Raw genomic sequence first — 56,029 nt, 5'->3', positions numbered from 1 at the left:
CGCCTATCCCGAGGCGGAGATCCACAAACGGCGCGTACCGGTGTCGTGGAGCATCACCGAGCGGGTCACCGAGGTGATGGTCCAGGCCCACGCCATGTACCGCCAGCCCCCGATCCGCAGCCTCGAACTCACCGAGCTGGCAAGGGCGTTGCTCAGTGAGTCCGCCCACCTGCTGGGCAACGAACAGATGGAACCCGCGCCCTCGGACGCCGGCCGGCACGGGATGCAGCTCAGGAACATCGAGGTCAAGTTGCGCCGCGCCCGCACCCTCGTGGACGAACAGCCGGGAACGGCCTACGCGTTGACGCTCGACGTGCTGGGACAGCTCGACTCGCTCGCCCGTGCCCGCGAAGCCGCGGACCGGGGAGTGTGAACCGTGCTGATCTTCGCCGCCTCCGACAAAGGAGGCACGGGCCGCTCCGTCACGAGCGCCAACCTCGCCTACCACCGCGCGATGGCCGGGGACGACGTCTGCTACCTGGACTTCGACTTCGGCTCGCCCACCGCGGCGGCCGTCTTCGACGTGGGCGACGCCCGCCAGGCCACCGAGGACCGCGGACTGCACGCCTATCTCATAGGAGAGGTCAGCGAACCGGCCCGGATCGACGTGTGGGCCGAGACGGAGCACCAGGTGCTGCGGTTCCCGCCGCCGGGCAGCGGACGTCTGGTGCTGATGCCGGGTGACGTCAGCGGCGGCGAGTTCGCCACCAGCGACGACAACCTGCGCCGCTGCGTCGACCTGCTGATGACGCTGTACTACGAGTTCGACCTGGTCATCGTCGACCTCAGCGCCGGCCGCTCCTACGCCGTCGACATGGTCCTGGAGGCCACCGCACAGTCCGAGATGAGCGAGGTCACGGCCCGCTGGCTGGTCTTCCACCGCTGGACCCGCCAGCACGTGGGGGCCGCCGCGAGCCTGGTCTTCGGCAAGCGGGGCATCGTCGCCGGCGGTGTCGAGCGCGGCCATGGCGAGGACGAGCTGCGCAACGCGATCCGCTTCGTGCGGGCCGCCGTACCCGACCCCGAGTCGCCGCTGTGGTCGCAGGTCTCGCCCACCCAGTCGGCATGGATGCGCAAGACCGACGGCGACCTCAAGCAGCTCTCCTCCACGCACGGCATCGGCTACAGCCAGGTCCTCGGCTCGGTGCCGCTCGAACCGGTCCTCCAGTGGCGTGAGCAGCTCATCACCGACGAGGACGTGCTCGACAGCCAGATCGCCAACCAGGAGACCTGGCAGGCCCTGAGTCAGCTCGCCGGACGCCTGACCGACGACAAGTACTGGGAGCAGGCGTGAGTGAGGCCGTGTTCCAGGAGACCACCGCGCAGCGGCGCACCGAGTCCGTCCCGCTGGCCCATCTCTCGCTGGAGCTGGGCCACCTCTACATGGAGGACTTCGAGGCGGGCCCCAAGCGGCTGGCCGAGCACTTCGCCGAGGTGCGGATCTGGGTGGACGCCGTACGGGCCTCCGCGGCCCGGCGCAGCAAGCGGCCGCGGATCAGCACCTGCTTCCTGATCGACGACTACTTCACCCGCTTCTCCACACCGGCCGAGCTGATCCCGATGGTGCTCAAAGAGGCCGAGAAGGCGGGCCTCGTCATCGACTACCTGGCCCGCGAGTCGGCCTGCGCGGTCGCCGACCGGGTCGAACTCGCCGAGTCCGTCATGCACCGCCTCGTCGAATCGCCGCCGCCGGGCAGCTACGGCTCGCGCCCGTCCGTCAGCCAGACCGGCTGGCTCGCCAACGGCCAGCGCACGCCCTCGACGTCCCGCAGCGCGCTCGGCGAGGTCAAGGGCTGGGAACCGGCCCAGGAGACCGCGGCCCGCAACCACTCCATCTTCATGGACGTCGAGCTGTGGTCCGAGAAGGACGGACGGCGGCTGTGGTCCTGCCCGTTCCTGGCCGCCGTATGGCAGCTCGCCAGGCTGGGCCTGTTACGGCACCTCGGCCAGCCGGTGCTGCTGCCGAAGGAGTGGGAGGGCGGGGAGTTCCCGCACGACTGGGACCGGCTGTCGCCGCTGATCAGGCTCACCGACACCAAGGCCGCCTTCAGCGCGTACCGCACCTGCACCCTGGTGCCGAATCGCTTCCTCGCCGTCGAGGACGCCGTACGGCTCATCCTGGACCAGATAGACGTCGACGCCGGCGCGCTCCAGCAGGTCGCCGAGCGGTCCGCCGGCGAGGGGATGCCGGTTCCCGCGGCGGTCGCACAGCGCGCCACCTACGTCTTCTACGAGGAGCCCGGCGACTCCTCCGAGGCTGAGGGGACCTGAGATGACGGCGGCCTTCGGACAACCGGCGCGGTCGGTCCTCGCCTGCGGCGAGGTGCGCACCTGTCTGCTGCCGTCCCATCAGGCGCTGGACAGCCGGGCCGCCGTCCAACTGCTTCGGCTGCGCGCCGACGAACACGTCCGGGTCTCCGAGCGGCCTTCCCTGTACGTCCTTTCCCCCGAGGTCCTGACCGGCGTGGACTGCCGGCTTCCGGCTGCCAACGGCTCCAAGGTCCGCGCCGTCGGTACGGTCGCCGCCCGCGCGGCGCTGACCGAGGGCCGGCTGCTGCAGTCGACGGCGTACTTCAGCGTCCCGGCCGTCGGCCCCGACACCCGCCGCACCTGGGGTCAGTACCTCGTCAGGCCCGGCTTCGTCGAGCCCTTCGGCAAGCTGCCCCAACAGGCCACGGCCGAGGGGGTGTTGCAAGGCGCCCGGCGCGGTGAGCTCGACCTCGGCATGATCTCCGAGGGCCTGCTGGCCCAGCTCCGCCGCCACCCGCTGCTGGACCGCCGGGTGCCCTTCAAGTCCAGCCCCACGAGGCTGCGTTGGGTCGCGTACCGCACCTCCGACGGCGAGCCGGCGTCCCTGGTGAGCTTCACGGTGGCCGAGGGCGGGCTGCGGACCATGGAGCTACGGCTGCCGGAGCACATCCCGGCGGCATCCGCGGCGGGCATTTGCGAAGATCTCGCCCTGCACGACTGGCTTTTGACGACTGTTCAGCACATGCTTGACAACAGCAGGCTCGGCGCGACGGACGGGCCTTCCGTGGTCGAGACGCTGCATCCGGTCGTCGTACATCTGCTGCATCTGTGGATGCCGCGCGCGCACGTGGACCCCGCGCTGGGTCACCTGTGGGACGTGCTGGAAGAGAAACCCGGCTTCTCCCGCCAGTGGAAGAACCTGAGCCGGCGCATCCGAGACCGACTGGCCCTCCAGGCCGTCGCGACACCGCACCAGGCACTGAGCACACGCTGAGGAGCGGTACCGAACCAGATACCCGACGGGGGATGAGAGATGAGTGGAGCATCATCGTTAGGAGCGGGAAGTAACGGACACCCAGTACCACGTCAGGAACAGCGCATGCCCAGGATGTTCTGGCGGATCCTGATCACGGCCACAGCGGCGGGCGGCGCCTTCCTGCTGACCAGCATTCTCAACGAGGACGACGGCAACATCTGGCAGTGGGTGGCGTCCATCGTCATCGGCAGCGCGGCACTGATCGTGCAGTTCCTCATCGACTTCGGCGAGCGGTTCGAGAAGGTCGACACCCGCTTCAACGAGATCCTCGCCGCGACGACGCTGTTCAGCCAGGTCGACGGTTCGGTGCTGCGGTCCGACGAGGTGACCCGGCTGGTCCTCGGCTACACCAAGGTCCGTGAGCAGGGCGGCGACATCGTGCAGGCCTTCGCCGAGAAGGAGCTGGGCCGCCTCGCCAAGATGATGGAGGGGCTCGGCAGCGGCAGCGCGGACTGCCCCGGCGAGAACCACGAGTGGCTGATCGACATCACCGACTGCGTCAAGATGACCCTCGACGCCACCAGCACCTCGGTGGACCGGGAGTTCTGGACCAGCGGGCCGGCCGAGCGGTACCTCGCCGCGCAGGAGAAGGCGATCAAGCGGCGCGGCGTGGAGATCCGGCGCCTGTTCATCGTGCGGGACCCCGACGAGGTCACGTCCGAACTCAGAGCGCTGTGCGAGAGCCATCGCAGGCGGGGTATCGATGCGCGTATCGCGGTGCGCTCACTGATGCAGTCCAACCCCAGGGTGAGCGACTTCATCGTCTTCGACGGCGAACTCTGCCACGAGACCAAGCCGGACCAGGAGAACAACCCGGACAGTACGTTGTTGAGTACCGAGCCGGACCATATCGAGGACCACATCACCCAGTTCACCGAGCTGTGGGCAGAGGCGGAGCGTCAGCAGACGGCTCCGCGGGTCACCTCAGAAACGTGAGGAACCCGTCCCAGGCGGGGGCGGGTATGAGGAGTACGGGGCTGTCCGAGGCGAGTTTGGAGTCTCGGACAGGGACGACACCGGGGACTCCGTCGGCGACCTCGACGCAGCTGCCGCCGTTGCCGTCGCTGTAGGTGCTCTTGCGCCAGCTCGCGTTGCTCAGGTCGTACTCGCGCATCGTCTGAAGTCCTCCGCCGCCGACTCGATCAGGGCCAGGGACGCCTCCGGCGACAGCGCGACGGCCCTGATCAGATCGTATGCCGCGTACGCGCGCTTCACCACAGCCGGATCGTCCAGCAGATTCCCCGAATACACGGCTTCTGTATAGGCCGTTGGCGGGGCGTCCTCGAACTCCATCAACTCCAGCATGCCGTTCATGAGGGCAAACGCCCCAGCCGCATACGGCAGCACCTGCACCAGCACCGTCCGCTCCCGCGCCATCGCCGCCACCCGCTCCAGCTGCTCCGCCATGACCCCCGGGCCGCCGACCGGGATGCGCAGCACGTTCTCGTGCAGGACTACCCAATACACGGGCCTTGTTGCGTCCTTGAGGATGTGCTGGCGCTCCAGTCGGCCGGATACCTTGTCCTCGATGTACTCGTCCGTCGCGAACGCGTTCATCGCCAGGGTCACCGCCCGCGCGTACCCAGCCGTCTGCAACAGGCCCGGCACCAGCGCGGGCGCGAACTCGCAGATCTTCGTCGCGAGCCGCTCCAGTTCCGCAGCCTTGGCGAAGTAATCCGCGTACCGCAGGTCCTTGATGAGCTTTCGCCAAAGCCGCTCGAAAATACCGTCGGTTTGCAGGGACTCATCAATCCGCCGCGCTACATCGAGCTGAGGCTTTCGAATTGCCTGTTCGAACTGGCCGATGTATCCACCGGAGACAAATACCCGGGAACCCAACTCCACCTGAGTGATCGCGGCGTTCTCCCTCCGCCGCTTCAGCTCCGCCCCGAAGAACTCCCACGCCGCCTGACGCGAACCGTTGGCCATGGCCAACCCCCTTGTACTGCCCTGCACTTGTAGGGCACAGACTCCTGCCGAGTCTAGGTGTCGCAGGTCACCATGGAGTTGGAAAGAGTGAAACCCGAATTCCAGGGGAGTCAGGTGACGGCACCACACTCGGCGCGCTGCGTCGAAGAAGCGGAGGAAGCAGTGAAGGAATTGCGGGCGGCACTGGAGAAGGCAGGAATTACGCTCCCGACACTCCGGATCGATCCGGCGAGTCTTGCGCGTGAGGCCCCGTGCCCGCTCGTCGAATTGGGCCGTTGTTCCGTCGAGATCGCGCAGCGCCTCGCGGCGGTGCTGCGTTGAAGCCGCCTATCGGGGCGTATGTGGTCGACACTCGTTCGGGTCGGATCGGCATCGTGATGGGACATGAGGGGCCGTATGTGCAGCTGAGACCGTACGGCGGAGGCAAGGAGTGGGACGTCGAGCCGGCGTCGGTTCGGGGCGCGACGCCCGCCGAGCGGCTGCGCGCCGCGACCTCGTACGCGAACGCACGCAGCAGGGGTGAGGTTCCTTGACGTAGGTGCGTGCGCATAGGGTGCGGCGGCATGGCCTTGTGGAGATGGAGAAGGCGTGGTGTGAAGGCGGCCCGCCGCTACCCTGTGCCGCTCACCACGCACCAGCTGTGGATGGTGTCGCTGAGCGCGCCGGTGAGCCGGGACAAGGGGGCCTCGCGGACGACGCTGTACCCGTATGTGCGGATCGACGACGACAGCGCCCGGCGCTGGCTGGCCGACCAGTGGGAGATCACCTCGCGTGAGCAGCTGGTCGGTCGGCTCGACGACCTGTCCCGCAGCGGATACCGGGCGCGGGCGTACCGGCAGACGGGCGTGTCTCCGCTCGCCTGGGATGCCGCGCTGTACGTCGACATCACCCGCCGTGGCTTCGCCTGCGGGCTGATCGACGAGGGCGATGCCTGGACCGCGCTGAAGAACATCGTGCCGACGGTGGTGAGGCAGTACGCCTCCTGGCAGGAGTACGCCGATCACTATCTGCTCGGCCGGCACGTGTGGCGGGCGGGGCTGCGGGACGCGGGGGACTCCGATCTGCCGGCGTCGCAGGCGGTCGCCGACGAGCATCTGCGGGCCCTGCTGGACCCGGCGAACCGCTCCAGCCCGTGGAACCAGGCCCCCTGGGACGCGATCAGCCACCCCGACCGCACCCGCTGAGTCGTGCCGTACGCGAGAATGAACCCATGAGTCTGTTCCGCGACGACGGCATCGTGCTGCGCACCCAGAAGCTCGGGGAAGCGGACCGGATCATCACGCTGCTCACTCGTGGGCATGGGCGGGTGCGGGCCGTGGCGCGGGGTGTGCGGCGTACGAAGTCCAAGTTCGGTGCCCGGCTCGAACCGTTCTCCCATGTCGACGTGCAGTTCTTCGCGCGGGGGAGCGAGCTGATCGGGCGCGGGCTGCCGCTGTGCACGCAGAGCGAGACCATCGCTCCGTACGGCGGCGGGATCGTGACGGACTACGCCCGCTACACCGCCGGTACCGTCATGCTGGAGACCGCCGAGCGGTTCACCGACCACGAGGGCGAGCCGGCGGTGCAGCAGTATCTGCTGCTGGTCGGGGCCCTGCGGACGCTCTCGCGCGGCGAGCACGCGCCGCACCTCGTGCTCGACGCCTTCCTGCTGCGCTCGCTCGCCGTCAACGGCTACGCCCCGACCTTCAGCGACTGCGCGAAATGCGGCATGCCCGGACCGAACCGCTTCTTCTCGGTCGCCTCCGGAGGCTCGGTCTGTGTCGACTGCCGGGTGCCCGGTAGCGTCGTACCGTCGCCGCAGACCCTGGAACTGCTCGGTGCGCTGCTTACGGGAGACTGGGAGACAGCGGACTCCTGCGAGCCGCGGTACGTCCGGGAGGGCAGCGGCCTGGTCTCTGCCTATCTGCACTGGCACCTGGAACGCGGACTGCGTTCGCTTCGATACGTGGAAAAGTAAGGGAGACGAGAAGCACATGGTCGTACGCGGGATCCTGGGGCGGCAGCGTCGGGAGTACAAGGCGCCGGAGCCGCATCCGTCCGGTGCCCGTGCGCCGAAGCTCCCGGGTGAGCTGATCCCGAAGCATGTGGCGATCGTCATGGACGGGAACGGCCGCTGGGCGAAGGAGCGCGGGCTGCCGCGCACCGAGGGGCACAAGGTCGGTGCCGAGCGGGTGCTGGACGTGCTCCAGGGCGGGGTCGAGATGGGCGTGGGCGCGATCTCGCTGTACGCCTTCTCCACCGAGAACTGGAAGCGGTCGCCGGACGAGGTGCGCTTCCTGATGAACTTCAACCGCGACTTCATCCGCAAGACCCGCGACCAGCTCGACGATCTGGGGATCCGGGTGCGGTGGGTCGGGCGGATGCCGAAGCTGTGGAAGTCGGTCGCCAGGGAGCTGGAGATCTCCCAGGAGCAGACCAAGGACAACGACAAGCTGACGCTGTACTTCTGCATGAACTACGGCGGCCGGGCCGAGATCGCGGACGCCGCGCAGGCGCTGGCGGAGGACGTGAGGGCCGGCCGGCTGGACCCGTCGAAGGTCAACGAGAAGACCTTCGCGAAGTACCTGTACTACCCGGACATGCCGGACGTGGACCTGTTCCTGCGCCCGAGCGGTGAGCAGCGCACCTCCAACTACCTTCTCTGGCAGAGCGCTTACGCCGAGATGGTCTTCCAGGACGTGCTGTGGCCGGACTTCGACCGGCGCGACCTGTGGCGGGCCTGCGTGGAGTTCGCCTCGCGCGACCGGCGGTTCGGGGGCGCGATCCCGAACGAGGAGCTGCTGGCGATGGAAGGCCGCTCCGAGGAGAGCTGATCTTCCTCCGAACGCACGGGAACGGCCCCGCTCCACCGAAGTGGGGCGGGGCCGTTCGCGGTTCTGCTCAGGCCGACATCAGTTGTCGTTGAGGAACGTGTAGTCCTTGCACTCGCCGTCAGGCGCGCGGCAGAACTTGAAGCCGATGCGGGTGTTCTCCGGCAGGTCGAACTTGCCGCCCATGCTGGCCTTCTTCGTGGCGGTGTTGCCCTCGCCGCCGACCGTGAAGGAGTAGCGCGGGTTGCCGCTCGGGCTGCCGATGTACACGTTCATCGTGACACCACGGCCGTCAGCGTCGTTGTCCTTGATCGTGACAACGTCACCGTACTCGTTGAAGAAGCCGGTGCCGCTCCAGTCGACGCCGGGCACGTTGCCCCAGGCGTCCCCCGTGTGCATGGTGTGGTCGGCAGCCGACGCGGAGTTCGCGACAGCCATCACGAGCGCGGCGCTCGCAGCGGCCACACCTGCCATACGTCCCAGTCTCAAGTTGTACTCCCCTGTGATCTATGTGGCTCCTGTGGTCGCAGAAGCCGTAATGATCATATGAACACATGATCACAAAGGGGTTACGAAAGGCCCATCTTTTGGCCAACTGGCCTGATTCGGCTCAGCCGTTGGCGGCCGCGCACTCCGCGCACGTACCGAAGATCTCCACCGTGTGCGCCACGTTCACATAGCCGTGCTCGGCGGCGATCGCGTCCGCCCATTTCTCCACAGCCGGGCCCTCGACCTCGACCGCCTTGCCGCAGACACGGCAGACCAGGTGGTGGTGGTGCTCGCCGGTCGAGCAGCGGCGGTACACCGACTCGCCGTCGGAGGTGCGCAGGACATCGACCTCGCCGGCGTCGGCGAGGTTCTGGAGGGTGCGGTAGACCGTGGTCAGTCCGACCGAGTCGCCCTTGTGCTTGAGCATGTCGTGGAGTTCCTGCGCGCTGCGGAACTCGTCGACCTCGTCAAGGGCCGCCGCCACGGCGGCCCGCTGCCGAGTCGCGCGGCCCTTTACGGGCGGTCCAGCGGTCGTCACCGGTTTGCCTCCTCACGTCTGCGCCTTGCCGGGCCATTGTGCCAGCCCGGGCAGAGCGCGGTCAGACGCTCACCTTCCCGTCGCTCTCCCTGCTGGCCGGAATCGCGCACTCCGCCGGGTCGCCGGAAGGCTGCGCCGCCGCCAGGGCACGGGCCCTGCGCCGGGCCAGCGGGGTCGCCAGCGCGGTGAGCGCGATGAACGCGCCGATGGTCAGCAGCACGATCGTCGCGCCGGGCGGGACGTCCTGGTAGTACGAGGTGACGGTGCCGCCGATCGTCACGGTGACGCCGATCGCGACGGCGATGGCGAACGTCGCCGCGAAGCTGCGCGTCAGCTGCTGCGCCGCCGCCACCGGCACCACCATCAGCGCGCTCACCAGCAGCAGGCCGACCACCCGCATCGCGACCGTCACCGTCACCGCCGCGGTGATCGCCGTCAGCAGGTTCAGGGCGCGCACCGGAAGGCCGGTGACCCTCGCGAACTCCTCGTCCTGGCTCACCGCGAACAGCTGGCGGCGCAGGCCGAGGGTGACCAGGACCACGAAGGCGGCGAGCAGGATGATCGCCGTCACGTCCGACTCGCTCACCGTGGACAGCGAGCCGAAGAGGTACGAGGTCAGGTTGGCGTTCGAGCCGCCCGGCGCGAGGTTGATGAACATCACGCCGCCGGCCATACCGCCGTAGAAGAGCATCGCGAGGGCGATGTCGCCGCGGGTCTTGCCGTACCAGCGGATCAGCTCCATCAGGACCGCGCCGAGGACGGAGACGGCGGTCGCCATCCACACCGGGGACCAGGACAGCAGGAAGCCGAGGCCCACGCCGGTCATCGCGACATGGCCGATTCCGTCGCCCATCAGGGCCTGGCGGCGCTGGACGAGGTAGATGCCGACGGCGGGGGCGGTGATGCCGACCAGGACGGCGGCGAGCAGCGCCCGCTGCATGAAGTCGTAGTTCAGGAAGTCCATCAGCTCAGCAGTCCCGTCCGGATCGGTTCGGCGTCGTGAGCCGCGTGCGGGTGTACGTGGTCGTGGCCGGGAAGGGCGTGCTGGCCGACGGCCTTCGGGGGCGGGCCGTCGTGCATCACACAGCCGTCGCGCAGGACGACCGCACGGTCGATCAGGGGCTCCAGAGGGCCCAGTTCGTGCAGCACGAGCAACACCGTCGCGCCCTGGGACACCTGCTCCCGCAGGGTCCGCGCGAGCACCTCCTGGCTGGCCAGGTCCACGCCCGCCATCGGCTCGTCCATGATCAGCAGCTCGGGTTCCGAGGCCAGGGCGCGGGCGATGAGGACGCGCTGGTGCTGGCCGCCGGAGAGGGCGTTCACGGAGTCCTTGACCCGGTCCGCCATGCCGACCAGCTCCAGGGCGCGTCGTACGGCCGTGTGGTCGGCCTTGCGGAAGACGCCGAAGCGGGTGCGGGAGAGGCGGCCCGAGGAGACGACCTCGCCGACCGTGGCGGGTACACCGCCGGCGGCCGTCGTGCGCTGCGGGACGTAGCCCACCCGCGCCCAGTCGCGGAACCGGGCGCGCGGGGCGCCGAACAGCTCGATCTCGCCGGCGCTGACCGGCACCTGGCCGATGACGCCGCGCACGGCCGTCGACTTGCCCGAGCCGTTGGCGCCGAGCAGGGCGACGACCTCACCGCGGTGCACGGTGAGGTCGATGCCGCGCAGGACGGGGCGCGAGCCCAGCTCGGCGCGGACGCCGCGCAGCGATATGACGGGCTCGGTCATGCCGTCCTCCGTAGCGTTGGTCATTTGGCTCCCAGGGCGGTCTTCAGGGCCGTGAGGTTGGCCTCCATGACTCCGAAGTAGTCGTCGCCCTTGGACTTGTCGGTGATGCCCTCCAGCGGATCGAGGACGTCGGTCTTCAGGCCGGCGTCCTCGGCGAGGGTCTTCGCGGTCTTGCCGGACACGAGTGTCTCGTAGAAGACGGTGGTGACGCCGTCGGCCTTGGCCTCCTTCTGGAGCTCCTTCATCCGGGCCGGGCTCGGCTCGCTGTCCGGGTCGACGCCGCTGATGGCCTCCTGGGTCAGGCCGTAGCGCTCGGCGAGGTAGCCGAAGGCGGAGTGGTTGGTGAAGAAGACCTTGGTCCGGGTGTCCTTCAGACCGTCCGCGAACTCGGTGTTGAGGCCGTCGAGCTTCGCGACGAGGGCGTCGGTGTTCTTCTTGTAGTCGGCCGCGTGGTCCGGGTCCGCCTTCTCGAAGGCCGCGCCGACGCCCTTGGCGATCTCGGCGTACTTCACCGGGTCGAGCCAGACGTGCGGGTCGAGGGCGTGGCCCTCCTCGTCGGAGTGCGACTCCTCGGAGTGGGCCTCCTCGCCCTCGTGCTCGTGCTCGACATCGCCGTGGTCCTCCAGCTTGGTCAGGGTGGCGGCGTCGATCTTCGTGTCCAGGCCGGCCTGGCCGATGGCCTCGTCGACGGAGGGCTGGAGACCCTTGAGGTAGAGCGCCGCCTCGGAGTCCTCCAGCTGGGCCCGCTGCTGGGCGCTGATCTCCAGGTCGTGCGGCTCCTGGCCGGGCTCGGTGAGGCTGGTGACGTGCACATGGTCGCCGCCGATCCGCTCGGCGAGGAAGGCCATGGGGTAGAACGACGCGACGACGTCGAACTTGTCCGTGTTGCCCGCGGCGGCGCTGTCCGAGGAGCAGGCGGAGAGGGTGCCGATACCGACTGCGGTGACGGCCGCGAGGGCGATCCCGGATATGTGAGGTCGTCGTACGTTCATGACAGTCATTTTCAGCGAACTTGGAAACGGTTGTCAACAAGCGTGAGCGGCCGTCCACAGAGGGCTACCGATTTGATTGAGGGGGAGTGCCCGCCGGTACCCTGAAGCATTCGCTGTGAAGCGCCTCGCTTCGTCGCCCGTCGTCGTAATGAAGAGAGCACCGTGGCCGCCGACAAGATCGACACCATCGTCAGCCTGAGCAAGCGCCGTGGCTTCGTATTCCCCTGCAGTGAGATCTACGGCGGCCAGCGCGCCGCCTGGGACTACGGGCCGCTGGGTGTCGAGCTCAAGGAGAACCTCAAGCGCCAGTGGTGGCGTTACATGGTGACGTCGCGCGAGGACGTCGTCGGTATCGACTCGTCCGTGATCCTTGCCCCCGAGGTCTGGGTCGCCTCCGGCCATGTCGCCACTTTCACGGACCCGCTGACCGAGTGCACCTCCTGCCACAAGCGGTTCCGCGCGGACCACCTGGAGGAGGCCTACGAGGCGAAGAAGGGCCACCTCCCGGAGAACGGCCTCACGGATGTGAACTGCCCGAACTGCGGCAACAAGGGCCAGTTCACCGAGCCGAAGCAGTTCTCGGGTCTGCTCTCCACCCACCTCGGCCCGACGCAGGACTCCGGCTCCATCGCCTACCTGCGCCCCGAGACCGCCCAGGGCATCTTCACCAACTTCTCCCTTGTGCAGACCACCTCGCGCCGCAAGCCGCCGTTCGGCATCGCGCAGATGGGCAAGTCCTTCCGCAACGAGATCACGCCCGGCAACTTCATCTTCCGCACCCGCGAGTTCGAGCAGATGGAGATGGAGTTCTTCGTCAAGCCGGGCGAGGACGAGAAGTGGCAGGAGTACTGGATGGAGCAGCGCTGGAACTGGTACACCGGCCTGGGCCTGCGCGAGGAGAACATGCGGTGGTACGAGCACCCGAAGGAGAAGCTCTCCCACTACTCCAAGCGCACCGCTGACATCGAGTACCGCTTCCAGTTCGGTGGCAACGAGTGGGGCGAGCTGGAGGGTGTCGCCAACCGCACCGACTACGACCTGAACGCCCACTCCAAGGCCTCCGGCCAGGACCTCGCCTACTACGACCAGGAGGCCTCCGAGCGCTGGACGCCGTACGTCATCGAGCCCGCGGCCGGTGTCGGCCGCGCGATGCTGGCGTTCCTGCTCGACGCCTATGTCGAGGACGAGGCGCCGAACGCCAAGGGCAAGATGGAGAAGCGGACCGTTCTGCGTCTGGACCACCGCCTGGCGCCGGTGAAGGTGGCCGTGCTGCCGCTGTCCCGGAACCCGGAGCTCTCCCCGAAGGCCAAGGGCCTCGCCCAGGCGCTGCGGCAGAACTGGAACATCGAGTTCGACGACGCCGGCGCCATCGGCCGCCGCTACCGCCGCCAGGACGAGATCGGCACGCCGTACTGCGTGACGGTCGACTTCGACACGCTCGAGGACAACGCCGTGACGGTGCGTGAGCGCGACTCGATGAAGCAGGAGCGTATCTCCCTCGACCAGATCGAGGGCTACCTGGCGAGCCGCCTCGTCGGCGCCTGAGGGATCCGCTGAAAAACCCCGATTCCGTTACGGACGTAACAGGCGTAACGGAATCGGGGTTTTTGCCGTCCGTACGGCGGTCCGCTCCGAAGGAGAGGTCGTGCGCGGCCCGCAGCGGGCGGGGCGCGGCGAGGAACCTCTCACGGGGGCATCATGCGCAAGCAAGCAGTGGTCGGGGCGGCCGTACTGGCTCTGGCGATCGGGTCGGTCGGCTATGTGGCCGCGAGCGACGGCGACCGGCACGGCGACTCGGCCGCCGGTGTCGAGGCGAAGGGCGGCGTCGGGGGCGGGCTGCCGCAGGCGTCCGGTGACCGGCTCGTCGGCGTCGGCCTGACCGGCGACCAGCGGCTCGTCCGCTTCCGTGTCGAGCGGCCCGGTGTCGTCCTTCCGCTGGGCAAGGTGAGCGGGCTCAAGGGCGACAGCAGGCTCGTCGGCATCGACTACCGGGTGCAGAACAACAAGCTGTACGGCGTCGGCGACAAGGGCGGCGTCTACACGATCCGGGAGATCGGCGCCAGGGCCACCAAGGTCTCGCAGCTGAGCGTCGCCCTCCAGGGCCGGTCCTTCGGCGTCGACTTCAACCCGGCCGCCAACCGGCTGCGCGTCATCAGCGACACCGGCCAGAACCTGCGCCACAACCTCGACGACCCGGCGGGCGTCCCGGCAGCGGGCACCACGGCCGTCGACGGCACGCTCACCAACCCGCCGGTGCCGCCCGCGACGACCGGGGCGACAGCGACGGGGGTGACGGCGGCCGCGTACACGAACAACGACCTCGACACGACGACGGCCACGACGCTCTTCGACCTCGACACCGTCCAGGACCAGGTCTCCGTCCAGTCCCCGGCCAACGCGGGCAACCTTGCGCCGACCGGGAAGACGGGCGTGGACCTGCCGCCCGACTCGGGCTTCGACATCTACAGCTCGCCGGCCGCCGGCACCAACTCCGGCTACGCGGTGACCGGTTCGCGTGTCCTGCGCGTCAACCTGCTCACCGGCAGGGCGACGGTCACCGGGGGCTTCCCGAAGGGGCGGCAGGTGGTGGACGTGGCGCTACCGCTGCGGCAGGGCTGACCGCGCGCTCACAGTTCCAGATCGGCGTAGAGGGCGGCGTGGTCGGAGGCCGCGTCCGCCCTGGTCTTCACCGTGTCGAAGTGATCGATGCCCTTGGCGGAGATCCCACGGGTTTCGAGGCCCGCGTGCTGCACTTCCTTCCACAACGACGGCGGCAGCATGAGGTAGTCGAGCTTGTCCTGTTCGCTCTTGCACTGCCCGTGCGTGCCGGGCTTCCCGCGATAGGCGGGGTGGTCCATCACGTCGCGCAGACCGGTGTCCCGCAGCACCGCGATCGGTTCACTGTCGGGGAAGTCGTTGAGGTCCCCGGCGACGATGACGTGCGGGGAGCGCTCCAGCGCGGCCCGGTAGATCTCCGCGACGCGCTTCGCCTGGSCCAGGCGAAGGAACGGGTTGTCGTCGGCCATGCTCTTCAGATGGTTGCCCAGGACCACGAGGTTCGTGTCGTCCAGTTCGATCTCGAACTCGGGGCAGTCGCGGCTGAAGAGGCGCTTGTCGGCGCGTTCCGGGTTGGTGTCGAAGACGTGGGAGCGGATGGTCGTGATCGGGTGGCGGCTGAGGATCCCGATGTCGATGCCTCGGGGGTCGTTGCCGTCGATCAGCATGCTGTAGGGGTACGGCCGCCTGCCCAGGGACTCGCCCAGGACCTGGGTGTTGAAGCGTTCCAGGGTGAGCCGGTCCTCGACCTCGACGGTGAGCAGGATGTCGGCGTCGACCTCCGCCACGACCCGGCCGGTGTTGTGCACGGCGGTCCAGTCGAGGTTGTCGCGGACGAGCTCCACCCAGCCCGTCCAGTCGGCGCGGCCCTTCGCCTTGAGGGTGATGGAGATGTCGTCCTGCACCCGCCGTGAATTGAACAGCGTGTGCTGGCCGCGGGTCTCGTTGATGACGAACTGCCGGGTGCTGTCCTTGTCGCCGTCGTAGATCCCGTGCTTCTTGATGAGCTCGGCGATCCGGTCCTTGTCGGGCTCGTAGTTCGCCTTCTCCAGAAGGGAGACCAACTCGGCGTAGTGCTCCAGGACTTCCTGCTGCTCCTTGTGGTCCTGCATCCCGAAGACCTTGGGCCGGCGGAAGAGGTTCTCGGTGTTGAAGGTGGCGATACGGATGGCCATGGCGCGCCTCCTCGGGCGGCGCAGGACTACCGCGCGGCCGGCGGCAGGCGCCGCCGGGTCACTGCACGCCGACAATTCCCATTGTCCGAGGGGTGCGCAGGGGTGTCCAACGGAGCCGATTGGTCCGGCAGCCAGGTCGTCGATTGGCCCTGTATGGGGATGCGGCTGCCACGGCAGGCTCGGCCGCATGAGTCTCGCCTTCCTTCTCACCACCCTTGTCGTCGTGGCCACCCCGGGCACCGGTGTCGTCTACACGCTCGCCGCCGGACTCTCCCGTGGGCGGCGGGCGAGTGCGGTGGCCGCACTCGGGTGCACGCTCGGGATCGTGCCGCACATGGTGGCCACCGTCACCGGCGTCGCCGCGCTGCTGCACGCGAGTGCGACCGCGTTCCAGGTGCTGAAGTTCGCCGGTGTCGCCTATCTGCTGTACATGGCGTGGGCGACGATCAGGGACAAGGAGGCCCTCGTGGTGGAGCGGGACGGCGAGTCCCTCTCCTCGGGGCGGGTGATCGTGCGCGGGGTGCTGATCAATGTGCTCAATCCGAAGCTGACGATGTTCTTCTTCGCCTTCCTCCCGCAGTTCGTGGACCCGGGCCGGGCGGACGCGCTGCCGCGCATGCTCGCGCTCAGCGGGGTGTTCATGGCGGTGACGTTCGTGGTCTTCGCGGCATACGGCGTCCTCGCGGCCTCCGTGAGCAGCCACGTCACCTCCCGGCCCCGGGTGATGACGTGGCTGCGGCGGACCTTCGCCGGGTCGTTCGTGGTGCTGGGGGCGAAGCTGGCCGTCACCGCCCGTTAGAGCGGCTGCCCCTGCGCCGGCGCACGCGTTCCAGGTGGATCAGCAGCGGGCTGCTGCCGAACAGGCTGAGCCGCTGGACGTGCACGGGGGACAGGCCGAGCGCCAGGGCGTGGCCCAGGCCGCCCGCCTCGGGGAGCAGCACGACCGCGCGTCCCTCGTCGGTCAGGACGCGGGCGAGTTCGTGCCACCAGCGCTCCGGGTGCCGGGCGAGACGGCCGCCCGCGCCGACCTGTTCTCCCCAGGGCGGGTTGCACAGGACCCGGTCGACGCTGCGGTCATGGAGGGGGAGGGCGCCGGCGTCGCCGTGTTCGACGGTGATGGGCAGCGGGGCGGCGTTCTGCCGTGCCGCCCTTCTTGCCGCCGGGTCGAGGTCGAAGCCGAGCAGGGTGGTGCCCGGCGCCGTGTGGTGGGCCTCGATCAGCAGGGTGCCCGCGCCGCAGCACGGGTCCAACACCCGTTGCCCCGGGCGCAGTCCGGCCGCCTGGGCCATGGCGGCGGCGACCGGTGGGTGCAGGGTGCCCGGGACGGTCGCGTTCTTGTAGGCGCGCCGGTGCGCGGGACGCCGTCCCAGGCGCAGCAGCAGGGTGGCGTGGGTGCCGTCCAGTGTCAGCCGCCATCCGCTGTGGCCGGGCGGGGGCGCGGCGCCGTGCCGGCGCGAGTGGTACGGCACCCCCGCACGCTCGGCCAGCACCCGGCCGACGGTGTCCTCGATGTCGTAGCGGTTGTACGTCCTGCGCCCGAGGAAGGACGCCGAGATCTCGATGCCGTCGCCGAAGCCGGGTGGGCCGCCGTGCGTCCGGCGGCCCAGTGCCAGACCTTCCAGGTCGACCGCGTGGGCCAGTTCGGTCAGGGCGGTCAGGTCGCTCCTGTGCGGGCCGATGTCGCGGCGGCGGTGGGCCGGCAGGAAGACATCGTCGGCGATCCGTGGCCGCAGGGGCTTGTCGTCGTCCGTCCGGAAGCCCACCTCGCGGTGGCCGATCCAGTCGATGGTCGCGGAACCCGTCCGCAGGATCTCCGTGCCGAGTGCGGGTTCCAGCCCGCGTACGCACCGAGCCACCAGGAGCACGCGCGGTGTGCGCATGATGCCGTCTTCTTCCACGTCGAAGCCCGGGACGGTGGAGGACCGTCCCGCATCGTCGGCGCCGGGGTGTGCCGCGTCGTGCCGACGGAGCGGCTAGCGCAGGGGGAAGAAGTACGTCGTCATGATCGAAAAAGCGTACCAGCGGGCCGGGTTCACGTGAGAGCCTTCGGCATGGCCGTCATCCACCACACCACCCTCAAGCCGACGAAGCTCGAACTGCTCACCTCCTGGCTGCCCTCCCGCCCGTGGTATGGCGGCTCCGGTGACCCCCTTCTGGCCAAGGCCGGTGGCTTCCGGCTGGACGATCCGCAGGGCGAGGTCGGGATCGAGTTCATGGTGATCACCGATGCCGCGGGTCCCGAGACGGTGAGCTATCTGACGCCGCTGACCTATCGCGGCGCCCCTCTCGACGGCGCCGAGCACGCCCTCGTCGGGACCATGGAGCACGGGGTGCTGGGCCGGCGCTGGGCCTACGACGGCTGCCACGACCCGGTGCTGGCCGACCGGTTGTGGGCCCTGGTCGAGGGGCGGGCCGAGGCGCAGGCGCAGAGCGTCACCGACACCGTCGACCGCGAGGTCACCCGCTCCTACGCGGGCCAGGGCCTTGCGGCGGGGCAGGGCGCCGCCCCGGTCGTCGAGGACTCGCAGGACGGCACCCGGCTGACCGCACCGGACGGCACGACCCTGCGGCTGCACCGCGTCCTGCGCCCGGCCCCGCAGGAGGCGCCGCTCCTCCCCGAGGGGGCCGTCGGCCATGTCGCCGGCGCCTGGCAACTGCCGGACGGCACCCGCGTGCACGGACTGTTCGCCGCCCTGCACGGGGATGCGTGACGTGATACTGGCCGACGGGGTGATCGCCCTGTCCCCGCTGTGCCCCGACGACGCCGAGGCACATCTCGCCGGGGAGGACGAGGAGTTGGTCCGCCGGCTGAGCGGCGGTCCCGGCACGCGCGAGGGCGTCGAGGCCTACCTCCGGCACTGCGAGGACCAGTGGGCCAGGGCCGGCTCGCTGCGCGCCTTCGGCATCCGCGTGGGCGTCGACGAGACGCTCGCCGGCACGATCGACCTGCGGTTCGAGGCGGAGGGCCTGGCCCCCGGCCAGGTCAATGTCGCCTACGGCCTGTACCCGACGTGGAGGGGGCGCGGCCTGGCCACCCGCGCCGTCCTCCTGGCCTGCCGGTACGCGGCCGGTGCGGGCGGGAAGGAGGCCGTGATCCAGGTGGAGCCGGACAACGCGGCGTCCGCCGCCGTCGCCCGCCGGACGGGGTTCACGCCCGGCGGGCAGCGGTTCGGCGCGGACGGGACACTGCTCGACCGCTACGTCCGGGACCTGGGCGACCCCGGGATCAACGGCCCTGCAACGACCTGACGTTGTCGCCGAACGTCCAGTTCTTCGAGCCGTCCCAGTTGATCGACCAGGTCATCAGGCCCTTGAGCGAGCTGCCGTAGTGCCGCCAGGCCTCGGCGACGAGGGACGGTGACATGTAGCCGCCGCCCGCGCCCGACTGGGCGGGCAGGCCGGGCACCTGCTTGTCGTACGGCACCTTGATGGTCGTTCCCTGCACCACCAGGCCCTTGTTGAGGCAGTCGGTCTGCGCGACGAAGCCCGCGACGGTGCCGGCGGAGTAGGAGTCGCCGGAGCAGCCGTACATGCTGCCGTTGTAGTACTGCATGTTCAGCCACCACAGGCGGCCGTTGTCGGCGTACTTCTTGATGACGGGGAGGTAGGCGCCCCAGATCGAGCCGTAGACGACGCTGCCGCCGGTGACGTACGCCGTCTCGGGGGCCATCGTCAGGCCGAAGTTGGACGGCATCTGCGCGAGGATCCCGTCGATGATGCGGATCAGGTTGGCCTGGGACGTGGACAGCTGGGCGATGTTCCCGCTGCCGGTCAGGCCCGTCTCGATGTCGATGTCGATGCCGTCGAAGTTGTACTGCTTCAGGATCGGGACGATCGTCGCGACGAACCGGTCCGCGACGGCCGTCGAGTTGAGGTCGATGCCGGCCGTCGCGCCGCCGATCGAGAGCAGGATCGTCTGGCCGGACGCCTTGGCCGCGCACATCTCCGCGGGGGTGGCCACCTTCACCCCGCTGTCCATGCCGTCCTCCCACAGGGCCGTGCCGTCGGAGCGGATGACCGGGAACGCCGCGTTGATCACGTTGTAGCCGTGCGCGGCCATACGGGAGTCGGTGATCGGGGTCCAGCCGAAGGGCGGGTGGACGCCGTTGGCGGCGCCGTCCCAGTTCTCCCAGTAGCCCTGGAGGACCTTGCCGGACGGTTTCGACTTCACGGCGCAGGTGTCGGCGGCCGAGGCGGTGGTGGCGACGGGCAGCTGGGTCAGACAGGCGGTCGCCAGTGCGGCGGCGGCCAGGCGCAGGGCGCGGCGGAGCATACGGGGCCTCCCGGTGGGGGGTGCGGTGAGGTGTCGTAGGCATGACAGCGTGCTCGTGGTCCAGACCTCTCGTCAATAGGTCTGGACCAATCTGTGACCCATGCTGACAAGTATGGACTGACAGATATTGAAATCTGTCAGCTGTTAGGGCATCGTGGAGGCATGACGATGCGAACCCACCCCCTCGGAACCACCGGCCCCCAGGTCTCCGCCCTCGGCCTCGGCTGCATGGGCATGTCCGCGCTGTACGGCGACGCGGACCGGACCGAATCGATCGCCACCGTCCACGCCGCCCTGGAAGCGGGCGTGACGCTGCTCGACACCGGCGACTTCTACGCCATGGGCCACAACGAGATGCTGGTCGGCGAGGCCCTGCGCACCGCGCCCGCCGCCCTGCGCGAACAGGCCCAGGTCAGCGTGAAGTTCGGCGCCTTGCGCTCCCCGGACGGCGACTGGGCCGGATACGACGGCCGCCCGGCCGCCGTGAAGAACTTCGCCGCCTACTCCCTTCAGCGCCTGGGCGTCGACCACATCGACGTCTACCGGATCGCCCGGCTCGACCCCGACGTACCGATCGAGGAGACGGTCGGCGCGATCTCGGAACTGATCGAGAAGGGATACGTCCGCCACGTGGGCCTCAGCGAGGTCGGCGCCGACACGATCCGCCGGGCCGCCGCCACCGCGCCGATCGCCGACCTCCAGATCGAGTACTCCCTGATCTCCCGCGGCATCGAGGAGTCGATCCTGCCGACCACCCGTGAGCTGGGCATCTCCATCACCGCGTACGGCGTCCTGTCCCGCGGGCTGATCTCCGGCCACTTCACCCGCGACCGGCAGCTCGCCGCCAACGACTTCCGCGCCCACTCGCCCCGCTTCCAGGGCGAGAACCTCCGGCACAACCTCGACCTGGTCGAGGCACTGCGGAAGATCGCCGAGCACAAGGGCGTCTCCGTCGCCCAGATCGCCATCGCCTGGGTGCTCTCACGGGGCGCGCAGCACAACGACGACATCGTGCCGCTCGTCGGCGCCCGCACCCGCGAGCGGCTCACCGAGTCGCTGGGCGCGCTGGACGTCACGCTGGACGCCGCCGACCTCGCCGCGATCGAGCGGGCGGTGCCGGCGGACGCGGCGGCGGGCGAGCGCTACCCGGCCCCGCAGATGGCCCACCTGGGCAGCAAGTAGGTGATCCCGGGGCCGGATCCTTTGCCAGGTACGGTCTAGGGCATGCCGTCGACGTCCCAGACACTGACCGCCGAGCGCATCCTCGAAGCGACCGAGGAGGTGCTGCGCCGCCACGGCCCGGCCAAGGCCACCGTGGTCGACGTGGCCCGCGCGCTCGGCGTCAGCCATGGCAGCGTCTACCGGCACTTCCGTACGAAGGCGGCGCTGCGGGAGGCGGTCACGAAGAGGTGGCTGGACCGCACGACGGGGGTGCTCGCGGCCATCGTCGCCGCCCCGGACCTGGACCCGGAGACCCGGTTGCGCGAGTGGCTGGCGGCCCTCTTCGCCGCCAAGCGCCGCAAGGCGTTCGACGACCCGGAGCTCTTCGCGACGTACTCGGTGCTGACCACCGAGACCGCCGAGACGGTCGTCGGCGAACACGTCGCCGAACTGACCGGCCAGCTCACCGAGATCGTCCGCGCGGGCGCCGCCGCGGGCGTCTTCACCGCCGAGGACCCGGCCACCGCCGCCGGCGCCGTCTTCCGCGCGACGGACCGCTTCCACGACCCGCACTACGCCAGGGAGTGGGAACAGCCGGGCGTGGAGGACGACTTCGAGACGCTCCTGAACCTGCTGATCCGGGGGCTGCGGGTCCGCGGCTGAGCGCTGCTCATCCGTCGGACTGGGCCTCGGCCGGGTCCACCGTCGCCTGGTGGGCCTCCGCCAGGTGCTCCTCCGCCTTCAGCCAGGGCAGGAACTGTGCGCTCTTGCGCCAGCCACAGGTGTCACATCTGATCGAGCGCTGCGCGCCTTTGCGCTGTACTCGTACGACATGCTCGCGCCCGTGGTGGTCCCAGCGGCTCACCTTGCTCGTGTTGATCTCCAGCATGACGCCTCCAGCGTCCGAGGACATCGAGTCTGCTTGCGCGGCGCCGCGCAGCAAGGAGTGTGCAGCAAGACCAACATCAACAGGGACTCTTCCCCGGCGAGTTGACCAACCTGTGGCCACACCCTCACAAAACGATCAGGTGATGGTGCGCGGCAGACGCAGGCTGAGCAGGCCCGTCAGTGCCACACCGGCCAGCTGGACCAGGAGCGTCGTCACCAGGGCGTCCCGCATGCCCGACCCGGGGACGAGGGAGAGGAAGAGCGTGCCCAGGGTCGCCACACCCAGCGCCAACGCCGACTGCTGGGTCGTGATCATCACCCCGCTGCCCACGCCCGCCCTGGCCGTCGGCACCTCCGAAAGCACGATCCGGAAGACGACGGGCAGCTGGAGGGCCTGGCCGGCGCCGGCGATCGCCGCGCCGGGGAGCAGTTCGAGGAAACCGAGGTCCGGCCAGGAGCGCCAGGCGGCCAGCGCTATCAGGGCCACGCCCACCCCCTGGATCGCCGCACCGGCGGTCACGACCCGGGTGCCGTAGCGGGCCACCAGCCGCGCGCCGGCCAGCGAGACGAAGAAGAACGCCACCGCCATCGGGACCAGGGCCAGCCCCGCCTCGACCGGGCCGTGCCCCGCCCCCTGCTGCAACGCCACCGCGATCACGAACATGAAGCCGCTGAAACCGATCGAGAACGGCACGATCATCACCAGGCCCCGCCGCAGGGACGTGAGCGCGAACAGGCTCGGCGGCACGAGCGGCGTACGGCCCCGTCGGTCCGCCCTGCGCTCCACCGCGTAGAACGCCGCCGCCACGAACGGGAACGCCGCCAGCGACAGCCACGTCCACAGCGGCCAGCCCGCCGCCCGGCCCTCGGTGAGCGGGGCCAGCAGAGCGAGGAGCGAGACGGCGAGCAGGACCGTGCCGGGGCCGTCGACCGGTTCCGGGTGCTGGGAGCGGGTCTCGGGGACCGCGCGGGCGGCCAGGAACAGGCCGACGAGGACGACGGGGACGTTCACCAGGAACACCGAGCGCCAGCCGGTGCCTGCGATGTCCGCCGCGACCAGGACGCCGCCGAGGATCTGCCCGGCCACCATCGACAGGCCGGCCGTCGCGCCGTACAGGCCCATGGCCTTCGCACGGCGCGGGCCGCTGGTGGCCGCCTGGATCGTGGCGAGCACCTGGGGCAGCATCGCCGCCGACGCCGCGCCCTGCGCGATCCGCGCCGCGACGAGCGTCCACGCGCTGGGCGCGAGCCCGCACGCCAGCGAGGTCAGTCCGAAGGCCGCCATGCCGCCGAGGAAGAGCCGCCGCCGGCCGAACAGGTCGCCGAGCCGCCCGCCGAGCACGAGCAGCACGGCGTACGCCAACCCGTAGCCCGCCACGACGAGTTCGAGCACGGCCTCGCTCGCCGCGAGGTCGTGGCCGATGGTCGGCAGTGCCACGTTGACGATGAAGAAGTCGATGAGGGGGAGTGCCGCCGCGAGCAGCACCGTGAAGAGGCCGAGGGTGCCGAGGGAGGGGGACCCCGCGGTGGCCCGGGCGGCCTTGCGTGAAGTGATGGTTTCGGTCACGCTCACCAGGCTGCGGCGATCCGGAGACTGGTACCAGAGTGTCCTTATCCTGGTAGAAGAAGCACCTGGAAACAGGGTCCGGGCAGCGGCAGGCTGGAGGCATGACGACCATGGCCCAGGAGATGACGGCGACCGCGGACGGTTCGCGCGGCACGGCCGCGTCGGCGATCCGGCGCCATGAACTCGCCGCCTTCCTGCGCCACCGCCGCGAGCACATCGCCCCCGAGCAGGTCGGCCTGCCCCGCGGCAGTCGGCGCCGCACACCCGGCCTGCGCCGCGAGGAGGTCGCCCAGCTCGCCGCGGTCGGGGTCACCTGGTACACGTGGCTGGAGCAGGCCCGGGACATCCAGGTCTCCGTCCAGGTCCTCGACGCCCTCGCCCGCACCCTGCTGCTGGACCCCAGCGAGCGGTCCCATCTCTTCCAGCTGGCCGGCGCGGTGGACCCGACGCCGGCGACGGCCTGCCCGTCGGTGACGCCCGCGATGCGGGCCGTACTGGAGCAGCTGGAACCGTATCCGGCGTGCCTGCAGAACAGCCGGTACGACATCCTCGCCCACAACCGCACCTACGGCCTGCTGCTGTGCGACCTGGAGGCGGTGCCGCCCGAGGACCGCAACTGCATGATCCTGTCGTACACGAACCCGGACTGGCAGTCCTCGATCGTGCACCTGGCGGAGACCCAACGCCTCATGGCCGCCCGCCTGCGCGCCGCGATGGCCGGCCATCTCGGCGAGCCCGCCTGGAAGATGCTCCTCGGACGCCTGCGCACCGAGTCCCCCGAGTTCCGCGAGGTGTGGGAGCGCCACGAGGTGGTGTCCCACCGCAGCAAGCGCAAGGAGTTCCTCAACCGTCATGTGGGCCGCATCCTGGTCGACCACACCGACCTGTGGCTGAGTCCGGACGTGGGGCCGCGGATGGTGACTTACGTGCCGGCGGACGACGAGTCGAGGGAACGCCTGGAGAAGCTGCACGCAATAGCGCTGGCGAGGGCAACCCCCTGAGAGGCGCGGGGCGGAGTCGGATATGCGGCTCCGCCGCGTGGACGCGACCAGCCCCCACCGACCGCCGGCCGCCGAACTACGCGACCACCCGAGACGCACTGCGAACCTCAGCCGACTCCAGCCTCTCAGCCGCCCGCTCAGCAGTGCCCCGTGCCCACGGCCCACTCGTCACCGCCCCCACGACGAGCACCAACAGCCCACACCCGGTGATGATCCACCACCCCGGCACCGCGGCCGACACGAACGTCTCCTTGTACGACGACGCCCCCACCCCGGCCGCCAGCACCGCACCGACCAGAGCCACGCCCAGCGTCTGCCCCAGCTGACGGCTCGTGGAGGCGACGGCGGCCGCCACCCCCGCCTGCGCCCGCGGCATCCCCGACACCGCCGTATTAGTGATCGGSGCGTTCACGAACCCGAACCCCACGCCGAACAACGCGTACCCGAGGACCAGCGTGGCGTTCGACGTCTCCGCCTCGAACAACGCGAACAGCCCCGCGCTGGCCGTCATCGCGACCCCCGCGACCAGCAGCGACAGCCGCGGCCCCCGACTGCCCACCAGCCGCCCCGACAGCGGCGCGCACAGGAACATCGGCAGCGCCATCGGCAGCATCCACAGGCCCGCGTGCAGGGCGTCGAGGCCGCGCACGTTCTGCAGGTACAGCGTCGACAGGAACAGGAACCCGCCCAGCCCCGCGAACGCCCCGATCGCGATCACCGTCGCCCCGCTGAACGGCGCCGACCGGAAGAACCGCAGGTCTATCAGGGGCTCGGCGCGGCGCGGCTCGTACCAGAGGAGGGCGAGCAGAGCCGTCAGCGCGATCGCCGCGAACGGCAGGACCGACGTGAGCCCGGCGTTCGGCGCCTCGATGATCGCGTACGTCAGCGAGCCGAACAGCGCGATCACCAGGACCTGGCCCACCGGGTCGAGGCGGCGGGCCTTGGGGGCGCGGGACTCGGGGACGAAGCGCAGGGTGAGCAGGAGGGCGGCCAGGCCCACGGGGAGGTTGACCCAGAAGATCGCGCGCCAGCCGACGCCGTCCACGAGCAGGCCCCCGACCAGCGGCCCCGCGGCCATCGAGATGCCGACCACGCCACCCCACACACCGATCGCCCGTGCGCGTTCGCGCGGGTCGGTGAAGGTGTTGGTGATGATCGACATCGCGACCGGGTTGAGCATCGAACCGCCCACCGCCTGCACCATGCGGAAGACGATCAGTGAGTCGAGGGTCGGTGCGGCGGAGCACAGCGCCGAGCCGATGGTGAACAGGACCAGGCCGGTCATGAAGACGCGCTTGCGGCCGATCCGGTCCGCCGTGGAGCCGGCCAGCATCAGCAGGGAGGCCAGGACGAGGGTGTAGGCGTCGATCGTCCACTGCAGACCCGAGGTGCTGGCGCCGAGGTCGCGCTGCAACGCGGGCAGGGAGACGTTGAGGGCCGTGGTGTCGAGGCTCACGATCAGCAGGCTCATGCAGCAGATCGCGAGGACCAGCATCCGGCGGCGGGGGCTGAGCTCCGGCATTCTTGAATAGTACGCCTAACTAATGAATTTCGCCGCACCCCGTTCAGTACGTGAGAATGGGTGGATGCCCACGACCGCCCCGCCCCTGCAGATCGGCCCGCACACCGTCCGGCCGCCCGTCGTCCTGGCCCCGATGGCCGGGATCACGAACGCGCCCTTCCGCACGCTGTGCAGGGAGTTCAGCGGCGGCAAGGGGCTGTTCGTCAGCGAGATGATCACCACCCGGGCGCTGGTCGAGCGCAACGAGAAGACCATGCAGCTGATCCACTTCGACGCGACCGAGAAGCCGCGCTCGATCCAGCTGTACGGCGTCGACCCGGCCACCGTCGGCAAGGCCGTCCGCATGATCGCGGAGGAGGGCCTGGCCGATCACATCGACCTGAACTTCGGGTGCCCGGTGCCGAAGGTGACGCGCAAGGGCGGCGGCTCCGCGCTGCCGTTCAAGCGGAACCTGCTGCGGGCGATCCTGCGGGAGGCCGTGAGCGGGGCCGGGGACCTGCCGGTCACGATGAAGATGCGCAAAGGCATCGACGACGACCACATCACCTACCTCGACGCCGGGCGGATCGCCGTCGAGGAGGGCGTGACGGCCATCGCGCTGCACGGCCGCACCGCCGCCCAGCACTACGGCGGCACCGCCGACTGGGACGCCATCGCGCGGCTGAAGGAGCATGTGCCGGAGATCCCCGTGCTCGGCAACGGCGACATCTGGTCGGCCGAGGACGCGGTGCGGATGGTGCGGGAGACCGGGTGCGACGGCGTGGTCGTCGGGCGCGGGTGCCTGGGGCGGCCGTGGCTGTTCTCGGACCTGGTCGCGGTCTTCGAAGGACGCACGGAAGACATCGCGCGGCCGACGCTGCGCGAGGTCGCCGACGTCATGGTCCGGCATGCCACCCTGCTCGGCGAGTGGATCGGGGACGAGGCGCGGGGCGTCATCGACTTCCGCAAGCACGTCGCCTGGTACCTGAAGGGCTTCGCGGTCGGCTCCGAGATGCGCAAGCGGCTCGCGATCACCTCGTCGCTTCAGGAGCTGCGGGGCGGACTGGACGAGCTGGATCTCGACCAGCCGTGGCCCGCCGGCGCCGACGGGCCCCGCGGCCGTACGTCCGGCAACAACCGGGTGGTGCTGCCGGACGGCTGGCTGAAGGACCCCTACGACTGCGCGGGCGTGGACGAGGACGCGGAGCAGGACACCTCCGGCGGCTGAGTGGCCGTTCCGAGGCCGCTACTTCGACTACTTCGACGCCCTCGGGGTCGAGCCGTACGCGGTCAGGAAGCGGTCCCGGAAGGAGCTCATCTTCCAGACGGGGGTGTCGGCGGTGGGCTGCAGGCCGTCCGCCCAGTTCCAGTCGGCGATCTTCTCCAGCATCTTCGGGTCCTTGGCGACGATCGAGATCGGGACGTCCCGGCTGGCCCTGACGCCGCTGACCCGGGACATCGGCTGGTGGTCGCCCAGGAAGACGAGGACGGTGTCGTCGGTGCCGTAGCGCTCCAGCCACTGGGTGAGGCTGGTGACGGAGTACGAGATGGACTTGCCGTACTCCTCCTTGGAGCGGGTGGAGTCGGAGATGATGTCCGCCGGCTCGGTGCCCGCCTTCTCGATGGACTTGAAGACCGAGCCGTCGCCCAGGTCGTCCCAGTCGACCATCTTGGGGATCGGCGCCCAGGGCTGGTGGCTGGAGGTCAGGATGATCTCCGACATCAGGGGCTTGTCGCGCTTCTTGCCGTGGACCTGGCGCTGGAAGGCCTCCAGGGCGTACTGGTCGGGCATCGTCGACCAGCTGAACTTCGGTCCCTTGTAGCCGAGTTGGAAGGCGTTGTAGAGCTTGTCCAGGCCGTAGTACTTCTGTTCCGGCCACGCCTTCTGCACGCCGGGCATCACCCCGACGGTGTCCCATTCGCCGGTCTTCTTGAAGACGCTGGTGAGGCTGAGGTGGTCGCTGGCCATGACGGTGCGGTAGCGCTGCTGGTTGTCGATCCACAGGCCGGACAGGGTGGTGGAGTGGCCGAGCCAGCTGTTGCCGCCGAACGTCGCCGAGGTCAGCCAGCCGGTCTTGGCGTGGAAGCCGGCCTTCGCCAGAGCCTCGGTGCTGGTGTCGAGCGTGCTCGTGACCCCCGGGGCGATCTCCGGGTCCTCGATCGCGCTGCGGCCGTAGCTCTCGATGAAGGTGAAGATGACGTCCTTGCCGCGCAGGTCGGGGACCAGCTCGGCGGGTGGTGTGCTGCCGAACGTGTCCGCCTTCGCGTCCTTCGCGAACTCCGCCTCGTCGTGCAGGGTGTCCAACGCCCGGCGCGCGTGGACCTTGACGACGCCGGCGGTGTGGTCCGCGGCGATCGGCACGCCGGCGATCTGGACGCCGAACGCCGTGCAGGTGATCCAGACGGTGCCGGCGATCAGGGCGCCCTTGGACGCGTCGGCCTTGTGCCGGGCCAGGACGTTCGCGACGCGGACGGTGGCGAGGGCGACCAGGGCGATCAGGGCCACGGCGAGGACTATGAGGCCGATCGTGAGGAGGACCGTGGTGGTGTCGCCCATCGAGTCCTTCATGTACGACTGGGCGTCGTCGAGGAGTTCCCAGTCCAGGACGATGTTGAAGTGCCGGCCCAGGTACTCGTTGAAGCCGATGTCCAGGAGGCTGAGGATGGTCAGCGCGCCGAGGGCGGCGCCGGAGACGGCCGCGGTGATCAGGCGGGGGCGGCGGGGGAGGCTGAGCAGTATGGCGGCGCCGATGACGGCCTCGGCGGGGAGGCGGACGAACTCCGTGGCCTTGAGGTTGCCGAGGGTGTTCGGCATCTGCAGGCAGATGTGGATGAGGGCGGCGGCGAGGAGGGTGAGGGTCCAGCGGAGGTACCGGCGCGCCGGCTTCTCGGCCTCGGCTTCGCCTTCGGCCGGGTTGTTCCCACCCGCACCGTCGGCGGCCGCGGCCGCGGCCGTGTCCTCGGCTTCGCCTTCGGACGAGTCGTTCCCACCCGCACCACCCGTGACACGCTCGTCGTCGGGTGCGGGTGGCCCCGGTGGGGTCTCCTCGCCGTCGGCGGCTGCGGCTGTGTCCTCGGCTTCGCCTTCGGGCGAGTTGTTCCCACCCGCACCACCCGTGCGGCTRTCGTCGRCGGGTGCGGGTGGCCCCTGTGGGGCGTCCTCGCCGTCGGCGGCCGCGGGTGCCTCGTCGGCGGGCGCCGGCTCGTCGTTCTTGTCCGGGAGTTGACGTTGGCGCGTGAAGACGGGCACCCGAAGGTCCTTCCGTGCGAGGCCCCTGTTGGAGTGGTGTGGCGGGCCACGCTGGGGAGGCTGAAGACCCGCCATTCCCTCGTACGGTCCCACCTCGGGCTTTGTTCACCCACTCCGCCCCAGCGCTGGGCAAACACCCGGCAAACGCCAGGCCAACAGGCCCGCGGCCGGCCCGCCGACGGCGAAGCCGAGGACACGGCCGCGGCCGCCGACGGTGAGGAGCCACCACCGGGGCCACCCGCACCCGGCGACGAGAGCCGCACGGGTGGTGCGGGTGGGAACACGGCTCGGTCGACGGCGAAGCCGAGGCCGTGGTACCCCGCGCACCACCCGGGAGGGCTACGCCCCGCCCACCGCCGTCAGCAGCGCCAACGGTGCCGCCGCCGAGCGGGACTCACGTTCGCACGCGTGCGGGTACGGCACCGGCTCCGCGTGGGTGTCGCGGCCGTAGCCCGCCAGGACCTCCGGCAGCCGGTGGCCGGTCGTCGTCGCCGCGTCGACCAGGGCGTGGGCCACCGTGCGGGCCTCGTCGTGCAGGCCGTAGCGGGCCAGGCCCAGGGTGATCAGGGCGTTGTCGTGCGGCCAGACCGAGCCGCGGTGGTAGGAGAGGGGGTGGTAGGCCGGTTGGCCGGAGGCCAGGGTGCGTACACCCCAGCCCGAGAAGAAGTCCGGTTCCAGCAGGCGACGGCCCACCAGCTCGCCGTACTCCTTGTCCAGCAGCCCTGACCAGAGCAGATGTCCCGCGTCCGACGCCAGCGCGTCCACCTGGCGGCCCTCCCCGTCCAGCGCCAGGGCCGGGAAGGTGTGCTCCGGCATCCAGAAGTCCCGCTGGAAACGGTCACGGAGGTCGGACGCCGCCTGTTCCAGCAGGGCCGCGTACGTCGCGTCGTGCCACACCGTGCGGGCCAGCCATGCCGTGCGGCGCAGGGCGTCGTACGCGTAGCCCTGGGCGCCCGCCGCCATCACGGGCCCCGCCGGACGGGTGCCGTCGGACGAGCAGATGGCGCCGGGGGAGTCCTTCCAGTTCTGGTTGGCCAGGCCGCCCTGGTCGGCGCGGTAGACGAGGTAGCCGCGGGTGGTGAGGCCGCCGTGGTCCAGCATCCAGCCGATCGCCGCGCGGGCGTGCGGCTCAAGGCGGCGCGCCAGGGAGGTGTCGCCGGTCTGCTCCACGTACGCGCCGAGCAGGATCAGGAACAGCGGTGTCGCGTCCACCGAGCCGTAGTAGCGGCCGTACGGCACCTGCCCGAAGTGCGCCAGCTCGCCGTGCCGTACCTCGTGCACGATCTTGCCGGGCTGGGAGACCGCGTCGAGTCCCGTGCCGGTCGCCTGCGTCGCGGCCAGCGCGGGGAGGGTGGCCGCGTGTGTTTCTCAAGCTTGCATTACATATTGGGTTTTGCGTGTTAAATAGACGTAACTCTACGGTGGCGCCGACCTAACCGGTCGGCCGGACGTCTTTCGGGGAGCCCCGAGTGGATCGCACTGCCCAACTCACCGCCCGCCGCGCGGACCGTGACATTGCATACGATCCGCCGCCGGTACGCGCAGTTCCTCGCCGTCGGGGCCAGTCGCCGGGACCTGGAGCGTGGCCAGGTCGGCCAGGCCGCGCGCACAGGCCGCCGCGAGCTCGGGCCAGCCCGTCGGGAAGGCCACGCCCTCCACGAACTCGCCCTCCAGGGAGAGGAGTTGGGCGGACAGGGCCGCGGGTGAGCGGGGCACGCGCAGTGTCCGTTTGTCGCCGTGCGGGCGGGCCATCACCCGCAGGGTCAGCTCCGCCGTGCCGTGCGGTTCGAGGTCCAGGGCCCACACCAGACGGCGGGCGCCGGTTCCGGTCTCCTCCACGACGTCGGGCGCGGGCTCGGTCGTCACCGTCGTCACCGAGCGCCATTCGCCTCGCTGGTAGCTGAACTCCACACCGTGGTCGAGGACCTGGCGGCGGCGCTTGGCGCCGGGCTTGGTGTAGGTGCGGTGGTCGGAGCGCAGCTCGAACTGGTCGGTGAAGTCGGCGTCGGCCGTCAGCGCGAGGCGGATCGTCGTCGGCACCGGGCGGTTGCTGGTCACCCGGATCGCGTCGATGAACGAGCCGTCCCCCACCGCCTGTTCGCGGAACAGCGTGTACGCCGGTGGCTCGTCGCGTCCGCCGCGCGGGACCAGCACACAGCGTGCCGTGTCGCCGTCGGCCACGGGGGAGAGCGTCTCCGGCACCGCCCCGTCCACGGTGAGCTGCCAGCGGCTCAGATGCCTGGCGTCGCGTACGAACAACCCCTCCGGAGAGCCGGCGGCCCTGACGCCGCTGATGTCGCCGGCGTCGCCCACGGCGGCGAACGTCCCCCCGAACACGAGCAGATGATGACGGTCCGTCATCCCCGGATCCCTCCCTTGGAGTCCATCGGTTCCTTGAGGTCGTGCAGCAGATCGAGCGTGAGCGCGGCCGTCCAGCTGAAGCGCGTGGCACCGCAGGCTTCGCCGGTGTACGGATCGACGTACTCGGCGAAGTCGGAGGCGACGGCCAGCTCCAGCGCCGCCTCACGCAGCGCGTCGGCCGGCTTGTGCTCGCCATGGGTGCGCAGGCCGCGCTCCAGCAGCCAGTTGGTGTTGAACCAGGCCGGGCCGCGCCAGTAGCGGTGCGGGTCGAAGGCCTCGCCCAGGAGGTCGTACGACGGGGCGAGGCGGGTCGAGTCGCCCAGGCCGAAGTGGGGGCCCTGTGCCGTGCGGACCAGGGCGGTGGTGATGTCGCGCGGGAGCGTGGGCAGCAGGAGCGGGATCAGGCCGGTGACACCGCGTTCCGGGACGAGCTCGCCCGCCCGCACGTCGCGGCAGAGGAACATCTCCTCGGCGGGGTCCCACATCCGGTCGATCAGCGCCGTCGTCAGCCGCTCGGCGCGGGCGTGCCGGGCCGTCCCCGGCGCCCCCAGCTCCGTCGCGATCCTGGCCAGCGCGTGTTCGGAAGCGATGAGCAGGGCGTTGAACGCCGGGTCCTCCACCGCGAAGTCGCCCGCGCCGTCGGCGTATTCACCGTCCCGGTAGTCCGTCGCCAGCCGCACATACCGCCCGTAGTCCAGATCCGTCGGCCGGTCCTGAGCCGCCCCGTGGTCCAGGTCGGCGCGGCGGAAGGAGCGGGTCGGGGCGGGCGTGACGCGGCGCAGCGGCTCGTCCCAGCAGGGGCTGTTGTCCATACCCTGTTCCCAGGGGTGCACGACCGACGCGAGGCCGGCGCCGCCGAGGTCACGCCGGTGCAGCAGATAGCGGTGCCAGGCGGCCAGGCGGGGATACACCCGGGAGAGGAAGCCGCGTGCCCGGGACAGTCCGGGGTCGGCGCGGTGCACCAGCCAGGCGGCCAGCGCGTGCACCGGTGGCTGCACGATGCCGGAGGTCTGTACGGTGCGCGGGGCGCCGGCGGCCCGCCCGGCGGTGGAGGAGCGCCAGAAGTCGGGGCTCGGGAAGTAGGCGTCGAGCGGCACGGAGGGGTTGAAGACGATGTGCGGGATGCGCCCGTCACCCCACTGGGCGTCGAGCAGCGTCTCCAGTTCGGTCTGCGCCCGTAACGGCGAGAGGTGCCTGAGGCCGATCGCGATGAACGCCGAGTCCCAGGACCACTGGTGCGGATACAGGCCGCGCGAGGGCACCGTCGAGGTGCCGGTCCAGTTGGCCTCCAGCACTCGGGCGGCCCTGACGTGCGGGGAACCGGCGTCGGGCGGCGGATCGTATGCAATGTCACGGTCCGCGCGGCGGGCGGTGAGTTGGGCAGTGCGATCCACTCGGGGCTCCCCGAAAGACGTCCGGCCGACCGGTTAGGTCGGCGCCACCGTAGAGTTACGTCTATTTAACACGCAAAACCCAATATGTAATGCAAGCTTGAGAAACACAAGGGGGTGTGCATGAGCGCACGGGGTCAGGCGAGTTCCGGGGAACTGCTCGAACTGGTGCGGAGCGGACGGGCCGTCACACGCGGAGCACTGCAGCAGGCGACCGGACTGTCCCGTGCCACCGTCGGCCAGCGCCTCGACCGCCTCTTCCGGGCCGGCTGGCTGCGCGAGGGTGCCGGCGGCCCCGTGGACTCCCCCCTGGGCGGGCGCCCCTCCATCACGCTGGAGTTCGACGACGCCCATGCCGTGGTGCTGGCCGCCGACCTGGAGACCCGGCACGCGCGTGCCGCCGTGCTGTCGCTGACCGGCGAGATCCTCGCTGAGCACAGCGGCACGCTGGTCGTCCGGGACGGGCCTGAGGCGGTGCTGGGCGAACTGGCGCGCTGGTTCGCCGAGCTGCTGGAGAAGGCCGGGCGGCGGGCCGAAGAGGTGTGCGGCATCGGGCTCGCGGTGCCGGGGCCGGTGGACAGCGACAGCGGCCGGGTCGTCCAGCCGCCGATCATGCCCGGCTGGGACGGCTACGACATAAGAGGGCGACTGGCGAGGGCCTTCGGCGAGGAGACCGGAGCCGAGGCGGTCCCGGTCCTGGTCGACAACGACGCCAACCTCATGGCGTACGGCGAACAGCGCACGGGATACCCGGACTGCTCGGCCTTCGTCCTGGTCAAGGTGTCCACCGGAATCGGCGCCGGGGTCGTGGTGGACGGCTCGGTGTACCGGGGCATCGACGGGGGCGCCGGCGACATCGGGCACATCCGGGTGGGTGCCGACGCGCAGTGCCGCTGCGGTTCGTACGGCTGTCTCGCCGCCGTCGCCAGCGGCCGTGCCGTGGCCCGGCGGCTGGCCGAGGAGGGGGTGCCGGCGGCCTCCGGCTCGGATGTGCGGGACCTGCTGGCGGCCGGGCATCCGGGGGCGGCGGCGCTGGCGCGGGAGGCCGGACGACAGGTCGGGGACGTGCTGGCGACCGTCGTGACGCTGCTCAACCCCGGAGTGCTGATGATCGCCGGGGATCTGGCCGGAACACCCTTCCTCACCGGCGTCCGGGAGCTGCTGTACCAGCGGGCGCTGCCGCGCTCCACCGCTCATCTGGACGTCGTGACCTCGCGGCTGGGGGAGCGGGCCGGGCTGATCGGGGCCGGGGCGCTGGTCGTGGAGCATCTCTACGCGCCCGAGCGGGTGGAGGAGCGGCTGGTCGCGCTGGGTGTGTGACGTCCGCGTTTCGGTTTCGCGGAGACGTCCGCATGGTGAAATCCCGGCGGCTGTGGCAGCGTGATTCTCGCCACCCTTGATAAGGGCTGCGCTCAGATGAGCAGATCTTGAGCGACTGCACTTCTCCAAGGGGTGGCACTGGGTGCCACGTCTTGATCGTTCATCGATCGAACTCAAACGTGCGGTAAGGCTGCTCATGTGAGCAGGAAACCGCACCTGTGGACGCTCTTGCGTTCAAGAAGTGAAAACATCAGCCCGTCACGGCTTGCCAAGCCTTGACTTTCGATCCACTGGCGGACGGGTGGTTACAGGCGCATGACGCGTGAGTAGACGTACCCAGATGCCTTCGATCTGGGTATGTTCCTCGCCGTCAGGGCAGCCACCACGTCCTCGAGGGAGTCGAGACCGTGTCGGAAGACAAAGAACCCCACGTAGCGAAGTTCGTTTACGACTTCACCGAGGGAAACAAAGACCTCAAGGACCTCTTGGGTGGCAAGGGCGCCAACCTCGCCGAGATGACCAACCTGGGGCTTCCCGTTCCCCCGGGCTTCACGATCACGACGGAAGCCTGCAAGGTCTACCTCGAAAGCGGCGAGGAGCCCGCGGCACTGCGTGACGAGGTGAGTGCGCACCTCGACTCTCTTGAGTCCCGCATGGGCAAGAAGCTCGGCCAGGCCGACAACCCGCTGCTCGTCTCGGTGCGGTCCGGCGCCAAGTTCTCCATGCCGGGGATGATGGACACGGTCCTCAACATCGGGCTCTCCGACAAGTCCGTGAAGGGCCTCGCCGAGCAGGCCGGCGACGAGCGGTTCGCGTGGGACTCCTACCGCCGCCTCATCCAGATGTTCGGCAAGACGGTCCTCGGCGTCGACGGCGACCTCTTCGAGGAGGCCCTCGACAAGGCCAAGGAGGCCAAGAAGGTCACGGTCGACACCGACCTGGAGGCCGCCGACCTCAAGAAGCTGGTCACCGCCTTCAAGAAGATCGTCAAGAAGGAGGCCGGCCGGGACTTCCCGCAGGAGCCCCGCGAGCAGATGGACCTCGCCATCCACGCGGTCTTCGACTCCTGGAACACCGACCGGGCCAAGCTGTACCGCCGTCAGGAGCGCATCCCCGGCGACCTGGGCACGGCCGTCAACGTCTGCTCCATGGTCTTCGGCAACCTGGGCCCCGACTCGGGCACGGGCGTCGCCTTCACCCGTGACCCCGCCTCCGGCCACCAGGGCGTCTACGGCGACTACCTGCAGAACGCGCAGGGCGAGGACGTGGTCGCGGGCATCCGCAACACCGTGCCGCTCGCCGAGCTGGAGACGATCGACAAGAAGTCGTACGACCAGCTGATGCAGATCATGGAGACGCTGGAGAACCACTACAAGGACCTCTGCGACATCGAGTTCACCATCGAGCGCGGTCAGCTGTGGATGCTCCAGACCCGGGTCGGCAAGCGCACGGCGGGCGCGGCCTTCCGCATCGCCACGCAGCTCGTGGACCAGGGCCTCATCGACGAGGCGGAGGCGCTCCAGCGCGTCAACGGCGCCCAGCTCGCCCAGCTGATGTTCCCGAAGTTCGACGATGATGCGAAGGTCGAGCAGGTCGGCCGGGGCATCGCGGCCTCGCCGGGTGCGGCGGTCGGCAAGGCGGTCTTCGACTCGTACACCGCCGTGAAGTGGTCGCGTTCGGGCGAGAAGGTCATCCTGGTCCGCCGGGAGACCAACCCCGACGACCTGGACGGCATGATCGCCGCCGAGGGCATCCTGACCTCCCGCGGCGGCAAGACCTCCCACGCGGCCGTCGTCGCGCGCGGCATGGGCAAGACCTGTGTCTGCGGCGCCGAGGAGCTCGAGGTCGACACCAAGCGCCGCCGGATGACGGTCCCGGGCGGACACGTCGTCGAGGAGGGCGACGTCATCTCCATCGACGGCTCCAGCGGCAAGGTCTACCTGGGCGAGGTCCCGGTGGTCCCGTCGCCCGTCGTGGAGTACTTCGAGGGCCGGATGCACGCCGGTGCGCACGATGCCGGCGAGCTGGTCGAGGCCGTGCACCGGATCATGGCGTTCGCCGACCGCAAGCGGCGGCTGCGGGTGCGCGCCAACGCGGACAACGCCGAGGACGCGCTGCGCGCCCGTCGCTTCGGCGCCCAGGGCATCGGCCTGTGCCGCACCGAGCACATGTTCCTCGGCGACCGCCGTGAGCTGGTCGAGCGCCTCATCCTGGCGGACTCGGAGAACGAGCGCGAGGAGAGCCTGCAGGCGCTGCTCCCGCTCCAGAAGAAGGACTTCGTCGAGCTGTTCGCGGCGATGGACGGCCTGCCGGTCACGGTCCGTCTGCTGGACCCGCCGCTGCACGAGTTCCTGCCCGACATCACCGAGCTGTCGGTGCGTGTGGCGCTGGCGGAGTCCCGCCAGGAGCCGCACGAGAACGAGCTGCGGCTGCTCCAGGCGGTGCACCGCCTGCACGAGCAGAACCCGATGCTGGGCCTGCGCGGCGTACGCCTCGGACTCGTCATCCCCGGCCTGTTCACCATGCAGGTCCGCGCGATCGCCGAGGCCGCGGCCGAGCGCAAGAACGCCAAGGGCGACCCGCGCGCCGAGATCATGATCCCGCTCGTCGGCACCGTCCAGGAGCTGGAGATCGTCCGCGAGGAGGCCGACCAGGTCATCGCGGAGGTCGAGGCGGCGACGGGTACGAAGCTCAAGCTGGCGATCGGCACGATGATCGAACTCCCGCGTGCCGCGCTGACCGCCGGTCAGATCGCCGAGGCGGCGGAGTTCTTCTCCTTCGGCACGAACGACCTCACCCAGACGGTGTGGGGCTTCAGCCGGGACGACGTGGAGGCCAGCTTCTTCACGGCATACCTGGAGAAGGGCATCTTCGGCGTCTCCCCCTTCGAGACGATCGACAAGGACGGCGTCGGCTCCCTGGTCGCGGCGGCGGCGAAGGCGGGCCGCGAAACCCGCCCCGACCTGAAGCTCGGCGTCTGCGGCGAGCACGGCGGTGACCCGGAGTCGGTGCACTTCTTCCACGAGGTCGGTCTCGACTACGTCTCCTGCTCGCCGTTCCGGATCCCGGTGGCGCGCCTTGAGGCGGGGCGCGCGGCGTCGCAGTCGACGGGCAGCGACCACCGCTAGGCCGTACGGCCACTGAACCCCGGAGCCGCCGCCTGTCCCCGACCCTCAAGACCGATGGGCGGCGGCTCCGGATCACGAAGGAGGGCGGCACCCGTGCGGGGGTGCCGCCCTTCCGTGCATCATCTGCGAAGACTGTCAAGTTACGTCGCTGACCAGGCTAAATGGCGTTTGCCTGCGTTGGTTGCCGTTGAGCCCGTGCGAAGCCGTTGTGCCCTCGTTGTGCCCTCCGGGCGAGGCTAACCCACCACGCACCAGGGCAGTTGCCGGCGCGGCGTACCAAGCGCGCCCCTGGCAGAACCCCGCGTAACTCGCTTTGCAGGTTTGTCCTAGCTGGTCAGGGCATGATTCGCACTCGTTCGTCGGCGTTCGGAGCCGTACGGACGCTGCGCCCGCAGGAGCGCGGCGAACGGCTCTGGACGGCCGTGTACGGCGACGAACGAGACGGAAACTGAGACGGTCGGTGCGCGCTTCGGGCTCAACGTCATGACTGATGGGCCTAGGGTTGGGTGCTCGCCGGCCCCCAGCACCTTCCCTGCCCGCGCTGCTCATCCGCCTTGCGTCTTGCCACCCAGCGCGACGGTGCCGAAGGGTCGCTCTGGTTGAGCCCGGCATCGCCTGCGGGCCGAACCTGGAGGTCCGCCGCTGCTCCCACGGACTGCTTAAGGGTTCCGCCCCCTCGTTTCCCTCGTACCCCATCGTGGTACAACCGTGGTACGGACGTGGTACGTTCTGTGAGTGCGTGTCGATGAGCTGATCTGGGATGACTGGAACGAGGAGCACATCGCGAAGCACGGTGTCTCCCCCGAAGAGGTGGAGGACGCCTGTCAAACCAAGCCCGTTCGGGCGCGCCTTGTTCGCGACGACACGTACGCCCTGCTGGGTGTAACTAACGGTGGCCGCCATCTAGCCGTATTTCTCGCCCGGCGAGGCAAAAACATCTACTACGTCGTTACCGCTCGCGACATGGATGTCCGTGAGCGCAAGAGTTTTGGGAGGAGATGAAGATGAGCAGCGAAGAGCAGAGCCCAGCGCAGAGCGAAAAGGAAATGGAATCGCTCGCGGAGTACTTCCAATCCACCAGCCTTGCAGACATGGAATCCAGCGAGGTGGAAGTCGAACCGGCCCGATATCCTATGGTGTCTCGCTCCATTCGGATGGAGCAAGCTGTCATGGCGGAAATCAGGAAGGTCGCACGGAGTCGCGGCGTACCGGTCACTCAACTAATGCGTCAGTGGGTCCGGCAAGGCCTAGAGCAAGCAAAAGCAGAAGATGCAGTTGGAGACGTCGAGCGTCCGTCTGTGAAACGACCCGAAGGGCGCCCGCAAAGCGGTACGTGCATCAACCCGCTGAAGGAGTACACGAGCATCTCCGGCCTTGGCCGCTTGTACTCTGGGAGGGCTGTTCGCTYCTCGCCCGAAGCCAACAGAGAGGCTGCTGCGATCAGACTCATTGAGCGAAAGGTGCTAGTGGAGCGAGCCATGCGAGGATCGCAACCTGCGACCGGCAGGGCTACAGGGGCCACAACGAGAGAGCGGAGCAGCTAAAGCCATGTCGGACCCCCACATTCAAGATGAAGTGCTTACCACCCTCGTGAACATCATCAATCGTTCCCAGGGTGAGGAAGATGGGCCCGGTCTTGTTCTCACTGTTGGTGGACTGACTGTGAGTGGAAACCTGATCCCCAATTGGCTCTGGTTCGCCGGGATGCGTCGACAGATCGCCGACGCTACGGGAAACAAGTCGTTGGACATGGATGAGGCTTCCGGAATGGAGCTGTTCTTCAAGTCCTTCGAGGATGTCATCCTCGAAGGGAAAGCAGAAGAAGAGGCTGCCGTAGCTGCGGCGGAAGACTTGGCTCCGAGGTATCAGGACGCCATCCGCGACAAGGATGTGACAGTGTTCATCCATCTTCGCGGCGCGCGGGTTTTCCAGCCTGGTCAGAGCGGGCTCCCAGGGAACGGAATGTATTGGCGTGGACGGCTTTCCGAAGTGACCGGCTGGTCTTTTGGGAGCCTTGGTGGCTCAACCTCCTAGTTGTGGCCGGTGCGGAGGCGGATCGGTGGGGTGACAGACSTASGTCTGTCACCCCACCTGTGTATCCGGCTACTCACCGCAGTCGTCCCGGTTCGCTTCAAGCCGGCGTGTGCACTCCTGGGGACTGTCCGCACCGCCGTACGGGGACGTCCGTGGTGGTTCAAACGGCAGGTCAGACGGGGCGCGCGTACATCGGGGAACGGTGGCGGCCGTCAGTGCACTGGACAAAGACCAGGACAACGAACGACCTTTGAGAAGACCAGGTCAGCGCGTGGCTAGGCGGATGTGACCAGCTTGGATTGTCGGTGCCTGCCGATATCCTGGCGGTCGCTGACTTCAGGGGGGCCAGTGTCAACTGTCCGTGGCAGTCGCAAGATCGAGAGGGCGGGTGTCAACGCCCTACGCGCGCTTCTTGAGGAGCACGAACACCTCGTTCAGGAGATCGACGGAGGGAACGATCACGGCGAGGATATGATCGTTAACTTCACGCGCGGCCGCAAGAGGACACCTTACTGGATTGCCATTCAGGTGAAGAGCGGCAAGAAGTATAAAAGGGTCAACGGGTACGCGATTCCCGTAGATGACCATTTCGACGACTGGCGGCAGAGTCGCATCCCCATCATCGGCGTCGTCTACGACATGAAAAAGAAAGAACTGTTCTGGGTAAACCTTACTGAACAGTTACGGTCCTTAGATGAGAGCCCCGGATGGGTTCAAGTGGCCAACGCCGCACAGCTCAACTCTGACACGATTGACACCTTCTATGCGGAAGTCGTGGCTTATGCTGGTGATGCCAGGATGCGGATTCGCGCGGCAAACCAGGAGGATGCGCTAACCGAAGCCGTCCGAGCCAGGCATGGGCTAGATTCCGAGACGGCACCCAACCCGCTATTTGAGGAACTTGCCGACTTCGCGCTCCGGTATGAAGAACGTCTCCGTGTTTTTCGCAAGGATCTAATTCGATCCCTCCCCATCCAAGTTCTAGTACTCATCATGCTGTGGGAGTGGCCTCGCCAAATTCGCTTCGTTGAAGGGTCCGCAGACTGGGTGAACCCAGTCGTCTGGGCGCTTAGCCTTTACCACTTCATGCTGTTCATGGCGCTTACCATATTCTTCGAATTCAGGGCCGGGCGAGTCCCTAGGGAGACGGGGAGTTGGCTCTCTATCATTGCGAGCAACTTCCTTTGGATTCCGATAATGGACCCTAACGGAGATGATGGATGGTGGGGTACATTTTGGATTTATGCAGGAATCTTCGTGCCATCGTTCGGTCTCAAATTCCTGATTATTAGTTTCGTCGGGTTCGCTCGCGACCGCAAGAAAAAGCAGCTCGAACCTGATATGTGAGCCGATTGCGTTTTAGTGTGTGCGTACCCGGTGATTGCGGGCGGGTCACGACCGTTCCCCATAGTGCCGAACGGTCCCGAGGAAAGCGAAGGAGCAAGATTATGTATGACTGCAAGGGATGCGGGCGTCGCCGCCGGGAAGGGTTATTCTTCGGTTCCGGAAAAGAAGCGAAGTGGTGGTGCTCTGGGTGCCAGAGCGCCGGCCAGAAGAAGCTGATCAGCTCGCTGGACGACCGCTCCCAGGGCGTACTAACCCGTGATGCCGACGGTGTGGACTGGCCCTACGGTCCGAACGTCTACGTCCGGATGCGCGCGGACCTGTTGGACTGGGCGGACCGATACGACCTCAAGAGTGGCAGTACAGGGTGTTCGTCTGGGGTGCACTGGCTCGACAAGGGTCGCTGCGCCAAGAGGGAGTGCCACGACAGGCCGGGGTTCTACGACCACACGACCACGTGGCTTTCCCGGACCACCGGCAGGCCCGTTCTGGTCTTTAATCAGCCGTACAGTCAGGTGGACCCGGCCGACATTTCGGAGCTGATCAGCGAGTACCCGTCTCTCACGGCTGAGGTCGGGCCCGAGACGTGGTACGGCTCAGGAACCTTCGGTGTCTACATCTGGAATGACGGCAACCGTGCCGACGCTGGTCGGCCGCATCGTTAGCCGCGCATCGAGGGGCTTCACCGGATACGAGACCGTCGGTCAGTCGCGGCGTACGTGGAAAACTTGAATCCGTGAGGCGCCCACCAGGACGCCGGCTAGGCAGAGGAAGGGGAGGCCACGTGCCGCAGGGCAGTCCGCGAGGTACGTACCTGGAGGTCTCGGAATCTCTCCGCGAGAAGATCAGGAACGGCGAGATCACTGAGGCGCTGCCGTCTCAGTCGGCCCTTGTGAGCGAGTACAGCGTGAGCCGCAGCACCATCGAGCGGGCTCTCGCCGCGCTCAAGACTGAGGGCGTCATCGAGTCGGTACAGGGTGCCGGGTGGTACGTCTCCGGGAGCGGTGACCGCCGGCCGCTGGTTGAGAAGGTGACCGACCTGTTGCGGGCCGAAGGGGTCAGCGTCGGCGATCGCTTCCCCACCGAGAAGGAGCTGTGCGAACGGTTCGGGGCGRCGCGGACTGCCGTCCGTTCTGCCATCGCACAGATGGAGGGGCAAGGGTTTATCGGCAAGGGTGCCGCGCGAGGGCGGGAAGTGCGTGCACTGCCGGCCGGACAGGGGACTCAGAAGGCATGACGACGACCGAGCGCACCGAGTTCGACGCAGACGCGGCAGAGGCCATCCTGCGGAAGGCGTGCGAGGTCGCCGACGTGGACCCGGACGGAATCGAGATGCTGCGATTCGGGGACCATGCGGTATTTCGAATCGGCGGCGGCCGGATCGTCTCAAGGGTGGGCCGTAGCCCTGATCGTCTCCCCTCGGTTCAAAGGGAAGTGGCTGTAGCGGAATGGCTTGCTGCTGAGGAATACCCGGCGGCACGTCTCGTGACAGAGGCCGAACAGCCAGTCGTCATTGAGGGGCATCCGGTGACGTTCTGGGAAGGTCTCGCTGACGGGGAAACGTACGCGAGTACAGGCGAGATGGGTGAACTACTGCGGCGGCTTCACGAACTGGATTCGCCGACTTTCTCTCTGCCGCCCCTTCGGCCATTCGATAAGGTCATCCAGCGACTGAACCGTGCCACTATCCCGGACAGGACTCGCGCTTTCCTTTCGGGTATGGCAGATGATTTGATGGGCGAATATGGCCGTCTCCGGTTCGCGCTTCCAGCCGGACACCTGCATGGTGACTTCAACGTGGGTAACGTCCTGCGTGATGCGGTCGGGCACCCGAAGGTCATCGATCTGGATGGGTTCGTCACAGGTCCGCGAGAGTGGGACTTGATGCAGACCGCCATGTACTACGACAGCTTCGGTTGGCACACGGAAGCCGAGTACGCCGATTTCATTGCCGGGTACGGATTCGATGTGCGGGAATGGTCTGGATACTCCGTACTGCGGAGCATGCGGGAAATCTTGATGGTTACTTGGCTTTCGCAGAACGCCGGTACCGACCCGCGCGCGGCGGAGGAAGTTGAGAAGCGGGTGGAAAGTCTTCGCTCGGGTGGCTCTCGTCGAGATTGGGCACCCTTCTAGGTGCGTCAACCGACCTGTTGCCAGAGACGGAATCCACGGGCCTGTTCCTCGAACTCAAGGAAGTCCGTGGCCCGCCTCATTCCCGGCGTTACCCGGCCCTGGAACTCCCGCACGTACTGAACACAACGTGCGGACTTCAGACCCTCGCCAAGTCTCAACGCGTTCAACGCGATGCTAAATCCTTGACCGATCTCACCCTGATTGATGTACGCCTCAGCCTGAACCATCGTCGCGAAGAAGTCGCTTCGGTTGTTCAGGCCGTCGCCGAAGATGGAACCGGCGCCCCGCGCCGTGGCTTCGACGGAGCGACCCAGGTCACGGAAACAGTGGCCTATCTCGGCTGCAAGCTCGATTTCGTCGAAGTACGCGATGTACGGCGGATCACTGTCTGGAGTTCGCAGACCCAGCATGCGTTCCGCCTCCGCGAGGGCGAGGTCACAGCCTCGCTCATCCCCGAGACGGGAGAGTGCCCGCGCCTCCATGGCGCGGAATTGTGCCGCCATCGTCGGCCCGAGGACGCCGGCGGGACCTGTGTACGCCGCACGGGCGAGCGTCGCGGCGTCCTGGTACCGCCCGAGGAACGTCGCCTGATGGCTCATAGCCGACAGGATGCTTCCGCCGAGAAGCCTGTCACCGGCCGCTTGCGTCATGCGAAGTGCCTGGATGAGGTACCGCTGAGCGATGCCGTGAAGGCCACTGTCGTACGACATCCAACCGGCGAGTAGGAGCGCTTCCGCCACGGCTGAGTGCAGTTGCCTGCCCACGTCGTCGGAGTATTTCCCGTCGAGCATCGGCCGGACATCCGTGTGCAGGTATTGAATCAGTGCCCGTCGGGCATGGCCACCGCCGAACTTGCCGTCGAGCATGCTGAACGCGTCGGCTGTCGAACGCACCATGTCCACGTCCACGGCGCCGACCGCCTGGTTGCCCGCCCGCGTCAGTTCTCCGTCCGGAGGGGTCACGATCCAGCGCAGGGATGCGGCGTTCCAAGCTGCGGAATCGGGCAGCGTCCGAACCAACGTCTCAGCGTCGGCCAGGTCGGCGCGCCAAAGGTCGGCCACGGTCTTGGCAGTGCTCTCTGGCTTGTCCGCGAAGTCAAGCCCCAACTCCGGCTGTACGGCGGACACCGCCGCGTCGCCCATCCCGATGTCATCGATCGTGAGGTGACGCCCCAGCTTCCGCCCGATCGCGTTGGCGATGAACTGAGGCATGTTGCCGCGCGGGATGGAGCCCTTGAGCCACCTGGTGACGTACGTGTGATCGCAGGTGATGTCCTCGCCCGACCGGGCGGCAGCGGCGACCACCGCGCGGGCAAGCGACTTGTGGGAGAAGTCGGCGTCCTGCATGAGTGCGGCCAGTCTGGCGTTCGGGTCTGCCATGGAACCCCCAGAGAGCGGCCCTAGTTCCAGCTTGACTCATCGTCACTCTACGCAGGTCAGGGCCTGGGTGCAGAGGGTTTGCACGTAGGAGTGCACGAGTGCACCCCCAAGTGCACGCTCCCGAATTCCTCGCCGGCTGGCGACAGTTGAATCACCACCGCACGGGGCGGGCCAGCGGTTCCGAGTCGAAAACCACGGGTTGACGGCGCGGAATCCTTCTGCCAACGTGAGTGGTAGGTATTACACACCACGCAGTGAGCGGGGCTGTGTACGCCGCCGTGCAGCGCCCAGAGAGCCCCGTGAAACGGGTTCGAAGGAAGCGCCGGTTCCTTGAGAACTCAACAGAGTGCTTAGAGATTGGCGGGGATTTGACCTCGCCCCCGTGGCGGCCGGGTGATGACCGTCGGCCCCGGCAGTCAGCCGTGAAGGGTGCGGGATCGAATCCCGCCCGGGGCGCTTGGCCCGCCGCTTTCGCGGTGTGGGCCTCGCCTGGTGCGGCGGCACTCCCGGACAAGGACAGCCCGCCGTACTCGGTTCCTCTCCCGACACAGGCAAGGAGTTCCTCCATGACCGAGCGCGTTTTCGCCTCCGTCACCTCCGGCCCGATCGTGCTGGGCCTCTCGCTTCCGGTCGGAAGCATCCGGGTTCAGGTTCTCGACAGCCTGACCACCGCACGTGTGGTGCTGCGCACGGACGACACTTCCGGGCTGGCGGCCGACGCAGTGAACGGGGCCCGCAGCACGCAGAACGGTCAGGCGTTTGGCATCGAGGTGCCGGAGATGCCCGGCAACGTGATGGTGCAGGGCCGACGCGGTAACCGCATCGTGCAGAGCGTCGGCACGGTCTACGGCTCGATGACAGGCGTGACCATCATCAACGGCCGCGTCGTCTCCGGTGGCGGGGGCGGCATGCAGACCGTCAGCCCGATCGAGGCGACGGTGTGCCTGCCCCCGGGATCCTCGGTAGCGGTCGTCTCGCAGTCGGCCGACGCGTGCGTCTTCGGCTACGTCGACCGGATGGAGTTCCGTTCCATCTCCGGCGACCTGGACGCCGACGGGGTCCGGGAGCTGCGGGCCCACACCACCTCCGGCGACATCACGGCCGGACGGATCACTGAGCAGGTCACCGCTCAGTCGGTGTCCGGTGACATCGAGGTGGGCCTGTACGACGGCCGCGCCGCCACCTTGGGCACCACCTCCGGCGACATCACGGTGCATGCCACCGACGGCGCCGCCGGACACGTCAGCGCCCACAGCGTCTCCGGCGACGTCCGCATCTCCGGTGCCCGGCACCTGAACGTGTCGGCCCACACCGTCTCCGGCCGCGTCCGCAACCGCTGATCGGCACCACAGCTCGCATTCCCTGATTCCCCGCAGGTCGCGGGGCGGTCGCACTCCCGGACAAGGACAGCCGACCGCCCCGCGCCTTCCCGACGTACCTGAACTGGAGAGATCCACCATGCGCATGCGCACCTACGTTGCCGGCCAAGAGGCTTACGGCGACCTGGAGTTCGCGGAACTGGCGCTCGGCATCGACGTCGAGTTGTTCCGTGGCCCGCTGGAGTTCGAGACGGACAGCGATCGCGCGGCCCGCGAGGATGCGGCCCGCGACATCCTCGCTGACCTGCGCCGCGAGGCGGAGGCCGGTGACGAGATCGCCGGTTGGGACGCCCTGTACGCCGACGCCCTTTCCCGCACGGTGCCATTCCTGCGCGCCGTTCGCGGCCACCGTTCGGGGGCGGGGGAAGCGGCATGAGTGAGCTGATGTTCGCCGCCGCCACCGGCATGCCGTTAGTGGCCGGCTGGTCCGTTCACGCGCTGCGGCTCACGCGCCGGATCGAGGCCGCCCGGCGGGATCCGCTGTCCGGGCTGTGGACGCGGGGTGCGTTCGAGACCCTTGCCGCCCGCACCTTGGCCCGCTGCCCGCACGTGGCCGTGGTCCTGGTGGACCTGGACGGCTTCAAGGAGGTCAACGACGACCACGGGCACGCGGCCGGGGACGCCGCGATCCGCTCCACGGCCGCGAGCCTGACCGACGCTCTGAGCGAGAGTTCGGGCGCGGTCGCCGCACGGTTGGGCGGGGATGAGTTCGCAGCCGTGGTCCCGCTCGCCCACCCGATCGCGCTGCCGTGGCTGTTGAACGGCCTGCACGGCGAGATCACCGCCCCGTTCCGTCACGCCGGCCGTGACCTGGGTGTGGGTGCCTCCATCGGCGCCGCCCTTACCAGCGACCTCACCTCGCAGGCCCGGCCGGCCGATGCGCTGGCGCTGCTGCTACGGCTGGCGGACGAAGCCATGTACGCGGCCAAGCGAACCGGGGGCGGCTGGCACTACGCCGCCACCATTTCCCCGACCGCGGGCACGACGGCCGGGCGCCGCACCGGACGCCCCGGCACCCACACCACGCACCGGAAGGGAGCGGCGTGACTGCCGAGAATCCCCCCACCGGCGCGCCCGTGGTCGGGGTGCCGCCACTGACCCGCCCGGAGATGGGCCTTGCGGGACTCGGGGCGCTGGCCGCCGCCGGAGTCGGCGCGCTCGGTCTGATCGCCTCGTTCGACGCCGTCTCGGAGGCTGCGGAGCGCTGGGGGTTCGGTGAGCCGTGGATGCTGCCCGTCGGTATCGACGTGGCCATCCCGGTGTTCACCGTGGCTAACCTGCTGCTGATCCGGATGGACATGGCGCTCGCGTGGGTGCGGTTCGTGCCCTGGGTCCTGACCCTGGTCACCTGCGGCCTGAACGTCGCCTCCGGACAGGGCATGTGGGCGAAGGTCGCGCACGGCACCATGCCGCTGCTGTGGGTGGTGTTCTCCGAGATCGGTGCGCACATCTACGCCGTCCGCATCGGCGCCGCCACTGGCCGCCGCATGGAGAAGATCCGGTGGTCGCGGTGGCTGCTGGCGCCGCTGTCGACGTTCTTTCTGTGGCGGCGGATGACGCTGTGGGAGGTCACTTCCTACAGCGTGGCGCTCGCCTGCGAGCGTGAGCGGCTGTTGGCCCGTGCGGACCTGCACGAGCGCTACGGCCGGACGTGGCGGTGGAAGACACCGCGACGCGAGCGCGTGATGCTGCGCATGGGCGAACTGGCCCCCGCCGCACAGCAGGAGACGCCCGCACCGCCCCCGGTGAAGACCCCGCCGGCGCCCGCGGCCGACGCTAAGCCGCGCCCTCCTCGCCGGAACCCCATGAAGGGCAAGGCCAAGACACAGCGCACCTTCGAGGAACTGCTCACCGAGGCGCGCAAGGCGACTTCACAGTGGTCGGACACGGAGCTGACGGCGGACCGGCTGCGCACCACGCTCAAGGTCTCGCAGGACAACGCCCGCAAGGTCCGTGACGCCCTCAAGAGCGAGCGTGCCGACGGCCGGCCCCTGCACTCCGTGGACGCCCCGACGGGCGAACAGTCTGAAGCTGAGGCCGCCTGATGTCCCCGGCATTCGGGCGGTGCTACGACCCGACCGGTGCGCTCCACGGCATCCCAAGTGGAGTTCACGCGGGTTCCCAGAGAGGTACCGGGGTCACATCACAGAAAATGCGCAGGTGAGCAACCTGAGCCGGGCGAATTGGCGAGTGCCCGAGGTTCTCGCACTTACAGGCAGATTCCGCGAGCGGAGCCGGGAACGTGCCGGTGAGTGCGGGAATCCGGAAGCCACGCCTCAGGCAATCCACGCCTCGCCGTGTCGATGCCGATCCAACCCCACGGCTGAGAACTCGTCCTCGCCTGCGCTTGCCACGACGCCCAACCGCCGCAGCGCTTGAGAGATCGGACTGCCGGCGGGCGGAAAGGGCTGGCCCTCCACTATCTGGAGCGGTCCCAGCACGATAGTGCCGCCGTCCCACACGGCAGCCCGCTGCTCACCCACACCGCCGAAGTACTCAGCTTCCACGTAAGCCACCGGCCTACCGGCTGACCAGTCAGCGAGGGCCTTCTCGAATCCTCCCGGCAACCGCCAGAACCCCAACGCGCCTACACCGCTGCCATCTGCGACGGAATCGAACAGGACGCCGGTCATCGGCATCAGCGACAGGCCCTGTCCGATCGACGCCAGCCGAGCAGCAGGCAGGTCCCGCGCCGCGCCGCGCAGCACCTCCCCGTCAGCGATCACTGCTTGCAGGTCGTAACCCATCCAAAACCCCTCCAGATCGGAGGCCCCATCTTGTCCCACACAGCGAATCGGAACCCGCGCGGTATCCCCGACCCGGACCACCACACCCCCAGCGGGTTCTCGCTGGAGCACCGTCCAGATACCTCGAACGCGCTGGTTTCCACCTACCCGTGGCACCTCGCCCCGGAGGGCTTGGCCACCCGCCGTCAGCTCCGTGCTCAGGGCTTACGGCCGGGCGGGCAGCCGATCGCGGCGCAGGTGATGCGGGTCAACCGGCGGACCGGGGGCGTGCGAGTCGGCTACCTCTACCGCGTCGAGTGCGCCAAGCCGGTGCGGCCGATGACGTCGCGCAAGTGGGGCGCGCTCGCCCTGGCCATGCTCGCCCGGCGTACCTGCCCGCGCTGTCTGCTGGACGTCGGCTACTGCATCCCTCGCTCGTACGGCATCTGCGGCATGTGCATCGCCGCCGAAGAACAGCGCGCCACCTGAATCGCAGGCCTGCACGGTGACCGGATCCCGGTCATCAACAGTCGTGCACGGCACCCACCATCGCAGCACGGGCCCGGCCGCCCACCTCCCACAGCGTCGGCCGGGCCCGCCTTTCCCTCACACCCGAAAAGTGGAAGGAATCTCAGTGAACCACCCCGACGAGAACGAACTGTTCAACCGAATCGAAGCCGAGATGAGCGGCGAGGTGGTCGACCTCGGCAAGGCCCGATCCGCCCGGGAGCGGTCGGCCGACCCGGCCACCCGACCCGACGCCGACCCGTCGGCCGACTCCCGCCCCGGCGAGTCGGGTGATGAGTCGGCCGACCCGACCGCACCCGTGATGGTCGACCAGTCGGCACAGAAGGCGACCGGTCCGGGCTACCTCGGTCGGCTGGCCGCTGCCAAGCGTCGGGACGTGGTCCCGCTGTGGCTGCGCTCGGTCGCGGAACTCAAGACCGCGTCGGCGTGGGTGGCCCGCCACTACACGCATGTGGCCGGGTACCACGCCCTTCGCTCCCCGGTCTACGCCCTGCGCCTGGCCATGCAGGCTCCGACCGGCCTCGCCCGGTTCGTCGGCGGCACCATGCGGTGGATGGCCGACCGCGAGGGCGAACCGGTCCGACTCGCCGCCGTACGCCGCGAGGACGCTGCCGAGTACCTGAAGCTCTCCCGGCAGCGCGATGGGCGCGTCCGACTCCGCACCCTGGTCGCCGTGCTGGCGATGTTCGTCGGGCTGGGTGCAGCGCTCGCCATCTACGTGCTCGCCCCCGACTGGCTGCAAGCCATCTCCGTGAGTGCCCTGGTGCTGGCGTTCGGGGCCGCCGGACGTAAGGCGGATGATCCTGTTATCCACAGGGCTGTGGATGTTCCCAAGGCAACCAAGCTCACGTCGGACATCGTCCTTCGGGCGCTCGGAGCGCTGGGCATTCCGGCGATCAACCAGGCGCAGGCCAAGGGCCGGGACGGGTTCGAGTTCACCGCCCCGATCACCCGCGACGGCCCGGGCTGGCGTGCGGAGGGCAACCTGCCCTACGGCGTGACCGTGACCGACGTGATCGAGCGGAGGGACCGGCTCGCATCGGGTCTGCGCCGGCCGCTGGGCTGTGTGTGGCCGGAGGCCGTCTCCGACGAACACACCGGCCGGCTCGTGCTGTGGGTGGGCGACCAGGACCTGAAGTCCGCGCCCAAGCCCGCCTGGCCACTGCTGAAGTCCGGCACGGTCGACCTGTTCAAGGCCATCCCCTACGGCACTGACCAGCGCGGACGCTGGGTCGCGGTCACCCTGATGTTCATCGCCGGTGTCATCGGCGCGATCCCGCGCATGGGCAAGACCTTCCTGCTCAGGCTGCTGCTGCTCATCGCCGCTCTGGATCCGCGGGCTGAGCTGCATACCTACGACATGAAGGGCACCGGCGACCTCGACCCGGTCGGCGAGGCCGTCTCCCACCGGCACGGCGTCGGCGAGGAAGACGAGACCATCCAGTACGCGCTCAACGACTTCCGCGCCCTGCGCGAGGAACTGAGGCGCCGTACCAAGGTGATCCGCTCCCTGCCCCGGGACATCTGCCCCGAGTCGAAGGTGACCAGCCAGCTCGCCGACAAGCGCTCGCTCGGACTGCACCCGATCGTGATCGGGGTGGATGAGTGCCAGGTGCTGTTCGAGCACGCAGAGCACGGCAAGGAGTTCGAGGCCATCGCGACCGACCTGGTCAAGCGCGGTCCCGCCACGGGGATCGTGCTGCTGCTGGCCACCCAGCGGCCGGACGCGAAGTCCCTGCCCACCGGCATCAGCGCGAACTCTGGTGCCCGTTGGTGCCTGAAGGTCATGGGCCAGACCGAGAACGACATGGTCCTCGGCACCTCCGCCTACAAGCGTGGCGTACGCGCCACGATGTTCGCATGGGGTGACAAGGGCCTGCACTACTTCGTCGGTGAAGGCTCGGACGCCCGGATCGTCTCGGGTGCGTTCATTGACGCGCCCGGCGCCGTGGCCGTCGCCGCCCGCGCCCGCATCATGCGTGAGCAGGCAGGACTGTTGTCCGGGTACGCGCTCGGGGAATCTCCCGAGGCCGTAACCGGCCCGTCCTACGACCTGCTCGCGGACGTCGCGGCCGTGGTGCCGGAGAAGGAAGAGCGGATCTGGAACGAACGGATCGCCGCCCGTCTCGCCGAACTGCGGCCCGACGTCTACGGCGGCTGGAAGGGCGAGAACGTCACCTCGGCCCTCAAGCCGCACGGCATCAAGACGCGCGACGTCGCCGGGACGACGGACGACGGCACCCGCACCACCCGGCGCGGCATCGCCCGCGCCGACCTCCTCAAGGCGATTGCGGAGCGTAACGAAAAGCCCGGCGCCGCATAGCCCTGACACGGTGCTACCGGTAGCACCCACACCTGCTACCGGTAGCACCCCCGCTAGCACCTTGAACTAGCTCTCACCTGTGACCTAGCGGATAGCACCCCACCTGCGGAAACCCCCGAAAACCCGCCCGGAGGGCCCTTCATGACCCCCATCCTCCTTGCTGTCGCCTGCCTGATAGTCGTCACTCTCGGTTACATCGGTCTGTGTGCGGCCTCGCCGTTCGGCTACTGCCGCAAGTGCCGTGGCATGGGCCAAGCGCTCAAGGCCGACCGCAAGGGACGCCTCAAGCGCGGCAAGGACTGCCGCCGCTGCAAGGCGACTGGCAAGCGCATCCGCGTCGGCCGCTGGCTCTACAACCGCTGGGCCCGCATCTACCGCGCCGGCACCACCAACTGACCACTGGAGGAACCTCGCCATGCGCAAGATCCTCGCCACCACCGTGACGGCCCTCGCCGCCGTCCTGGTCCTGACCGCGTGCAACCCGAACTACGCCGTCGGCCCGGCCGGGACCGTGAGCGACCGCAGCGCCGCCTACTTCAAGTCCGGCGGCTGGCGCTACCGGCTGACCGTCACCACGGCCGACGGCCAGCGCCGCGAGTTCCGCGTCACCCGCGACGAGTACCGGAGCTGCTTCCGAGGCTCCGCCTACCCCTCCCGCATCCACCGAACGGAAGGCTCCCGATGATCCTGAACATCTCCGCCGTGCTGCTGTTCGGCGCCGCGTCCGCCTTCGCCATCAAGACCAAGTCCGCCGGGGGCGGCGCCGCCCTGGTGCTGTTCCTGTTCGGCTTCTTCGCCGCCGGAACCGGCGCCTACGAGCCGATCCACAACATGGTGCAGGCGTCCGCCGACGCCCTGTCCGCGCTCGGGAACTGAAGGCAGGCCCCGCCATGGACAACCACACCCCTGCCCTGCGGCCGGACGTACGGGCGCCCGGGCCCGCGTACGACCCGGCATCGCTGGACCTGTACGCGCCCGGCCCGGCGGCCGTCGAACTGGCCGCCGAACGTGGCCCCGTGGTGTGGGTGCCCGACGCCTACGGGCGCATGGTCCCCATGCCCAAGCACCTCGCCCCACTCCCCATGGCCCTGCCGGAGCCGCGCGACCTCACCCCGCTGCCGCTGGTGGACCCGATCGCACAGCGCTTCCTCGGGGCCGGCCTCGGGGGCGGGGCCCTGGCGGCCGGCGTCGGCTACGGCATCGGCGAGATCGTCAACGCCGCCACCGGATTCGGCACGGGCGCCGCCATGTGGATCGCTCTCGCCGTGCTCGCCTGGCGCATGCCCGCCCGGTCCATCGCGAGCGATGGGCGCGGCAGCACGGTCAACATCCGCAAGGCCGTGATCAAGCGCAGTCACTTCCACGGCTAGCTATGCCCGTGGGCGGCGGCACTCCCGGACAAGGACAGCCCCACCGCCCACGGTCTCCAATCCCGACGTAGCAGAACAGGAGACCTACAGCATGCCCCAACTGCAAGTTGTCGGCGAGGGCCGGACGGCCCCTGCCACTCTGACGAGTCACCGGCCCCGGCCGCGCCTGCTGGATGCGTTCTGCTGCCAAGGCGGGGCGGCCATGGGCTACCACCTCGCCGGGTTCGACGTCACTGGCGTCGACATCGCCCCTCAGCCGCGCTACCCCTTCACCTTCGTGCAGGCGGACGCGATGGCGTTCATCCGGGAGCACGGGGCAGAGTTCGACTTCATCCACGCCTCGCCGCCGTGCCAGCACGACAGCGACTGCCAGCGCCTCCAGGGCAACGCCCACCCCGACCTGATTGGCCCCACCCGCGCTGCGCTGGAGTCCACCGGCCGTCCGTGGGCCATGGAGAACGTCCGGGGCGCGCTGCCCAAGCTGCGTCGCCCGGTGATGCTGTGCGGGCCGATGTTCGGTGTGGAGACCTACCGGCACCGCTACTTCGAAGTCGGCGGACTCCTGCACTTGCCGCAGCTTCCGCACTCGGCGCACACCGTGCCGCAGGCCAAGATGGGCCGCCCCGTCCCGCCCGGCCACTACGGCCAGTTCGTTGGCAACTTCTCCGGCGTCGCCCTCGCCCGCAAGGTCATGGGCGTGCCGTGGATGAACCGCGACGGCATCCGCGAGTGCATCCCACCCGCCTACACCGGATGGGTCGCTGCCCAGTTCCTCACCCTGGAAGGGAGGAACGCCGCATGACCCCCACTCACCTGCGCACCGCCCTGGACCTTGCGGCGGCCGGTGTCCCCGTACTGCCGCTGCGTGAGGGGAAGGTGCCGTTCGGGAACTGCCGCGCCTGCGCGCGCAATGCGTGCGGCGGGCGCCCCAACATGAAGAGCGCAGGCCCCTGCCGGTGCGCCGCCGTCTGCCATGGATGGGCCGCTGCCACGACCGACCCGACCGTACTCACTGCCCCGGCGTGGGCCACGGCCTGGCGTCAGGCCGTGGCGGTCGCCTACCACCCCGGCGGGGCCGGGGTGACCGTGGTCGACCTCGACCACGCAGCCGCCGTCGCATGGGCCCGAGCATCCCTGCCCGCCACCCGGACCGTGTCGACCACACGCGGCGAACACTGGATCTACCAGGGCGCTGTGCGGTCGGCCAATGCGGTCCGGCCGGGCGTGGACATCAAATCCCTCATGTCCTACGCCCGTTGGCTCGGTCCCGGCACCGGACGCATGACCGATCTGCCGTCGGCCGTCCGCGCCCTGGTGGTGAAGGAAGAGACCACCCCCGCAGCCGGAGAAGTGGTCTCTTCTCTCCCCGAGCGCGCCACGTGGGACCGCACCGTGGCCACTGGGTGCCGCCACACTGAGGGCTACGTCCGCACCGGCCTCACGCGCGGCCTCGCCAAGGTCCGCTCCCACACCGAATCCGGCGCCGGATCACAGGCGTTCGGCGTCGCCCGCTTCCTCGCCCGGCAGCACGCACAGTGCCCCGGCCCGTGCGGCCTGAACGCCATCGGGGAAGAGATCGTGGCCGCCGCCGTCTCCGTCGGCGTCCCCGAGCCCTACGCCCGCCGCTCAGTCACCAACGGCCTTGAGTCCGCCTCGGAGCGCGCGGCATGAACAATGCATCCCGAAACCCCGCAAATAGCCGTCAGGGCGCCGTGCAGGGCCCGCCACGGGCGGCCGTAGGCGAACCGAAGGTCGGCGCCCGCAAGGGCGTCCTTTCTGCCCTTGGTTCCGACCCGCAGACGGTCACCGTCACCGGCATCACCCCGGGTCTTCAGATCCAGTGCGAGGGCGTGCCGGTCGCGGACTGGCTGTGCGCATGCGGGCACCACGAACGCGCCCGGGGCCGTGCCGCCGTCATCAGGCTCACGACCCGCGTCTCCGTCGGCCAATGCCCCCACACGACCGCTGAAGGGAGGGCAGCAGCATGACCACCCAGTCCGTGGACAGCCCCGACCTGTGGGCAGGACTGCCCACCCTGGAAGCGCCGCCCGGCGAGGACGATGCGGCACCGGACGTGTGGGAGGACCCCATTCCCCTCACCGGCCGCCGTGAGCGTCCACCATTTCCCGCTCACGTCCTCCCCGCCTGGCTCGGGGAGTTCGTGACGGCCGTCTCCGAGGAGACGCAGACCCCGGTGGACCTCGCCGGGTCTATCGCCCTCGCCGTGCTCGCCACGGCGGCCGGCGGCCGGTCTGTGGTCCACGTACGCGGCAACTGGCGCGAGCCCACCAACCTCTACACCGTCGTGGCGCTCCCGCCCGCCAACCGCAAGTCCGCCGTCTTTGCGCTGCTGACCAACCCCCTCTATGAGGCTGAGAAGCAGCTCAAGACGGCCATGCAGCCGGTGATCGTGGAAGCGGAACTGACAGCCCGGTTGGCCAAGGAAGCAGCGGACAAGGCCGCCGCCAAAGCCGCGTCCGCCGACAACGACAAGCGCGATGACATGGTGAAGACCGCCGTGGGCCTCGCGCAGACCGCCGACACGCTTACAGTCCCCGCCGAGCCGGTCCTGTTGGCGGACGACTCCACACCCGAAACGGTCACCTCGCTCATGGCGGAGCAGGGCGGCAGGCTGTCGGTGATGAGCGCTGAGGGCGGCATCTTCGACATCATTGCCGGCCGCTACTCCGGCGCCCCCAACATGGAAGTCTTCCTGAAAGGGCATGCCGGGGACCGGCTACGGGTGAACCGGCAGACCCGCCGCGAGTACATCGACGCGCCCGCGCTGACCATCGGCCTCGCCGTGCAGCCGGACGTGCTTCGGGACATCGGGAAGGTGAAGGGGTTCGAGGGACGCGGACTGTTGGCCCGCTTCCTGTACTCCCTGCCGGTGTCCACGGTCGGCGACCGGCAGATCATCACCGACCCGGTCCCCGAACAGACGGCCGCCACCTACACCACGAAGGTCATCGACCTCACCCTGTCCCTGGCGGAATGGACCGACCCGGCCATCATCCAGCTCACCCCGGAAGCGGACACGGCGCTGATCGACTATCAGCAGCGCATCGAACCACAGCTCAAGGCACGCGGCGGCAAGCTGGGCCACATCTCCAACTGGGCTGGGAAACTCGCCGGAGCGACCGCCCGCATGGCCGCGCTGCTGCACCTCGCCGAACACGGCGGCAACGGCTACGCCCACCCCGTCACCGAAGACACCATGCGCGCGGCCATCGAGCTGGGGGACTACTACACCGCCCACGCCCTCGCCGTGTTCGACGCCATGGGCGCCGACCCGGTCCTGTCCCGCGCCCGCAGCGTCCTGGACGCCCTGAAGGACAACCGGTGGGACGACGTCAGCCGACGGGACGTCTTCAGCGTCCTGTCCCGCAGCGAGGTCCCCACCGTTGCCGACCTCGAACCCGCCCTCGCGCTCCTGGAAGACCACGGCTATCTGCGGTCCTAC

General features: G+C 69.1%; 57 protein-coding genes and 1 pseudogene (1 of these 58 running past the window's edge). 40 read left to right on the top strand and 18 right to left on the bottom strand.

Going from position 1 to position 56,029, the window contains the following annotated elements:
• The 5 genes from EAO75_RS34760 to EAO75_RS34740 form a co-directional block, all read left to right on the top strand.
• On the top strand, positions 1-373 hold part of the coding region annotated (locus EAO75_RS34760) for an SCO2524 family protein (protein ID WP_261989557.1) (this coding region is incomplete at its 5' end). The annotated region extends 550 nt beyond the left edge of the window; 373 of 923 annotated nt are visible.
• A gap of 3 nt (positions 374-376) precedes the next feature.
• Positions 377-1,294 carry an SCO2523 family variant P-loop protein gene (locus EAO75_RS34755; RefSeq protein ID WP_147999144.1) on the top strand — a complete coding sequence of 306 codons (918 nt, stop codon included), beginning with the start codon at positions 377-379 and terminating at the stop codon, positions 1,292-1,294.
• A complete protein-coding gene (locus EAO75_RS34750) occupies positions 1,291-2,271 on the top strand; it encodes an SCO2522 family protein (RefSeq protein ID WP_147999143.1) in 981 nt (326 codons plus the stop codon). Before EAO75_RS34755 ends, EAO75_RS34750 begins: the two co-directional genes overlap by 4 nt.
• A 1-nt stretch (position 2,272) precedes the next feature.
• A complete protein-coding gene (locus EAO75_RS34745; protein ID WP_147999142.1) occupies positions 2,273-3,244 on the top strand; it encodes an SCO2521 family protein in 972 nt (323 codons plus the stop codon).
• Positions 3,245-3,349: 105 nt separating this feature from the next.
• On the top strand, positions 3,350-4,222 hold the full coding sequence (locus EAO75_RS34740) for a DUF6879 family protein (RefSeq protein ID WP_261989556.1): 873 nt from the start codon (positions 3,350-3,352) through the stop codon (positions 4,220-4,222).
• Here the strand turns inward: EAO75_RS34740 and EAO75_RS34735 are convergent.
• Together EAO75_RS34735 and EAO75_RS34730 are read right to left on the bottom strand one after the other, a co-directional pair.
• Positions 4,206-4,400 carry a DUF397 domain-containing protein gene (locus EAO75_RS34735; RefSeq protein ID WP_147999140.1) on the bottom strand — a complete coding sequence of 65 codons (195 nt, stop codon included), beginning with the start codon at positions 4,398-4,400 and terminating at the stop codon, positions 4,206-4,208. The two genes, EAO75_RS34740 and EAO75_RS34735, sit on opposite strands and share 17 nt — an antisense overlap.
• Complete coding sequence (locus tag EAO75_RS34730; protein ID WP_147999139.1) at positions 4,382-5,215, bottom strand: helix-turn-helix domain-containing protein; 834 nt, start codon at positions 5,213-5,215, stop codon at positions 4,382-4,384. Before EAO75_RS34730 ends, EAO75_RS34735 begins: the two co-directional genes overlap by 19 nt.
• Before the next feature lie 87 nt (positions 5,216-5,302).
• Between EAO75_RS34730 and EAO75_RS34725 the strand changes: the two genes are divergently transcribed.
• From EAO75_RS34725 to EAO75_RS34705, 5 genes are read left to right on the top strand one after another with little or no spacing between them, the layout of a single operon-like run.
• Entirely contained in the window at positions 5,303-5,536 is a 234-nt protein-coding gene (locus EAO75_RS34725; RefSeq protein ID WP_410092542.1) for a hypothetical protein, read from the top strand.
• The gene (locus EAO75_RS34720) at positions 5,533-5,748 is read left to right on the top strand and encodes a hypothetical protein (protein ID WP_147999138.1); all 216 of its coding nucleotides are present in this window, start codon (positions 5,533-5,535) and stop codon (positions 5,746-5,748) included. Before EAO75_RS34725 ends, EAO75_RS34720 begins: the two co-directional genes overlap by 4 nt.
• A gap of 30 nt (positions 5,749-5,778) precedes the next feature.
• Positions 5,779-6,399, top strand: coding sequence for a DUF1266 domain-containing protein (locus EAO75_RS34715; protein ID WP_147999137.1), 621 nt, complete (start codon positions 5,779-5,781; stop codon positions 6,397-6,399).
• A 26-nt stretch (positions 6,400-6,425) separates the two neighbouring features.
• Positions 6,426-7,172, top strand: coding sequence for a DNA repair protein RecO (recO, locus tag EAO75_RS34710; protein ID WP_147999136.1), 747 nt, complete (start codon positions 6,426-6,428; stop codon positions 7,170-7,172).
• Positions 7,173-7,188: 16 nt separating this feature from the next.
• Complete coding sequence (locus EAO75_RS34705) at positions 7,189-8,028, top strand: isoprenyl transferase (RefSeq protein ID WP_147999135.1); 840 nt, start codon at positions 7,189-7,191, stop codon at positions 8,026-8,028.
• Between the two features lie 78 nt (positions 8,029-8,106).
• Here the strand turns inward: EAO75_RS34705 and EAO75_RS34700 are convergent, their stop codons facing one another.
• The 5 genes from EAO75_RS34700 to EAO75_RS34680 form a co-directional block, all read right to left on the bottom strand.
• Entirely contained in the window at positions 8,107-8,499 is a 393-nt protein-coding gene (locus EAO75_RS34700) for a hypothetical protein (RefSeq protein WP_147999134.1), read from the bottom strand.
• 136 nt (positions 8,500-8,635) lie between these two features.
• Entirely contained in the window at positions 8,636-9,052 is a 417-nt protein-coding gene (locus tag EAO75_RS34695) for a Fur family transcriptional regulator (RefSeq protein WP_147999133.1), read from the bottom strand.
• A 61-nt stretch (positions 9,053-9,113) separates the two neighbouring features.
• Positions 9,114-10,016 (bottom strand): metal ABC transporter permease, encoded by a 903-nt coding sequence (locus EAO75_RS34690; RefSeq protein WP_147999132.1) that lies wholly within the window; start codon positions 10,014-10,016, stop codon positions 9,114-9,116.
• On the bottom strand, positions 10,016-10,807 hold the full coding sequence (locus tag EAO75_RS34685) for a metal ABC transporter ATP-binding protein (RefSeq protein ID WP_147999131.1): 792 nt from the start codon (positions 10,805-10,807) through the stop codon (positions 10,016-10,018). Before EAO75_RS34685 ends, EAO75_RS34690 begins: the two co-directional genes overlap by 1 nt.
• On the bottom strand, positions 10,804-11,775 hold the full coding sequence (locus EAO75_RS34680) for a metal ABC transporter substrate-binding protein (protein WP_147999130.1): 972 nt from the start codon (positions 11,773-11,775) through the stop codon (positions 10,804-10,806). Before EAO75_RS34680 ends, EAO75_RS34685 begins: the two co-directional genes overlap by 4 nt.
• Positions 11,776-11,937: 162 nt before the next feature.
• Between EAO75_RS34680 and EAO75_RS34675 the strand changes: the two genes are divergently transcribed.
• Both EAO75_RS34675 and EAO75_RS34670 read left to right on the top strand, forming a co-directional pair.
• Positions 11,938-13,320, top strand: a complete 1,383-nt coding sequence (locus EAO75_RS34675) for a glycine--tRNA ligase (RefSeq protein WP_147999129.1) — start codon at positions 11,938-11,940, stop codon at positions 13,318-13,320.
• A gap of 153 nt (positions 13,321-13,473) precedes the next feature.
• Positions 13,474-14,394, top strand: a complete 921-nt coding sequence (locus tag EAO75_RS34670) for a DUF4394 domain-containing protein (protein ID WP_147999128.1) — start codon at positions 13,474-13,476, stop codon at positions 14,392-14,394.
• An 8-nt stretch (positions 14,395-14,402) separates the two neighbouring features.
• Here EAO75_RS34670 and EAO75_RS34665 read toward each other — a convergent pair whose 3' ends face one another.
• Entirely contained in the window at positions 14,403-15,506 is a 1,104-nt protein-coding gene (locus tag EAO75_RS34665) for an endonuclease/exonuclease/phosphatase family protein (RefSeq protein WP_147999127.1), read from the bottom strand.
• A gap of 187 nt (positions 15,507-15,693) precedes the next feature.
• On the opposite strand from EAO75_RS34665, the gene EAO75_RS34660 reads away from it, so the two are divergent.
• Positions 15,694-16,305 carry a LysE family translocator gene (locus EAO75_RS34660; protein ID WP_147999126.1) on the top strand — a complete coding sequence of 204 codons (612 nt, stop codon included), beginning with the start codon at positions 15,694-15,696 and terminating at the stop codon, positions 16,303-16,305.
• On the opposite strand, the gene EAO75_RS34655 is transcribed toward EAO75_RS34660, so the two are convergent.
• A complete protein-coding gene (locus EAO75_RS34655) occupies positions 16,292-17,386 on the bottom strand; it encodes a TRM11 family SAM-dependent methyltransferase (protein WP_187284706.1) in 1,095 nt (364 codons plus the stop codon). The genes EAO75_RS34660 and EAO75_RS34655 overlap by 14 nt on opposite strands.
• Before the next feature lie 171 nt (positions 17,387-17,557).
• On the opposite strand from EAO75_RS34655, the gene EAO75_RS34650 reads away from it, so the two are divergent.
• Positions 17,558-18,217 carry a maltokinase N-terminal cap-like domain-containing protein gene (locus tag EAO75_RS34650; RefSeq protein WP_147999124.1) on the top strand — a complete coding sequence of 220 codons (660 nt, stop codon included), beginning with the start codon at positions 17,558-17,560 and terminating at the stop codon, positions 18,215-18,217.
• The gene (locus EAO75_RS34645) at positions 18,210-18,755 is read left to right on the top strand and encodes a GNAT family N-acetyltransferase (RefSeq protein ID WP_147999123.1); all 546 of its coding nucleotides are present in this window, start codon (positions 18,210-18,212) and stop codon (positions 18,753-18,755) included. Before EAO75_RS34650 ends, EAO75_RS34645 begins: the two co-directional genes overlap by 8 nt.
• Here EAO75_RS34645 and EAO75_RS34640 read toward each other — a convergent pair.
• On the bottom strand, positions 18,733-19,779 hold the full coding sequence (locus EAO75_RS34640) for a chitinase (RefSeq protein ID WP_147999122.1): 1,047 nt from the start codon (positions 19,777-19,779) through the stop codon (positions 18,733-18,735). The genes EAO75_RS34645 and EAO75_RS34640 overlap by 23 nt on opposite strands.
• Before the next feature lie 162 nt (positions 19,780-19,941).
• Here EAO75_RS34640 and EAO75_RS34635 point away from each other — a divergent pair, with 162 nt between their 5' ends.
• Together EAO75_RS34635 and EAO75_RS34630 are read left to right on the top strand one after the other, a co-directional pair.
• The gene (locus EAO75_RS34635) at positions 19,942-20,961 is read left to right on the top strand and encodes an aldo/keto reductase (protein ID WP_147999121.1); all 1,020 of its coding nucleotides are present in this window, start codon (positions 19,942-19,944) and stop codon (positions 20,959-20,961) included.
• A gap of 42 nt (positions 20,962-21,003) precedes the next feature.
• Positions 21,004-21,603, top strand: coding sequence for a TetR family transcriptional regulator (locus tag EAO75_RS34630; protein WP_147999120.1), 600 nt, complete (start codon positions 21,004-21,006; stop codon positions 21,601-21,603).
• A gap of 7 nt (positions 21,604-21,610) precedes the next feature.
• Here the strand turns inward: EAO75_RS34630 and EAO75_RS34625 are convergent, their stop codons facing one another.
• Both EAO75_RS34625 and EAO75_RS34620 read right to left on the bottom strand, forming a co-directional pair.
• The gene (locus EAO75_RS34625) at positions 21,611-21,829 is read right to left on the bottom strand and encodes a hypothetical protein (RefSeq protein ID WP_147999119.1); all 219 of its coding nucleotides are present in this window, start codon (positions 21,827-21,829) and stop codon (positions 21,611-21,613) included.
• A gap of 135 nt (positions 21,830-21,964) precedes the next feature.
• On the bottom strand, positions 21,965-23,395 hold the full coding sequence (locus tag EAO75_RS34620; protein WP_147999118.1) for an MFS transporter: 1,431 nt from the start codon (positions 23,393-23,395) through the stop codon (positions 21,965-21,967).
• Between the two features lie 101 nt (positions 23,396-23,496).
• Between EAO75_RS34620 and EAO75_RS34615 the strand changes: the two genes are divergently transcribed.
• Complete coding sequence (locus EAO75_RS34615) at positions 23,497-24,396, top strand: helix-turn-helix transcriptional regulator (protein ID WP_187284705.1); 900 nt, start codon at positions 23,497-23,499, stop codon at positions 24,394-24,396.
• Between the two features lie 76 nt (positions 24,397-24,472).
• Here the strand turns inward: EAO75_RS34615 and EAO75_RS34610 are convergent, their stop codons facing one another.
• Positions 24,473-25,918 carry an MFS transporter gene (locus tag EAO75_RS34610; RefSeq protein ID WP_147999117.1) on the bottom strand — a complete coding sequence of 482 codons (1,446 nt, stop codon included), beginning with the start codon at positions 25,916-25,918 and terminating at the stop codon, positions 24,473-24,475.
• Between the two features lie 64 nt (positions 25,919-25,982).
• Here EAO75_RS34610 and dusB point away from each other — a divergent pair, with 64 nt between their 5' ends.
• Entirely contained in the window at positions 25,983-27,125 is a 1,143-nt protein-coding gene (gene dusB, locus EAO75_RS34605) for a tRNA dihydrouridine synthase DusB (RefSeq protein WP_147999116.1), read from the top strand.
• 27 nt (positions 27,126-27,152) lie between these two features.
• Here dusB and EAO75_RS34600 read toward each other — a convergent pair whose 3' ends face one another.
• The 3 genes and pseudogenes from EAO75_RS34600 to EAO75_RS34590 all read right to left on the bottom strand — a co-directional run bounded on the left by EAO75_RS34600 (position 27,153) and on the right by EAO75_RS34590 (position 32,902).
• Positions 27,153-29,147 (bottom strand): CDP-alcohol phosphatidyltransferase, encoded by a 1,995-nt coding sequence (locus tag EAO75_RS34600; protein ID WP_147999115.1) that lies wholly within the window; start codon positions 29,145-29,147, stop codon positions 27,153-27,155.
• A gap of 339 nt (positions 29,148-29,486) precedes the next feature.
• A pseudogene (locus EAO75_RS34595) lies at positions 29,487-31,508 on the bottom strand (glycogen debranching N-terminal domain-containing protein).
• Positions 31,505-32,902: an MGH1-like glycoside hydrolase domain-containing protein gene (locus EAO75_RS34590; RefSeq protein WP_147999114.1), complete on the bottom strand. Its 1,398-nt coding sequence runs from the start codon at positions 32,900-32,902 to the stop codon at positions 31,505-31,507. Before EAO75_RS34590 ends, EAO75_RS34595 begins: the two are co-directional and overlap by 4 nt.
• 120 nt (positions 32,903-33,022) lie before the next feature.
• Here EAO75_RS34590 and EAO75_RS34585 point away from each other — a divergent pair, with 120 nt between their 5' ends.
• The 8 genes from EAO75_RS34585 (at position 33,023) to EAO75_RS34550 (ending at position 42,861) form a co-directional block, all read left to right on the top strand.
• Positions 33,023-34,219 carry an ROK family transcriptional regulator gene (locus EAO75_RS34585; RefSeq protein ID WP_147999113.1) on the top strand — a complete coding sequence of 399 codons (1,197 nt, stop codon included), beginning with the start codon at positions 33,023-33,025 and terminating at the stop codon, positions 34,217-34,219.
• Positions 34,220-34,626: 407 nt separating this feature from the next.
• On the top strand, positions 34,627-37,347 hold the full coding sequence (gene ppdK, locus EAO75_RS34580; RefSeq protein WP_147999112.1) for a pyruvate, phosphate dikinase: 2,721 nt from the start codon (positions 34,627-34,629) through the stop codon (positions 37,345-37,347).
• A gap of 735 nt (positions 37,348-38,082) precedes the next feature.
• Positions 38,083-38,349, top strand: a complete 267-nt coding sequence (locus EAO75_RS34575) for a BrnT family toxin (RefSeq protein WP_147999111.1) — start codon at positions 38,083-38,085, stop codon at positions 38,347-38,349.
• A gap of 546 nt (positions 38,350-38,895) precedes the next feature.
• Positions 38,896-39,381, top strand: coding sequence for a hypothetical protein (locus tag EAO75_RS34570; RefSeq protein ID WP_147999110.1), 486 nt, complete (start codon positions 38,896-38,898; stop codon positions 39,379-39,381).
• Positions 39,382-39,729: 348 nt separating this feature from the next.
• Entirely contained in the window at positions 39,730-40,728 is a 999-nt protein-coding gene (locus EAO75_RS34565; protein ID WP_187284704.1) for a DUF4365 domain-containing protein, read from the top strand.
• Positions 40,729-40,829: 101 nt separating this feature from the next.
• Entirely contained in the window at positions 40,830-41,390 is a 561-nt protein-coding gene (locus EAO75_RS34560) for a hypothetical protein (RefSeq protein WP_147999108.1), read from the top strand.
• A 119-nt stretch (positions 41,391-41,509) separates the two neighbouring features.
• Positions 41,510-41,962 carry a GntR family transcriptional regulator gene (locus EAO75_RS34555; RefSeq protein WP_147999107.1) on the top strand — a complete coding sequence of 151 codons (453 nt, stop codon included), beginning with the start codon at positions 41,510-41,512 and terminating at the stop codon, positions 41,960-41,962.
• Positions 41,959-42,861, top strand: a complete 903-nt coding sequence (locus EAO75_RS34550) for a phosphotransferase enzyme family protein (protein WP_147999106.1) — start codon at positions 41,959-41,961, stop codon at positions 42,859-42,861. Before EAO75_RS34555 ends, EAO75_RS34550 begins: the two co-directional genes overlap by 4 nt.
• A gap of 5 nt (positions 42,862-42,866) precedes the next feature.
• On the opposite strand, the gene EAO75_RS34545 is transcribed toward EAO75_RS34550, so the two are convergent.
• Positions 42,867-44,240, bottom strand: a complete 1,374-nt coding sequence (locus EAO75_RS34545; protein WP_147999105.1) for a hypothetical protein — start codon at positions 44,238-44,240, stop codon at positions 42,867-42,869.
• Between the two features lie 566 nt (positions 44,241-44,806).
• On the opposite strand from EAO75_RS34545, the gene EAO75_RS34540 reads away from it, so the two are divergent.
• From EAO75_RS34540 to EAO75_RS34525, 4 genes are all read left to right on the top strand, one after another.
• Positions 44,807-45,580 carry a DUF4097 family beta strand repeat-containing protein gene (locus EAO75_RS34540; protein WP_147999104.1) on the top strand — a complete coding sequence of 258 codons (774 nt, stop codon included), beginning with the start codon at positions 44,807-44,809 and terminating at the stop codon, positions 45,578-45,580.
• A 124-nt stretch (positions 45,581-45,704) separates the two neighbouring features.
• Positions 45,705-45,995, top strand: coding sequence for a hypothetical protein (locus tag EAO75_RS34535; protein ID WP_148000454.1), 291 nt, complete (start codon positions 45,705-45,707; stop codon positions 45,993-45,995).
• Positions 45,992-46,666 carry a GGDEF domain-containing protein gene (locus EAO75_RS34530; protein ID WP_147999103.1) on the top strand — a complete coding sequence of 225 codons (675 nt, stop codon included), beginning with the start codon at positions 45,992-45,994 and terminating at the stop codon, positions 46,664-46,666. The genes EAO75_RS34535 and EAO75_RS34530 overlap by 4 nt, the downstream gene beginning before the upstream one ends.
• Positions 46,667-46,728: 62 nt before the next feature.
• Complete coding sequence (locus tag EAO75_RS34525; RefSeq protein WP_148000453.1) at positions 46,729-47,664, top strand: DUF2637 domain-containing protein; 936 nt, start codon at positions 46,729-46,731, stop codon at positions 47,662-47,664.
• 231 nt (positions 47,665-47,895) lie between these two features.
• Here the strand turns inward: EAO75_RS34525 and EAO75_RS34520 are convergent, their stop codons facing one another.
• The gene (locus EAO75_RS34520) at positions 47,896-48,366 is read right to left on the bottom strand and encodes a hypothetical protein (protein ID WP_147999102.1); all 471 of its coding nucleotides are present in this window, start codon (positions 48,364-48,366) and stop codon (positions 47,896-47,898) included.
• Positions 48,367-48,468: 102 nt separating this feature from the next.
• Between EAO75_RS34520 and EAO75_RS34515 the strand changes: the two genes are divergently transcribed.
• From EAO75_RS34515 to EAO75_RS34470, 9 genes are all read left to right on the top strand, one after another.
• Positions 48,469-48,834: an RRQRL motif-containing zinc-binding protein gene (locus EAO75_RS34515; protein ID WP_148000452.1), complete on the top strand. Its 366-nt coding sequence runs from the start codon at positions 48,469-48,471 to the stop codon at positions 48,832-48,834.
• A gap of 145 nt (positions 48,835-48,979) precedes the next feature.
• The gene (locus EAO75_RS34510) at positions 48,980-51,196 is read left to right on the top strand and encodes a cell division protein FtsK (RefSeq protein ID WP_147999101.1); all 2,217 of its coding nucleotides are present in this window, start codon (positions 48,980-48,982) and stop codon (positions 51,194-51,196) included.
• A 141-nt stretch (positions 51,197-51,337) separates the two neighbouring features.
• A complete protein-coding gene (locus tag EAO75_RS34505) occupies positions 51,338-51,592 on the top strand; it encodes a hypothetical protein (RefSeq protein ID WP_147999100.1) in 255 nt (84 codons plus the stop codon).
• 19 nt (positions 51,593-51,611) lie between these two features.
• Entirely contained in the window at positions 51,612-51,881 is a 270-nt protein-coding gene (locus tag EAO75_RS34500; protein ID WP_147999099.1) for a hypothetical protein, read from the top strand.
• The gene (locus EAO75_RS34495) at positions 51,878-52,072 is read left to right on the top strand and encodes a hypothetical protein (RefSeq protein ID WP_147999098.1); all 195 of its coding nucleotides are present in this window, start codon (positions 51,878-51,880) and stop codon (positions 52,070-52,072) included. The genes EAO75_RS34500 and EAO75_RS34495 overlap by 4 nt, the downstream gene beginning before the upstream one ends.
• Positions 52,073-52,086: 14 nt before the next feature.
• Positions 52,087-52,566, top strand: coding sequence for a hypothetical protein (locus EAO75_RS34490; protein WP_147999097.1), 480 nt, complete (start codon positions 52,087-52,089; stop codon positions 52,564-52,566).
• 91 nt (positions 52,567-52,657) lie between these two features.
• A complete protein-coding gene (locus EAO75_RS34485) occupies positions 52,658-53,368 on the top strand; it encodes an SAM-dependent methyltransferase (RefSeq protein ID WP_261989555.1) in 711 nt (236 codons plus the stop codon).
• Positions 53,365-54,237, top strand: coding sequence for a bifunctional DNA primase/polymerase (locus EAO75_RS34480; RefSeq protein WP_147999096.1), 873 nt, complete (start codon positions 53,365-53,367; stop codon positions 54,235-54,237). Before EAO75_RS34485 ends, EAO75_RS34480 begins: the two co-directional genes overlap by 4 nt.
• Positions 54,238-54,565: 328 nt before the next feature.
• Positions 54,566-56,029 (top strand): YfjI family protein (locus EAO75_RS34470; RefSeq protein ID WP_148000449.1); only part of this gene is annotated, 1,464 nt, incomplete at its 3' end.

This window comes from Streptomyces sp. UW30 (assembly GCF_008042075.1).
Taxonomy (GTDB): Bacteria; Actinomycetota; Actinomycetes; order Streptomycetales; family Streptomycetaceae; genus Streptomyces.
Note: the sequence above shows the minus strand (reverse complement) of the source record. Positions and strands in the feature narration are given on the sequence as shown.

Excerpts from the sequence above, each read along its gene's own strand:
- EAO75_RS34500 (WP_147999099.1), top strand. The coding sequence starts at position 51,612 with ATGCGCAAGATCCTCGCCACCACCGTGACGGCCCTCGCCGCCGTCCTG.
- EAO75_RS34700 (WP_147999134.1), bottom strand. The coding sequence starts at position 8,499 with ATGGCAGGTGTGGCCGCTGCGAGCGCCGCGCTCGTGATGGCTGTCGCG.
- EAO75_RS34645 (WP_147999123.1), top strand. The coding sequence starts at position 18,210 with ATGCGTGACGTGATACTGGCCGACGGGGTGATCGCCCTGTCCCCGCTG.
- EAO75_RS34655 (WP_187284706.1), bottom strand. The coding sequence starts at position 17,386 with ATGCGCACACCGCGCGTGCTCCTGGTGGCTCGGTGCGTACGCGGGCTG.
- EAO75_RS34525 (WP_148000453.1), top strand. The coding sequence starts at position 46,729 with ATGGGCCTTGCGGGACTCGGGGCGCTGGCCGCCGCCGGAGTCGGCGCG.
- EAO75_RS34570 (WP_147999110.1), top strand. The coding sequence starts at position 38,896 with ATGTCGGACCCCCACATTCAAGATGAAGTGCTTACCACCCTCGTGAAC.
- dusB (WP_147999116.1), top strand. The coding sequence starts at position 25,983 with ATGCCCACGACCGCCCCGCCCCTGCAGATCGGCCCGCACACCGTCCGG.
- EAO75_RS34490 (WP_147999097.1), top strand. The coding sequence starts at position 52,087 with ATGGACAACCACACCCCTGCCCTGCGGCCGGACGTACGGGCGCCCGGG.
- EAO75_RS34730 (WP_147999139.1), bottom strand. The coding sequence starts at position 5,215 with ATGGCCAACGGTTCGCGTCAGGCGGCGTGGGAGTTCTTCGGGGCGGAG.
- recO (WP_147999136.1), top strand. The coding sequence starts at position 6,426 with ATGAGTCTGTTCCGCGACGACGGCATCGTGCTGCGCACCCAGAAGCTC.
- EAO75_RS34480 (WP_147999096.1), top strand. The coding sequence starts at position 53,365 with ATGACCCCCACTCACCTGCGCACCGCCCTGGACCTTGCGGCGGCCGGT.
- EAO75_RS34615 (WP_187284705.1), top strand. The coding sequence starts at position 23,497 with ATGACGACCATGGCCCAGGAGATGACGGCGACCGCGGACGGTTCGCGC.
- EAO75_RS34520 (WP_147999102.1), bottom strand. The coding sequence starts at position 48,366 with ATGGGTTACGACCTGCAAGCAGTGATCGCTGACGGGGAGGTGCTGCGC.
- EAO75_RS34715 (WP_147999137.1), top strand. The coding sequence starts at position 5,779 with ATGGCCTTGTGGAGATGGAGAAGGCGTGGTGTGAAGGCGGCCCGCCGC.
- EAO75_RS34690 (WP_147999132.1), bottom strand. The coding sequence starts at position 10,016 with ATGGACTTCCTGAACTACGACTTCATGCAGCGGGCGCTGCTCGCCGCC.
- EAO75_RS34550 (WP_147999106.1), top strand. The coding sequence starts at position 41,959 with ATGACGACGACCGAGCGCACCGAGTTCGACGCAGACGCGGCAGAGGCC.
- EAO75_RS34640 (WP_147999122.1), bottom strand. The coding sequence starts at position 19,779 with ATGCTCCGCCGCGCCCTGCGCCTGGCCGCCGCCGCACTGGCGACCGCC.
- EAO75_RS34685 (WP_147999131.1), bottom strand. The coding sequence starts at position 10,807 with ATGACCAACGCTACGGAGGACGGCATGACCGAGCCCGTCATATCGCTG.
- EAO75_RS34670 (WP_147999128.1), top strand. The coding sequence starts at position 13,474 with ATGCGCAAGCAAGCAGTGGTCGGGGCGGCCGTACTGGCTCTGGCGATC.
- EAO75_RS34545 (WP_147999105.1), bottom strand. The coding sequence starts at position 44,240 with ATGGCAGACCCGAACGCCAGACTGGCCGCACTCATGCAGGACGCCGAC.
- EAO75_RS34635 (WP_147999121.1), top strand. The coding sequence starts at position 19,942 with ATGACGATGCGAACCCACCCCCTCGGAACCACCGGCCCCCAGGTCTCC.
- EAO75_RS34530 (WP_147999103.1), top strand. The coding sequence starts at position 45,992 with ATGAGTGAGCTGATGTTCGCCGCCGCCACCGGCATGCCGTTAGTGGCC.
- EAO75_RS34505 (WP_147999100.1), top strand. The coding sequence starts at position 51,338 with ATGACCCCCATCCTCCTTGCTGTCGCCTGCCTGATAGTCGTCACTCTC.
- EAO75_RS34560 (WP_147999108.1), top strand. The coding sequence starts at position 40,830 with ATGTATGACTGCAAGGGATGCGGGCGTCGCCGCCGGGAAGGGTTATTC.
- EAO75_RS34650 (WP_147999124.1), top strand. The coding sequence starts at position 17,558 with ATGGCCGTCATCCACCACACCACCCTCAAGCCGACGAAGCTCGAACTG.
- EAO75_RS34485 (WP_261989555.1), top strand. The coding sequence starts at position 52,658 with ATGCCCCAACTGCAAGTTGTCGGCGAGGGCCGGACGGCCCCTGCCACT.
- EAO75_RS34705 (WP_147999135.1), top strand. The coding sequence starts at position 7,189 with ATGGTCGTACGCGGGATCCTGGGGCGGCAGCGTCGGGAGTACAAGGCG.
- EAO75_RS34495 (WP_147999098.1), top strand. The coding sequence starts at position 51,878 with ATGATCCTGAACATCTCCGCCGTGCTGCTGTTCGGCGCCGCGTCCGCC.
- EAO75_RS34660 (WP_147999126.1), top strand. The coding sequence starts at position 15,694 with ATGAGTCTCGCCTTCCTTCTCACCACCCTTGTCGTCGTGGCCACCCCG.
- EAO75_RS34735 (WP_147999140.1), bottom strand. The coding sequence starts at position 4,400 with ATGCGCGAGTACGACCTGAGCAACGCGAGCTGGCGCAAGAGCACCTAC.
- EAO75_RS34680 (WP_147999130.1), bottom strand. The coding sequence starts at position 11,775 with ATGAACGTACGACGACCTCACATATCCGGGATCGCCCTCGCGGCCGTC.
- EAO75_RS34630 (WP_147999120.1), top strand. The coding sequence starts at position 21,004 with ATGCCGTCGACGTCCCAGACACTGACCGCCGAGCGCATCCTCGAAGCG.
- EAO75_RS34585 (WP_147999113.1), top strand. The coding sequence starts at position 33,023 with ATGAGCGCACGGGGTCAGGCGAGTTCCGGGGAACTGCTCGAACTGGTG.
- EAO75_RS34535 (WP_148000454.1), top strand. The coding sequence starts at position 45,705 with ATGCGCACCTACGTTGCCGGCCAAGAGGCTTACGGCGACCTGGAGTTC.
- EAO75_RS34745 (WP_147999142.1), top strand. The coding sequence starts at position 2,273 with ATGACGGCGGCCTTCGGACAACCGGCGCGGTCGGTCCTCGCCTGCGGC.
- EAO75_RS34625 (WP_147999119.1), bottom strand. The coding sequence starts at position 21,829 with ATGCTGGAGATCAACACGAGCAAGGTGAGCCGCTGGGACCACCACGGG.
- EAO75_RS34540 (WP_147999104.1), top strand. The coding sequence starts at position 44,807 with ATGACCGAGCGCGTTTTCGCCTCCGTCACCTCCGGCCCGATCGTGCTG.
- EAO75_RS34740 (WP_261989556.1), top strand. The coding sequence starts at position 3,350 with ATGCCCAGGATGTTCTGGCGGATCCTGATCACGGCCACAGCGGCGGGC.